Raw genomic sequence first — 55,853 nt, 5'->3', positions numbered from 1 at the left:
AGGCCCCCCTGGTACTGGGCGTGGTGGACGCTTTCACCGCCGCCGGCCTGAAGTGCTTCGGTCCCACCCAGGGCGCTGCTCAACTGGAAGGATCGAAAGCCTTCACCAAGGATTTCCTGGCACGCCACCGGATCCCCACCGCGGCCTATGGCAACTTCACCGAGATAGGGCCGGCACTGGAATACCTGCACCGGGTCGGCGTGCCCATTGTCATCAAGGCCGATGGCCTGGCGGCCGGCAAAGGGGTGATCATCGCCCACGAAATGACCGAAGCCGAGGCCACTGTGCGCGACATGCTCTCGGGCAACAGCTTCGGTGAAGCGGGTCACCGGGTGGTGATTGAGGAGTTTCTCACCGGCGAAGAAGCCAGCTTCATCGTCATGGTGGATGGCCAGCACATACTGCCCATGGCCAGTTCCCAGGACCACAAGGCGCGGGATAATGGCGACAAAGGCCCCAACACGGGCGGCATGGGCGCCTACTCTCCGGCCCCGGTAGTCACCCCCGAGATGCACGACCGCATCATGAACGAAGTGATCCGGCCGACCGTGGAAGGCATGGCTGCTGAAGGACTCCCCTATACCGGTTTCCTCTATGCCGGCGTGATGATCAATGCCGACGGCGTACCCAAGGTACTGGAGTACAACTGCCGCTTCGGCGACCCGGAGACCCAGCCGATCATGTTGCGCATGAAATCCGATCTGGTGGCCCACTGCCTGGCTGCGCTGGATGGCAAGCTGGACACACAACAGACCGAGTGGGATGAACGCGCCTCCCTCGGCGTGGTACTGGCAGCTGGAGGCTATCCGGACAGCTATCAAAAGGGCGATATCATCAGTGGTCTGCCAACCGTCCCTGTCGAAGGAGAAAAGGTATTCCATGCCGGTACCGCCGAAAAGGACGGCGCGGTGATCACCGCCGGTGGGCGGGTGCTCTGTGCCACCGCGCTGGGCAACAGCGTCGCCGAGGCGCAGGCACGCGTCTACGACCTGGTCGGAGCGATCCACTGGAATAACCTCTACTACCGTACCGACATTGGTTACCGGGCGGTGGCGCGGGAGCAGGCACGCGATTAAACCGCCTGCGAATCATGGGGTGGATGGGTATGCATTCCCACGCGGAGCGTGGGAACGCGGGGGGAAGCCGGGCGGGACTTTGCCGCGACAGTCTTCGCGTCAGAGCCGGGGCAGCAGCCGCTGTTCAATCAACTGCCCCAGCCCGGCCAGTTCTGGATAGCGACCGGCCACTTCGACGATATAACCCAGGGTCCGGGGAATATCCCCCAGGTAACCCGGCTTGCCGTCGCGGTGATTGAGGCGGGCAAATATGCCGCTCGCCTTCAGATGCCGCTGTACGCCCATCAGGTCGAACCAGCGCAGGAACTGCGCCTCATGCGTCGGCTGTAACACACCCGATTGGACCGCCAGCTCAAAATACCCCATCGCCCACTCTTGCACCCGTGGTGTCGGCCAGGCGATATAACAATCCTTGAGTAGCGAGACCAGGTCATAGGTCACCGGCCCTGCCACCGCATCCTGAAAATCGAGTATCCCGGGACTGGGCGATGCGCTGACCAACAGGTTGCGACTGTGATAATCCCGATGTACACAGACCCGGGGCTGCTCCAAAGCGCTGGCAACCAACAGGTCAAAACAGCCTGCCAGCATCGTCTGCTCGCTATCGTCCAGTTCCAGACCGAGATGACGACCCAGCAGCCAGTCGGGAAACAGCGCCATCTCCCGCCGCAGCAACGCCTCATCGTAGAGCGGCAGACTCTCGCGTGGCCCCACCGACTGAATCACCGCCAGGGCAGCCAGGGCATCACCATAGAGCCGGTCCACGGTTTCACCGTTCAACCGGTCCAGGTAGTGAACCGTGCCCAGATCCTCCAGCAGGATAAAGCCCTGCAGCGGATCGGCGGCATGGATTATCGGCACATGCAAACCGACCGCGCCCAGCTGTTCGGCAATGCGCAGAAACGGTGCACAATCTTCCTGTTCGGGCGGGGCATCCATGGCAATCCGGGTGCCACCGTCGGCCAGGGTAATGCGGAAATAGCGACGAAAACTGGCATCATCCGAAGCCGGCTCAATGCGGAAATCCCGCAGACCGACCCGTTCAGTCAACCATTGGATCAGGGCTTGTTCTCTCTTGGGCATCACCGGTTCCGTACTGCAGCGGGCCATCCTTCACACTCACCCAGGCATGCAGAACGGAGTGTTGAAGCAGTTGCGGCCATTGAAGAAAAAGCGATTCTATGCGATTTTATGCGGTTGTTGCCATGGCTTCTCGTATGAGAGACGCTGGAGCGGACCGCCAGGGGCGGCGGTACAGGGTACGATAAGGCGGAAAAGGCCCGTACCGACCCAACCAATCAAAAACAATTAGAGAATTGCCGTGCCTGGAATACGAAGGATGCTACCGCTTGCCATCAGTGGATTGCTGTTGGTCCCTACCGCCCAAGCCGCCTCAAAATGGGATTGTCGCGCATCCAGTAACGGCGGTTGGGAGTGTTTTCAGGACGGTGAGCCCGTTCCATCAGAGCCGGTTAGCCAGGAAAAAACTGCCCCCGGGACTCCGGATAGCGGCGATGTACCCGGGCCAGATGCCGACCAGGCCGGCGCCGTCACCCGGCCCTTGGCAGAGACACCCGCACCTGTAGCCGAGCCTGAGCCGGCCGCTGAACCCGAGCCGGCCGCTGAACCCGAGCCGGTGGCTGAACCCGAGCCGGTCGCTGAACCCGAGCCGGTCGCTGAACCTGAGCCGGTCGCTGAGCCCGAGCCGGTCGCTGAGCCTGAGCCGGTCGCTGAGCCTGAGCCGGTCGCTGAGCCTGAGCCGGTCGCTGAGCCTGAGCCGGTCGCTGAGACCGAGCCGGTTGCTGAGCCCGAGCCGGTCGCTGAGCCCGAGCCGGTCGCTGAGCCCGAGCCGGTCGCTGAGCCCGAGCCGGTCGCTGAGCCGGCCGTCGAACAACCGCCAGCAGTCACCCCACCCCATTCCACAGCGACCGCGAGTAGTGCCGCGGCGCGTATCGACCGTGGTCTCAACTGGAATCAGTGCGGCACCAGGGGCGCTTCCGGCGTGGGGACTATTATGCCGGTCACAGACTATGACACCCGAATCGAGGCGGATGCGGCCGACCTTTACCGCCGTGAAGACCGCACGGAGTTTTTTGGCAATGTGCAGATTGAACAGGGCAATGATCGACTGGAGGCAGACCACGCCACTTACCTGAAGGGGGCCAATACCCTGGATGCGGACGGCAATGTCTATCTGGAACAGCCAGGACTGCGCGTCACCGGCAGCACCATGCATTACAACCTGGAATCCAAGCAGGGCACTGCGACGCAGACCGAGTTCCGCCTGACCGATCCGGTAGCACGGGGCACCGCCAGCACGGCGGAGCTGCTGAACGCGGATCAATCGCGCTACGACGACGTCCGCTACACCACCTGTCCACCGGGAAACAATGGCTGGCAAGTGGAAGCGAAGGAACTGGAGATCGACCAATCGACTGGCGTGGGGGTGGCCCACAACGCCAAGCTGCGCTTCAAAGGCGTACCCTTTATCTATCTCCCCTACGTCAGCTTTCCGATCGACGACCGGAGAAAGTCCGGTTTTCTGCCGCCCACCATCGGCAGCTCCACGAATTCCGGGGCAGATATCGCCATCCCCTACTATTTCAATATCGCGCCCAATATGGATGCCACCTTCACGCCCCGCATCATGAGCAAGCGCGGTATCCTGCTGGGGGGTGAATTCCGCTATCTGACGGAAAACAACCAGGGAGAGATCCGCGCGGAACTGCTGCCGAGCGACAGCGAACAGGGGCCCGGAGAGAGCGATACCCGCGGCGCAGCCAACATGCTGCTGAACGGGACCCCGGCACCGCGTTGGAGCTACGATATCAACCTCAATTACGTCTCCGATAACGATTACATCGATGACCTGGGCAACAGCCTGGCGGCCACCAGCGCAAAACACCAGGAGCGGCGCGGCGACATACGCTACTACGGCAGTGGCTGGAGCTTCCTCGGCCGCGCCCAGCAGTACCAGACCATCGACAACACCATTGCCGTCAGTGATCGCCCCTACAGCCGACTTCCCCAGCTGCTGCTTAATCTGGAGAGGCCGGATCAGGCAATGGGTCTGACCTACCATCTCCATACCGAATATGTCCATTTCGGCCACAGCTCGGATAACAAGGTGAAGGGCGAGCGGTTCGATCTGCAGCCCGGCATCAGCCTGCCCATGCGCCGTCCCTGGGGCTTCCTGACACCGAAGCTGAGCCTGCGCCACACCCGCTACAGCCTGGAGAATCAGACGGCCGGGTTGAGTGACAGTCCAGACCGCACCCTGCCGACATTCAGCCTGGACAGCGGGCTCTATTTTGACCGTGCCGGCAACTGGTTTGGCAATGCCATTACCCATACGCTGGAGCCGCGTCTGTTCTATCTCTATATCCCGGAAGAGGATCAGAGTGATCTGCCGGATTTCGATACAGCCGATCTGGACTTCAGCTTTGCCAATCTGTTCCGGGAGAACCGATTCAGTGGCACCGACAAGGTGGGTGACGCTAACCAGTTGACCACCGCCCTTACTACCCGCGGCCTGAGTACCGAAACCGGCGAGGAACTCTTCCGTGCCAGTATCGGTCAGATACTCTACTTCAGGGACCGGGATGTGCAGCTCCTCTCCAGTGGAGCCGTCACCAACGAGGACAGCTCATCGATTGTCGCCGAGGTGTCCGCCAAGCTGACCCGGAACTGGCGCGCCCAGGCCGGCGTACAGTGGAACCCGCACGCCGACGTCGACGCCACGGAGAAAAACGCCTTCGGCATCCACTACCTGGATGATAAACAGCGTATTCTGAACCTGACCTATCGCTTTACCGATGGGACAATCGAGCAGACCGACCTTTCGGCACGCTGGCCGATCACCCACCAGCTGCATGCCGTCGGGCGCTGGAACTACTCGCTGCTGCATAAAAAGAGCATGGAGACCTTTGCCGGTATCGAGTATGAAAGCTGCTGCTGGGTCAGCCGCTTTGTCGTCCGCGACTACCGCTCCGACGCCAATGCCGAGGGTAACCTTGCGCTGTTCCTGCAACTGGAGCTGAAGGGGCTTACCAGCCTCGGTGACAAGATTGATCAATTCCTGGAACGCGGTATCCTGGGCTATCGCACTGACAACTGATTGACACATTAATGACCACTAGAAAGACCCTGTTAAACGAGCTGGGGCTTCTGCTCCTGAGCCTGATCATATTCCTGGGATGGCCTACCATTGCCCGCAGCCAACAGGTCGAGCCGGTTGATGAAATCATTGCCGTGGTCAACGACGACATCATAGTTCGCAGTGAACTGGACAACGAAATAATAAAAATTGTCACGCAACTGCGGCAGCAGGGCCAACGCCTCCCACCCCAGGCGATTATTGAAAAACAGGTATTGGACCGACTGATACTGAAAAAGCTGCAGCTGGAGGCAGCAACGCGGGCAGGTATCAAAGTCAGCGAAGATATCGTGGCCCAGGCCATCAACAACATCGCCCAGAACAACAATCTGAATCTGTCCGAATTCCGCCGCGCACTGGAAGATGAGGGTATCAGTTTCAGCGGCTTCCGCCGGAATATCCAGGAAGAGATTACCCTGAAGCAACTGCTGGACCAGGAAGTACGTCGACGCATCCGGGTCACTGATCAGGAGGTAGAAACCTATCTCGCACGTCAGGCCAGCAATCTGGGGGAGCGCTCCGCTTATCATCTGCAGCACATCCTGATCGCCACCCCTGAAGCCGCCTCACCGGAACAGATGGAGAGCGCGCGTCAACAGGCCGAGTCGATCGTGCGTTCCCTGCGTGGTGGCGCCGACTTTGCCGATCTTGCCATCACTGAATCCGATGGACGACAGGCGCTTGAAGGGGGCGACCTGGGTTGGCGTCCGGCCAACCAGCTGCCCACCATTTTCGTCGACCTGGTGATCAATATGCAACGCGGGGAGATCAGTGACCCGATACGCACCGCCAGCGGCTATCACATCATCAAACTGAACGACTATAAAGGAGGCGATCGCAAGATCGTCACCCAGAGCCATGTCCGGCATATCCTGATTAGTACCAACGAGGTGACCTCCAACAACGACGCCCGCACACGACTGGAGCAGCTGCGCCTGCGTATCCTGGGCGGAGATGACTTCAACGCCCTGGCCCGTTCCCACTCCGACGACAAATCCTCCGCCATCAAGGGGGGGGATCTGGGCTGGACCACCCCCGGCGTACTGTTGCCCCGGTTTGAAGAGGAGATTGCCAAACTTGCCCCTGGGGAGTTGACCGAGCCGTTCCGTACCGAATATGGCTGGCACCTGGCCCAACTGCTGGAGCGCCGCGATCATGACAGCACCAGCGAGGTTCAGAAGGCCGAAGCCAGGAAGGCTATCAGCGACCGCAAGACCGCCGAAGAGAGTGAACTCTACCTGCGCCGCCTCAGGGACGAAGCCTTTATTGACATCCGTATCAGCGATTCCTGAGGAGAACGGTTAAATTGAGCATGCCACGCCCGCTCGCATTCACCCCGGGCGAACCCGCTGGAATAGGCCCCGACCTTTGCGTGCAATTGGCGCAAGACAGGCGCGACTATCCGCTGGTGGCCATCTGCTCACCGCAACTGCTGACGGATCGTGCCGCACAACTGTCTCTCCCGCTCAGGATTAATCCTTATAGATCCGGGCTGTCGGCAACGCGGGAAGCCGGCAGTATCAGCGTTCTTCCGGTAGAACTCATCGAGCCAGCCCAACCCGGCGTGCTGAATCCGGCCAACGCCCGCTACGTGCTGGAGACCCTGACCCAGGCAACCCGGGGCTGCATGGACGACAGTTTCAGCGCACTGGTAACCGGTCCCATCCACAAGGGCATAATCAACGACTCGGGTATTGCCTTCTCAGGCCATACCGAATTTCTGGCGCAGCTGACCAACGCTTTCCCGGTGATGATGCTGGCCTGTCCAGGTCTGCGAGTGGCACTGGCCACCACCCATCTGCCGCTGAAGGATGTCAGCTCCGCTATTACCCGGGCATCGCTGGCCCAGGTGATCAGAATCCTGCACCAGGACCTGACCCGCCGCTTCGCCATAGCCAACCCCAGAATACTGGTCTGTGGACTCAATCCACACGCGGGTGAGGGAGGACATCTTGGCATGGAGGAGATCAACACCATCAGCCCGGTCCTGGAGCAGTTCCGCCAAGAGGGGATGCGGCTGGAAGGACCACTGCCTGCGGACACGCTCTTCACAACCCACTATCTGAAACAGGCGGATGCGGTCCTGGCCATGTATCACGATCAGGGATTACCGGTACTGAAGCACCTGGGATTTGGTAACGCTGTCAACATCACCCTCGGCCTGCCGATCATCCGCACCTCGGTTGATCATGGGACTGCCCTGGATCTCGCCGGCACCGGCACGGCCGACATCGGCAGTCTACAGGCGGCTATCAAGGCCGCCCACCAGCTGACCCTGGCCGCCACAGGCAGGTAAGTAAAGAAGCAAACAGGTAGACCCTCAGCCTGGCTGCCGCCACGATTAACCGCGAGAGAGTACTCTTAACCCGTCCGCGCCTGCCCGCGCCGCCGGCGGACCGCATTCGCAGCGGGGCGCCGCCCCTACCCAGATAAACCCCAAAACACACTTACAAAAAAACGCCCGGACTAGCCGGGCAAAGGGAGGTATAACACGGTAAAAGGGTAACCCCTAAAAACTGACATTGCCTTCCGGCAGACTGTCTGGCCCGAAGCCGGACAGAAGATTCTAAATTAGCTCAAGTAGGCCCTGGCCTCTTCGCCCGGATTGGGCAAGCCGGCGATCCGCCAGACCTGGAGACACCCTCCAAACAGGCTTTTGACCTCTGTCCTTGAAAGCTCACTACTACGGCATATACGGCGCATGGGAGGGATGGCGCCAAGGCGCAGGTAGCGATCACGTACAAATCGGATCACGCGCCAGTGGGCTGCCTGCAAGGGAGCTACCCCTTCCAATTCGGCCAACCGTTCCGCCAACTGATCATCCCAGGACTCCGCATCACACAGGAAACCATCCTCATCAAAACCGAGGGTGGCCAATACGGAACCATTTCTTGCAGATTCACTTACTCGCTCTAATGCGCCCATTGATAAAGCTTCCTACAATGTTAATAGTTTCTGCACCCATGCGGAGACGGCTTCAACCGCCCCTGGATGTGCTTGCATAAAACTATAGCGCGGCGAGACAATACATCAAAATAACTTTTCCGTCTATAGAAATAGTTGATTGTTATAACGGTAATACGAATCATTCTATATATTAGGCCCATTATGAAACTACAACAGCTCCGCTTTCTGCTGGCAGTGGCGCAGAATGACTTGAACATTACTGCGGCGGCCGAGCGGCTATTCACCTCCCAACCGGGGATCAGCAAGCAGATACGCCTGCTGGAAGAGGAGTTGGGTGTGACCATTTTTGAGCGTACCGGCCGTCAACTGACCGGGATAACCGATGCCGGCAAGGCTATTATCAGCCGTGCTGAAGCGGTATTAAGGGAAGTTGACTCAATCCGTGATGTCGCCAGTGAATTCAGTGATCCTCGTGCCGGCAGCCTCTCCATCGCCACCACCCAGGCCCGCTATGTGCTGCCCCCGGTGATCAAGGCGTTTCGCGCACGCTATCCGCAAGTCGACCTGCAGATGCACCAGGGCAACCCGGAGCAGATTTCCGAAATGGCCGCTGGCGGTGGCGTCGATTTCGCTATCGCCACGGAGGCGACAGTGGACTTCGGCAATCTCATCATGATGCCTTGCTATCACTGGAATCGCACCATCATCACCCCTTGCGACCACCCGCTAAGAGATGTCGACCCACTGACACTGGAGGCGGTGGCGGAATACCCGATCGTCACCTATGTATTCGGTTTTACCGGACGCTCCCAGCTTGACAAGGCCTTCCGTCGGCATGACCTGGAGCCGAACGTGGTGTTCACCGCGACGGACGCCGATGTCATCAAGACCTATGTCAGGCTGGGCATCGGTATTGGTATCCTGGCGAAGATGGCCTATAGCCCCGAGCAGGACAAGGATCTCTGTTCCCTCGATGCCACCCACCTGTTCCCCCCAAGCACCACAAGACTCGGCTTCAGGCCCGGTCTGTTCCTGCGGGCATATCATTACGATTTCATCGAGCTGTTTGCCTCCCACCTGACCCGGGAACTGGTGGACAATGCCGTCGAGGCGGCTTCCGAACAGGAGCGAAACGCACTCTTCACCGACCTCGTTCTTCAAGAGTATTAACCTGTTTCGCAAACCCGGTTGCAGGGCTCGAAAAAGGCTCTCCCCGGTCGAAAAAACAGCCCTCAAAAACGCCATGAACTTCGCAGCGGAAACTATTGTCGAATTCCTGTTTTTAAAATAATATCAGGCCGTCTCCGGTCCGCCAGCCCCCTGCCGAACCGGGAAGTCATCGTCGGTAATCGGGCGGTTCCATTCCGGCTCCGCCTGGGAAAAGTTTGCATAAAGCGGGGAAGAAATGAGCAAAACGAATTATTGGCACGGCTATCTTGAAGCTGGTACGAAAAGCTCACCGGTACTGCGCGACCCGAGCATGGAAACAGGCAATACGAACACCGTTTATCTCTACTCATTGAACCGCAACAAGATCCTCGAATTTCAGGCGGGTATTGTTGAGCAGAAGCTGCGGGAGCTTGGCAAGGATGAATCCGAATTGATCAGTTCGCTCAATGCGGGCTACAAAAAGGCCAAAAAAGAGTTTACGCCGCGCGCCTCCATGCGTCTGAAGCAAGTGGAACTGACACCCCAGTCCACGGCACCGGCAAAGCCGGATCTGGATGAGATTGACGATTCCGACCTGGATGATGACCTGGATATCGATATGGACATGGATGACGATTAAGCCAGCCGCCGACGCGGTTTGACCCGCACCGGCAGACAATCGACCCAACCAGGTCCAGACGCCGGCCGCCCGATGCGGCCGGCACTGTTTCAGATTTCCTCGATCCGCTCACAGACGGCATCAACCTGGGCTTCTGTCATCGCCGGGAATATCGGTAGCGACAGAGTCTCCCCACAGACACGATCCACCACCGGCAGGTCCCCCGGCCGATAGCCCAGATCCGCGTAGATCTGCTGCAGATGCAGCCCCAGTGGATAGCACTGGCTGTTGCCGATCTTGTGCTCGTTCAAGTGAGCCCGCAACACGTCGCGGCGGGGATGCCTGATAGTATAGAGATTGAAGGCATGGCGACCCTGGGCGGGGCGCACCGGCGTGACCAGATCCAGCTTTGAGAGGCGCACATCATACCAGTCGGCCACCCGGGCACGAGCGGCGATATCCTGCTCCAGTTTAGCCAGCTTTATACGCAACAGGGCAGCCTGAACCTCATCCAGGCGGCTGTTGTAACCCAGTTCATCGTGGGTAAAGGGGGCGGTTGCGCCATGATTTCGCAACTTCAGCAGACGCTCCTTGAACGTTGCATCACTGGTGCTGATCAGCCCCCCATCGCCATAGCAGCCCAACACCTTGGTGGGATAGAAACTGAAACAGCCACTGTCCCCCAGACTGCCCACGACAGCCTCGCCACAGCGCGCACCAAACGCCTGGGCACCGTCCTCAATGACTTTCAACCCATGCTGCTGTGCCAACTGATTCAACGCCCCCATATCCGCCGGATTACCGAAAATATGTACCGGCAATATCGCTTTGGTTTTCGCGTTGATCCTGGCGGCCACACTGTTGGGGTCGAGATTGAAGCTCGACTCATCGATATCAGCAAAAACCGGGGTCGCCCCGACAATCGAGATGGCCTCGGCTGTGGCAAAAAATGTAAACGGTGAGGTAATCACCTCATCACCCGGGCCAATGTCCAGGGCGCGCAACGAGAGTACCAGCGCATCGGTACCGTTGGCCACCGCCACGGCAAACTCACTGCCGATATAGGCCGCGGCCTCCTGCTCAAAGGCACGCACATTGGGACCAAGGATAAAGGCCCCTCCGGCCCCGATTGCCTCAATGCGGCTGAACCACTCCTCCCGCAACGACTGGAACTCCTGTTGCAGACTGAGATAGGGCACACCCTGGGACGCTGTTTGCTGTGTCATTGTATATTCCAATAGTTCTGTAATAAGGGTGATTTCTGTCCAGTTGCACCCGCCTTGACGGGGTATCGATTGACTCCCTGGAGAGAAAATAATCGGTATTAGAGGGCTTAGGCGCCGAGGCGTCCCATAATTTCGCTCTTGACCCGCATGGCCACATCCAGCGCCTCAAGTCCGACATGTCCATCCACCAGAGGAGGATTACCAGAGATGGCGCTCTCCGCAAAGGCCGCCAGTTCAGCGTCCAGCGGCTTGACCGGCTCGATGTCCAGACGCTCCATTACCACTTCCGGCCAGGCCTCACCGGGTCGCGGCTTGGGATAGGCGGTCTCGATGCGCTGGTCGATAAAATCGAGTGATTCATAGCGGTTTTCCTCAAACACCCGGATACGGCGCATGCGCTTTTCCGAGACGCGGCTGGCGATCACGTTGGCAACGGTACCATTGGCGAATTCAAGACGGGCATTGGCGATATCCACATGGGCGGTCAACACAGGCGTACCCACCGCAGAAATAGCGGTAATCTCCGATTTCACCAGCGAGAGAATGATATCGATATCGTGAATCATCAGATCAGACACCACATCCACATCGGTGGCGCGCTCCACAAAACCGCCCATCCGGTGGGCTTCGATAAAGCGGGGCCGGTTGATGCGTTCCGCCAGCGCCATAACGCCGGCATTAAAACGTTCCAGATGGCCTATCTGAAGGATGACACCGGCGGCCTCGGCCAACCGGACTATCTCAGCCCCGTCCTCGACCGTGGAGGCGATTGGCTTTTCCAGCAGCATGTGCACACCCGCCTGCAGGAACGGCCGCGCCTCATCAAGATGGGCCGTGGTGGGCACCACGATACTCACCGCATCGACCTTCCCCAGCAGATCGCTACTACGCTCAAAGGCACTGCAAGCACACTCCCCGGCCACCCGTGCGGCGGTCTCCGGATTGGTATCGACCACACCGACCAGCTCCACGTTATCCATTCGGGAATAGATCAGGGCATGAAAACGCCCCAGATAGCCGACACCAACGACACCCACACGTAATTTATTACTCATTGATCACCCAGATTCAATTCAGAACAGTTCCGGCATGAGGCCGCAAACCTGAAACCCGGCTGATTCTAAACCATCTGATCAATCAGTGGCATCTTTAGGGCGGAAATCAGCTCCGCTGATCGCTGTGGGAGTGACCCGGATCAACTGGTCCCGAACGATCAAGCAGATGGAAATGGACCGAAAGTGTCGCCAGCAGAGCCGCGCCTACCAGGCAATACAGAATAAAAAGAATATCCGGCTTACGCCGGTGGTGCTGGACTCTGAACATGCGACACCTCCTCGATGCATCGCAGTAATAGACTTTCAGGGAGTAGAAACGCTGTGGCCGACAGCATTCTGCCCCTATTCCAACCTGGCTGAAATGGACTCTCTTCACACCAGCCGGTCAGCATCTCCGCCGGTTATTGAAAACGGGAACAGACGCACAGTTGCGCTAAACCTGGAGCACGCAGGAGTGCCGACAAGCTCAAGTCCCACCCTCTTCCGTAGCCCCCGCTTCCTCGAGTATTTTGATCACTTTAGAATGCTTGCCCTGATTAGCCCGCTTCAGCGCTCCGATCCCCGCTTTGTTGCGCAGATTGACATCGGCGCCCGCCTGAATGAGCGCTTCCACTACTGTCGCATGACCAAATGCCGACGCATCCATCAACGCGCTGTTGCCTGCGCCATCCACGGCGTTGACATCGGCACCAGCAGCCAGCAACGCCTTCACGGTGCGGGCATTGCCATTAAACGCAGCCAATACCAATGCGGGTCGTCCAGCGCCATTCTTGGCATTAGCATCCGCACCCTGAGCCAACAACGCCATCATCTGCTGCTCCTGACCCAGGCCGGCAGCCGCAAGCAGTAGTTGATTGGCATCGGCCGCCGCCCAGGCCGACATGTTCAGCAGCCATAACAGCATGAATAAAGATCGCTTGTTCATCCTCGGTACCCTATAGTCCACGCTCACCTGAGAGAATCCCTGATAATTTATTGAGCGACCGGACAACGATTATCTGAAGCTGCCACAATTATTGCTATGTCCCAGTTACCTGTTGCATGAGCAGTGGCCTTCTTGTAGAAGCGGATTTATCCGCGAAATTGACGGCTGAAGCCACTCCTACCGCTACGCTTGATCGCCGGAGAGGGGTTTGACCTGTAGGAGGCCCGCCCCGGGCCGAATTCGCGGCGAGGCGCCGCTCCTACCGGGCAAATCGTCAAGCCAAGCGAAAACACCACCCACACATAATTGGGACAGAGCCATAATTATCCCACGGGATCCGCTTTTCGGATAAACTCTTGCCATGCCCAGAATCGAGTCACACGCCAATCCATGAGTAAATCGCCGCAAAACAGAATAGAAGTGGATGTTCGCACCGCCTATGTCGAGGGCCAGTCCAACCCGGCGGAGGATCACTATGTGTTCGCCTACACCATCACTATCCGTAACACCGGAGAGTCCGCGGCCCGACTGATCAGTCGCCACTGGCTCATCACCGATGCCGACGGCGGGGTACAGGAGGTGTTTGGTGAAGGCGTGGTGGGACAGCAGCCTTTTCTGCGCCCGGGAGAGGATTTCAGTTACACCAGCGGCACCACACTTCCTACTCCGGTGGGCACCATGCAGGGCAGTTACCAGATGCAGACCGAATCCGGTGAACAATTCGACGCCATCATCGCCCCCTTTTCTCTGGCCCTGCCCCATATACTGCACTAGCGTTTCGAACCGGGTTTGTCCGCATGCACCGAGCCGCCATTAATGAACCGACCGTGCTGCTGGTCCTGGTCACCCTGTCCCTCCTGTTCAGTGCGATCGATCCGGTAGCCGACAGACTCACCTGGTTCCTGGAGACCGCGCCGGTAATGCTGGGACTGCTAGTGGTGATACGAACACGTCTGGCGTTTCCGCTGACACCGCTGCTCTACCGGCTGCTGACGTTACACGCGATCATTCTGATCATCGGCGGCTATTACACTTATGCCGAGGTCCCCCTGTTTAACTGGTTACGTGATAGCCTGGAGCTGTCACGCAACCACTATGATCGTATTGGTCACCTGGCCCAGGGTTTTATCCCGGCCATACTGGCGCGGGAGATACTGCTGAGACGCTCTCCACTGGTCCGTGATGGCTGGCTGCTGCTGACGGTGACCAGCATCTGCCTTGCTTTCTCCGCCTTTTATGAAATGATCGAGTGGTGGACCGCACTGGTCAGCGAGGAGGCCTCATCGGCCTTTCTCGGCACCCAGGGTGACGTCTGGGATACCCAATGGGATATGTTCCTGGCGCTTATCGGCGCGCTGCTCTCCCAACTGCTGTTGGGTCGTCTGCACGACCGCCAACTACAACTCATCCAATAGACAATAGGTTCTAAATATGGCGCTGTATGCCATCGGTGATGTTCAAGGCTGCTACAGGGAACTGATGCAGCTGCTGAAACAGATCAAATACAACCCCGACCGGGACATGCTCTGGTTCGCCGGAGATCTGGTCAATCGGGGTCCCGATTCACTGAAAACCCTGCGCTTCGTGAAAAACCTGGGGGATGGCGCCAGGGTAGTGCTGGGTAATCATGACCTGCATCTGCTGGCGATGTCGCAGGGCAACTTGAAGCATGCGGAAAAGGATCACACGCTGCGCGAGGTGCTGAAGGCAAAAGACCGGGACGACCTGCTGGAGTGGCTGCGCCAGCGCCCCCTGATGCATCACTGTTCAGAACGGAACTACAGCCTGATTCACGCCGGCCTGCCTCCCCAGTGGGACCTGGCAACCGCCTTGCAGTGCGCCGCCGAGGTCGAGGCGGTACTGCAGAGTGACGGACTCAGGGAGTTCTGTCTGCAGATGTACGGCAATGAGCCCGGCCGCTGGTCGAACGAGTTGCAGGGGATGGAACGCCACCGCTTCATTATCAACTGCTTTACCCGCCTGCGCTTCTGTGACAGCCAGGGCAACCTGGCGCTGAAGGAGAAACGGGCGCCGGGCCATCAGCCGTCCGATTTCTATCCCTGGTTTGCCGTGCCCGGCCGCGCCAGCCGTGACCAGCGCATCCTGTTCGGCCACTGGTCGACGCTGGGTTACCATGTCAGTCACAACAGTTGGTGCCTGGATACCGGTTGCCTGTGGGGTGGAAAACTGACGGCACTGCAGATCCGCCGGGAAAAGCCACCGCGACCGGTACAGGTTTCCTGCGGAGGCTACAAAAAACCTTGACGACCCCTGAAAGGTGGAACGGCAAGAGAGTTCCGCTCACCCGGCGGATCTGGCGCCGAGCCAGTTACAGCTGCATCAGCGAGGCATTCGCTCAAGCGTGAGAAAGGTATAGGCAAACTGGTTGTGCTCATCGGCACCGTGCTCCTCCCGCGCCAGTTCATGCCAGGCCTCCGTCTCATAGGCGGGAAACCAGGCGTCACCCGCCACCCGGGCGTGCACCAGGGTCAGATAGAGGCGATCCGCCCTCGGCAACAGTTGACGGTACAGGTTCGCCCCGCCAACAACCATGATCTCGTCCACCTCGCCGGCCGCCGCCAGCGCCTGCTCGATCGAGTGCACCAGCAGACACCCCTCGGCCCGATAGGCCGGGTTGGATGAAATCACGATATGGGTGCGACCGGGCAGCAGGCCAGGCAGCGATTCCCAGGTTTTCCGCCCCATCACGATCGGCTTGCCCAGGGTCAGGCGCTTGAAGTGTTGCAGGTCGGCAGGCAGGCGCCAGGGCAGGCGATTATCGCAACCGATAACCCGGTTTTCGTCCATCGCGGCAATGAGTGAAAGGATCGGCTGTTTGTGCATGCCGGGGAGCATATCACGTCCATGGTCTAAGCTTTAGTCTAAACGGCAGTGGCACGCCGTTCGTACAATAACAGCAGATAACATGGGACTGACGGCATGCGGCTTATCACCATCAGCCACCTGAGGCAGATTATCCGGCGCACCGGGATGGATGATTTTCTCCGGCAGAGTCTGTCAGCCCTTGAAGCCGCCTTTAGCCGCTGGCACGAGTTCCGTAAATCCCCCCGGCACGCCACCCACTACCCGCACGGGGTGATCGAGCTGATGCCGTGTGCGGATGATGACTACTACAGCTTCAAGTATGTCAACGGACACCCGAAAAATACCGCCGAGGGGCGCCTCAGCATTGTTGCCCTGGGCATGCTGGCAGACGCGCGGAACGGCTACCCCCTGATGCTCAGCGAGATGACCCTGCTGACTGCTATCCGCACCGCGGCCACGACCGCACTCGGGGCAAAATACCTGGCCCGCCCGGAGAGCCGTCACCTGGCCATGATCGGTACCGGCGCCCAGGCGGAATTCCAGCTGCTGGCCACCCGCCAGGTGCTGCCAATAGAACAGGTTTCATACTTTGACACCGATCCCCGGGCCATGCAGAAATTCGCCCGCAACATGGCCGGGGGCACCGGCCTGATTCCCTGCCGGTCTATCGACCAGGCCATAGTCGACGCCGACATGATCATAACCGCCACTGCCGCCCGACTGCATAACCAGCTGCTCGGGCCTGGCATGATCCGGCCCGGCAGCCATATACACGCCATGGGGGGAGACTGCCCCGGCAAGACCGAACTGGACCCGGCACTGTTGCAGCAGTGCAAGATCGTGGTGGAGTATCTGCCACAAAGCCTGGCGGAGGGTGAAATTCAGCTCTCGCAGGAGACGCCGATACACGCCGAACTCTGGGAGCTGGTCAACGGCAGCAAGCCGGGGCGCGAGGAACCGCTGGAAGTGACCCTGTTTGACTCGGTCGGCTTCGCCCTGGAGGATTACGCCGTGCTACGGCTGGTCTATCAACTGGCCTGTGACCTGGACATCGGTGACGACGTGGAACTGACGCCTTCACCGGCCGACCCGAAGGATCTGTACAGCACCCTGCTCTCGCCATAGAGCGCGGCGATCAATGTACCGATCAGCTGTACTGTCTTCTCTTCACGCTCATGGCGCGGACAAAACTCGGCAATCTCCATCCCCACCAGCCGGGGGATTCCGGCAATGGCGGTCAATGCCTCGACCAGCTCGGCACCGGCAATGCCGCCCGGTTCCGGCACACCGACTGCCGGGGCATCCCGGGGATCAACGGCATCCAGATCGATGCTGATACCGAGAACATCCGACTGACGTGACAATTGGGCCACGGCCTCAATGAGGCATAGCCGGAGTGCCCCCGGCTCCTGCAACTCAGCCATGGGAATCACCCGCACGCCAAGCCGGCCCAGCAGACGTTGCTCAGCCGGTTCGAAGCTGCGCACCCCGACCAGCAGCAGATTTTCCGGTGCCAGATGGCGCGTACCGCCATAGATCCGGGTCAACAGCCGATCCCCCTGACCCAGCAGGCCGGCGACCGGCATGCCATGGACATTACCCGATGGCGTGGTCAGAAAGGTGTGGGCATCCATGTGCGCATCGATCCAGATCAGCCCCAGCCGTCCCTCTTCGGGCAAGGCCCCCATTGTTCCTTGCCACACGCCCATGGCGGTTGCGTGATCACCCCCGAGAAACAGGAAAGGTTGCCCCTGTCGCACAAAGGCCGAGGCAAAGCGGGCTGTTTGTCGGCAGAGAGCGGCCACCGCATCCAGTTTACCGGCCCGCTCATGCGCCTCCAGCAGCGCATGCCAGACCAGCTGCAACCCCTGGGTATTGCAATAACGTTTCAGACCAAGTGAATTCCGCACCACCATGGGCCCGCGCCAGCACCCGGCATGCTGGCCTGCCTGACCCGAGGCCACACCGACCGTCGCTATGCTGCGCATCTGCCACCTCCCGGAATCAATGCTTCAAGAGATTAGAGGCACACTATCCAGTATAGGTTTCCTAAATCGATAAAAACGCCTGCCACACCGGAGCCGAGCCGGCGCCGGATCAGACCGCTACCGGCGCCTTGATATGGGGATGACACTGGTACTGCTGCAGGGAGAAATCATCATAGACAAAATCAAACAGCGAGCCGACGTCCGGATTCAGGTGCATGTCAGGCAGCGGGAATGGGCTCCGGGACAACTGGGTCTTCACCTGATCCAGGTGATTGGCATAGAGGTGGGCGTCGCCGAAAGTGTGAATGAACTCACCCGGCTGCAGTCCGGTCACCTGGGCAATCATCAGGGTCAAAAGCGCATAGGAGGCGATATTGAACGGGACACCCAGAAAAATATCGGCACTTCGCTGATACAGCTGGCACGACAGCCGGCCCTCCGCCACGTAGAACTGGAACAGGCAGTGGCAGGGCGGCAACGCCATCCGCTCCACCTGCGCCGGGTTCCAGGCACTTACCAGCAAGCGCCGGGAATCAGGCGTGTTACGTATCTGCCCCACCAACTGGGCGATCTGGTCGATACTACCGCCACCGGGGGTTGGCCAGGAGCGCCACTGGGCCCCGTATACCGGCCCCAGATCACCGTTTTCATCCGCCCACTCATCCCAGATGCTGACCCCGTTCTCCTTCAGGTAGCGGATATTGGTCTCGCCCTTCAGAAACCAGAGCAACTCATGGATTATCGAACGCAGGTGGACCTTTTTGGTGGTAACCAGGGGGAAGCCTTGCGACAGATCAAAGCGCATCTGATAGCCAAACACACTGAGGGTGCCGGTTCCGGTGCGGTCCTCCTTGCGGGTACCGTTCTCCAGGACATGACGCATGAGATCAAGATATTGACGCATAATTCAATCCGTTATGGTTCTGTTGCGAAAAGCCAGCCAGATCATGGCGCCACCGGCCAGCAGCATCGGGAAGGTCAGAAGCTGTCCCATGGTCACCCAGTCAAAAGCCAGATAACCGATATGGGCATCCGGCATGCGCACAAACTCGATGCCAAAGCGGAACACCCCGTAACAGACCAGAAACAGACCGGAGACCGCCATGGCCGGTCGGGGACGTGCCGAGAACAGCCACAGGATAACAAACATCACCACCCCTTCCAGCAAGGCCTCATAGAGCTGGTTGGGATGCAGGGGCGGGGTCATAAGCGTCCCCGGGGGCAACTGCAGTTTATCCACGCAGAGCGCCACAAAACGTTCACAGGAGACCTGCATGGCCCAGGGCACGGAAGCGGGCGCCCCCCACAACTCACCATTGATAAAGTTGCCGATGCGTCCCGCACCCAGGCCGATTGGAATCAACGGCGCAATAAAGTCGGTACACTGAAAAAAGCCCTTGCCGTGACGACGCCCGAACAGCCACATGGCCACCAGCACCCCGAGCAGACCGCCATGAAACGACATGCCGCCCTGCCAGATCCGCAACAGGGAGAACGGATCCCGCAACAACTCATCGAATCCGTAAAACAGGGTGTAGCCAAGGCGGCCGCCGAGCACCACGCCCAGGGCGATATAGAACAGCAGGTCATCCACCTGTTCCACCCGCCAACCGGAACCCGGACGGGCGGCGCGCCAGCGGCCCAGCCACCAGCCCGCGGCGAACCCCACCAGATACATGACACCGTACCAGTGCACCGCAACAGGCCCGAGCGAGAATAGAACCGGATCAATATTTGGGTATGTCAACATAGGGCGCTATCTTATGGTCAGGGTAAAAATAAATCACCCCAATATTGCAACCGAGGCGGGCTATGGTTGTATGTCAATCAAACGCAGTAGGACCGGCATGTTCACGGAGCGTTCAAAAATGCGTCATATCCTTATCTCTTTGTTGTTGGGACTGTTGCCAAGCCTGCTGTCCGCCGGCGGTGTTGAGATTATCGACGCCAACGCTACCGCCAGCGGCCATGGCCGCTACCATATTCAGGTTACCCTGCGCCATACCGATAGCGGCTGGGAACATTATGCCAACGCCTGGCGGGTACTGGCACCCGACGGAAGCATCCTGGGTGAAAGGAGACTCCTCCATCCCCACGTGGACGAACAACCCTTCACCCGTGGACTCACCATCACCATCCCGGATGAGATAACCGAGGTAGAGATAGAGGCACAGGACTCCCGCCACGGAACCGGCAAACAGCGTTTTAGAATTCGACTGCATCGGTGATGGGAAAAACGATCCAGATCAAAGCACACAGAAAATAGTGAAATAAATGCGTATTAAAGTGCCATTTTGGGATGCAAAACCGGGACAGCTTTAGGAAAAAGGGTTATGCTTACGCCGAGGATGATTATTCTTGTAAGATGATAATTTCCTTAGTGTTAGTAATTGTGTTCACTGGTATCACAGCGAGTGCTAAAGCTACACATGAAAGAAACTGGGGCTCCTGAATACTCAGGGTTGTTCTGAATAGCCAAGGCAATCCTGTAGTAAAAATGTGGCGGCTGGTCATGCCCCGAAAACCCGGCATGACAAAGATGTGACAGGGGACTGAAAAAAAGACCCAAGAACAGCAATCGGCCACCCGATTGGGAGCTATACTCAAAATTGGACTAACGACAGGTTGAAGAAAATGACTAATGAGAATCCCCAAAACCCCGGGAATCTGGGTCAACGGATGCGCTTCAGACGCCAGGAAAAAGGCTGGACACAAGAGCAACTTGCGGTGAGAGCCGGCACAAATCAGGCGGTCATTCAGAAAATCGAAAATGGAAAAAGCCTGCGTCCACGTAAAATAGACCAGATTGCCGCTGTACTGGATGTCAACCCCGCCTGGTTGATGTTTGGTGATGAGTTGGCTGCATCCCTTCCACCTGATGCGATGGCGGTAGCGGAAGCATGGCACGCCATGCCCGAACCCCACAAATCGAGAATCCAGCGCGAGATCATGGATCACGCCTCGAAAGGGTAATCGATAAGCCCATCCTCGCGCCAGGCAAGGCAAAAGGATGGGCCATTCCAGCTTCCCTAAAAGCTGGGCAAGACCCGCAGATAAAAGGTCTTGAGGTAGGCTGTTTCCGGGATAGCCGGATGAACCGGATGATCCGGTGCCTGGAAGCCCCGCTCAAGCAACTGCAGCGAACGGTCGGTATGACGTGCCGCCTGCTGGATTTCGTGCAGCAGAGCCTCCTCGCCCATGTGATGGGAACAGGACGATGAGACCAGAATACCATCCTTGCTCAGCACCTGAAGCGCCAACTGATTCAGCCGCCTATAGGCCAACACGCCCTCCTTGGTATCCTTCTTACGCTTGATAAAGGCTGGCGGATCAACAAGCACTACATCAAACCGCTCATGGGCCTGGCGTAACTCCCGCAGGGCATCAAAGGCATCCCCCTGAAGCCCGGCCACCCGTTCCGCCACACCGTTCTCCTGCGCATTGCGATCCACGGCATCCAGGGCACTGCCCGAGGCATCGACACAGATCACCTCTGATGCCCCTTTCACCGCCGCCTGCACACCCCAGGCGCCGATATAGCTGCAGACATCCAGCACCCGCCTGTCCTTGATATAAGGGATCATGCGACCCCGATTGACCGCCTGATCAAAAAACCATCCGGTCTTCTGACCCTCCTGGGAAGGCACCATAAAACGGACGCCATGCTCTTCGACCGCCAGCACCTCTGGCCAGCCGCCCAGGGCATCCTCCACATAGAGTTCCAGCCCCTCCAACTCCCGCGCCGGTGAGTCGTTGCGAAACAGCACGCCGACGGGATGCAGCACCTTGACCACCGCCGCCAGAATCTCCGCCTTCAGCCGCTCCATGCCGGCGGTGGTGATCTGAATCACCAGATGATCACCGAACCGGTCGATGACCAGCCCCGGCAGACCATCGCTTTCGCCAAACAGCAGCCGATAGTAGGGTTTGACATAGAGCCGCTCGCGCAGGCCCAGGGCCACTTTCAAGCGATGCACGATCAACGAGCCGCTGAGCGGATGCTGGCGATCACGGCTGACCAGCCTTGCACAGATCAGGGAGTGTGGATTGACATAACCGGTACCCAGCAGCTTCTCCCGGTCGCTGAAGATCTCCACCGGCTGTCCCGGCTCCAGGCTTTTCAGCGGCGTAATCGAGCTATCGATCTCATTGCTGTAGATCCAGCAGTGGCCTGCGCGCAGGCGCCGGTCCTCGTTTTTTTTCAATCGCAGCGGGGCAAAATTCATGGCCTGAAATCCTGGTGTCATCGGAAGGTGAAAACGCGCACGCAAGATTAACAGATTTGACAAGCAGACGCCCGGTTAATTATATTGCTCCGACATATAACGGTCCGATATATTTTTTTCACATGAATACCAGCCATCTCTGCCTCGGCATATTGAGCCTCGGTGACGCCAGCGGTTATGAAATCAAGAAGGCGATAGAGCAGACTTTCAGTCATTTCCAGGCCACCAGCTACGGATCCATCTATCCAACCCTGGCGAAATTGACCGAACAGGGGCTGGTCAGTTTTCATGAAGAGGTCCAGGAGAAACGGCCGACCAAGAAGGTGTTCACTCTCACCAAGACAGGTCGAGCGCATTTTTTCCAGGCCCTGATGACGGCCGAACCGGCCGAACAGTACCGCAGTGATTTTCTGTTTCTGATGATGTTCGCCCATCTGTTGCCGACCGAACAGATCGCGGCGCTACTGGATAAACAGACCACCCACCTGCAGTCTGAACTGACCATACTGGAGAAAATCAGCAATGAGTGCCAGACCCACACACCGGGCATGCGCTTCACCCTGGAGTACGGAATTGCCGCCAACCGGGCACTGCTCCGGTTGATGCAGAATCGCAGCGCATCGCTGCTCAAGGAGATCGACGCGGCGAGGAGCCCGAAACAATCATGATCAGTAACCACACTGCCAGGTGCCTGCTCTGGGGCATGCTGTGCCTTATTACCCTGCCCGGCATTGCCGAGGAGCGACCCATCCAGGTCACCACCGCCCAACTGGGTGACGTGGCCGTTTATCAGGAGTACTCGGCACCCGCCACCACGCTTAGCCTGAATGAGAGCCGAATCAGCGCCGAGACAACCGGGGTTATTCTGAGAATCCCGGTGCAAGTGGGTGACCGGGTAGAGCGGGATGCCCTGTTGACCGCGCTGGATTGTCGTGACAATCAGCTCAAACTGCGAAAGGCCGAAGCGGGACTGGCCGGTATCGAGGCCCGGGTCACGCTGGCAAAACGCCAGATCAAGCGTACCCAGTCGTTACGCAAGACCAGCAGCGTTTCCGAAGAGCGACTCAATCAGCAGGAGGCCGACCTGCAAATCGCCGATGCGGATCGCCAGGCACAACTGACCGCCATTGCCGAAGCCCGATTGAACCAACAGCGCTGCGAGATCAAGGCACCCTTTGCCGGCGTGGTCAGGGAGCGGCTGGCCGGCGAGGGTGAGTGGGTCAATCCGGGGCAGCCACTGATCCACCTGATCGACCTGGAGCGACTGGAGATCTCCGCCCAGGTCTCCGTGGATCGGGTCGCATCACTCCAGGAGGCCGGTAAAATCCTGCTGGAGACCAATCAGGGCGTCTATCCGGTCAGGTTGCGCCAGGTCGTCCCGGTGGTCGAATCACTCGGGCGTAACCGGGAGGTCCGCCTGCAGTTCAGCGACGGGCGTGCACTGCCCGGCAGTAGCGGGCGTCTGCTCTGGCAATCACAACAGACCTATGTACCGGCTGATCTGCCGGTCAGACGGGGTGACGCCCTGGGCCTGTTTACCGTTGATCAGGGCAAGGCCCGCTTCGTACCGTTAAGTCAGGCATTGGAGGGACACCCGACACAGGTGGACCTGCCGGCCGACACCCTGCTGGTCATCGAGGGGCGCCAGGCGCTGTCGGATGGCGCCACCATCGAGTTGGCCAACTAGGGGCTGTCGACACCATGCTGGGACGATTCTTCAGTAATCATGTATTGGCCAACCTGACGTTCGGTCTGGTGCTGGTGGTCGGCTTTCTCTCCTACAACCTGATGCCCCGGGAGCAGGACCCGAGCATCAATTTCAACTGGATCGACATCACCACGGTACTGCCCGGCGCAGCGGCGGCGGATGTGGAAAAGCGCGTCACCGAAGTGCTGGAGAAAAAGATCCGTACCATCTCGGATATCAAGTTCGTCTCCAGCGTCAGCCGCGAGAGCATCTCCAGCATCCTGGTGCGGTTCGAGGACATCAAACCCGAGGTGTTCGACAAGCGGGTGGCGGATCTGCGGCGCGAGGTACAGAACGCGGACGACGAACTGCCGGACAATGCCACCACACCGTTCGTGTTCGAGATCACCACCGCCAACGCCTTCCCCAGCGCCACCCTGGCCATCGTCGGCCCGGCGGACGACGAAAACCTGCGGCGGCAGGCGGAGAACGTGAAGAAGGACCTGGAGCGCATCAAGGGGGTCGATCGCATTCTGGATACTGCGCTCCGCGATCCCGAACTGCAGATCAACTTCTATCCGGAACGCCTGGAAGCCGCCGGCATTACCCCCGGACAGCTGGCGGATACGGTCACCCGCAGCTTCCAGGATCTGGCCGCCGGCAGCGCCCGGGTGAACGACCAGAACTGGCTGGTGCGTATTATCGGCCAGGACAGTGACCCCGGCTACCTGGCCGCCCTGCCGGTGGCAGGTGTCAGCGGCGAGGTACCACTGGGCGATCTGGCACAGGTGGTGCGGGCGCGGGAGAAACAGGACAAGGCGGTGTTCTATCGGGGCCAGCCGGCGGTAATGCTGGCGATCACCAAGAAGGAGAGCGCCAACACCCTCGAACTGGTACAGAAAATCGCCGATTATGCCGCGGAGCGCAACCGCTTCCGGGACAAGACCGGCGTCGAGGTGGTGCTGATCGACGACCAGACCGAGATCACCCGTAACGCCCTCAACATCATGCAGACCAATGCCCTGCTGGGCCTGATCATGGTGCTGTTTGTTGCCTGGCTGTTTCTCGGCGGCCGCATCTCCCTGCTCACCACCATCGGCATCCCGTTCATCCTGGCCGGCACCTTCCTGGTGCTCAACGCACTGGACCAGACCCTCAATGTCAGCGTGCTGCTGGGGGTGGTGATCAGCCTCGGCATGCTGGTGGATGACGCCGTGGTGGTGGTGGAGTCGATCTACTACCGGCTGCAGCGGGGCATGGCGGTACTGCCCGCCACCCTGGAGGCGCTCAGGGAGGTGTTCGCCCCGGTCACCACCGCCGTGCTGACCACCATGGCCGCCTTTCTGCCGTTGATGCTGCTACCCGGCATCCTCGGCAAGTTCATGCTGATCATCCCGCTGGTGGTGACCATCGCGCTGGCAATCAGCCTGATCGAGGCCTACTGGATGCTGCCGGCCCACATGCTCGGGGCCAACGTCCACTTCGAAAACCCCTCGCGGATACAGCGCTGGCGCACCGAGGCGCTGCACTGGATTCGCATCAAATACACCAAGCTGCTGGTACGTGCCCTGCACTGGCCGAAGATCATCCTGTTCTGTGTGCTGATGATGTTTATCGCCGCCGTTGCGGCAACCGCCAATGGACTGGTCAAGATCGACTTCTTCGCCACCGACCCGATCCGGCTGTTCTACGTCAGCCTGGAGATGCCGGCCGGCACCCCGCTGGAGCTCACCCGCGACAAGGTGCTGCAGGTGGAGCGGAAAATCCGCCAGCACATCCAGCCGGGCGAGACCCGTAATATCCTCAGCTATGCCGGTCAGCTGTTTACCGAGACCGCCCCCTTTTTCGGCGATCACTACGGACAGGTGCTGGTGGCGTTGAATCCGAAGACTGATAACCTGCGCAGCGTGGACGAGATGATCGAGTCCATGCGCGCAGACATCGAGGCCACCGCCGGACCGGACAAGATCTCCTTCCTGCGGCTGGCCGGCGGCCCGCCCACCTCAAAACCGATCCAGGTCAAGGTGCGGGGCGACGACACCGAAACCATTCGTGCAGCAGTGCGGGAACTGAAATCAATCCTGAGGCAGAACCCGGCCATCCGTGATATCACCGATGACGACAGCCAGGGGCAGATGGAACTGGCGCTGCGGGTGAACCAGGACGCCGCTCGCCGCGCCGGCATCAGCCCGGCCGAGGTAACCCGCACCCTGCGTCTGCTGGTGGATGGGGAGATTGTCAGCAAAATGCAGGACCGGGGCGAGGAGCTGGAGGTGCGGGTACGCGCCCTGCCGCGCACCCTCGCCACCATCGGCGAGCCAGGCAACTACACCCTACCCCTGCCGAACGGCGGGCGGATCGCCTTGAAGGAGCTGGTACACAGCACCACTGGACCGAGCAACAACAGCATCCGCCACTACAATTTCCGCCGCACCATCACGGTGGAGGCGGACCTGGACAAGGCCCAGACGGACACGATCACCGCGAACCGGCAGATCCAGGAGGCGTGGGACCTGATCGCTGAGCGCTATCCCAGCATCGATCTGGACTTCTCCGGCGAGCTGGACGATATCCAGGAGAGCCTGGACGCCATTGCGGTACTGTTCCTGTTCGGCGTCGGGCTGATGTATCTGATCCTTGGCACCCAGTTCAAGAGCTATTTCCAGCCGCTGATGATCCTGGCCACCGTTCCCATGGCCTTTACCGGTGTGGTGATCGGACTGGTCATTACCGCCAACCCGTTGAGCCTGTTCACCCTCTACGGCGTGGTGGCCCTGGCCGGTATCGCGGTCAATGCCGCTATCGTACTGATCTCCGCCGCCAACGAGCGACTGGATCGGGGCATGAGCGTGTTGCACGCCACTCTGTATGCCGCACGCCGCCGGGTGATCCCGATCCTGATCACCTCCATGACCACCATCGCCGGGCTCTTCTCCCTGGCCACCGGACTGGGTGGTGCCTCGCTGATGTGGGGACCGGTCGCCACCGCCATTGTCTGGGGACTGGCCGTATCCACCGTGCTGACCCTGTTCGTCGTGCCGCTGCTCTACCGGCTGTTCATGGGTGCCGGCTGGGTGACCCGGCGACGCCTGGCGGCGATCGAAAAAGTCCGATCCGAACTACAAACCGCCCCCCCGGATCGACTATAATACCCCCTTCACCCGCCGAGGACTGGCGGGTGATCCTGACAGAATCCGCCGGGCTTTATCGATACCTGACCACCATGAGTAATCCGTTTACCGCCGCCTGGAGTGAACAGGGCCACCTGATCTGCCTCGGTCGCTGGGAGATCAGCTACCAGGGCCGCCCCCTGCAGATCCCCGCCCCCCGCAGCGAAGAGGATATGGGCACCTATGGCATTTACTCCTTTCTCTATCCCGACGACCCGGAGTTTGCCGAGGGCCTGGAAGAGGATGACTGGGTGCTGGAGAACATCGACTGGCTCAGCGACCTGTTCATCGCCAACGACATCCCGATCGACGAACAGCACGCCCGCTGGTTTTTCCAGGCGGTCAATGGCAGTGACTGGCGCTGTGGCAGCTGTGGTGGCTGTACCTGAATGAGTGAACGCTCACATCTGCGCCTGCAGCTGGTGGTCTTCACCCTGGTTGCCGCCTCCTTTACCAACATCTATCTGACTCAGCCGGTACTGCCGGTGCTGCAGGCCGAGTTTGCGGCCACCACCCTGCAGGTCTCCTTCACCGTTGCCGCCGTGATTCTCGGTATCGCCCTGGCCAATCTGCCGTTCGGGGTGCTGGCGGACCGCCTGCCGATCCAGCCCATCATCCTCACCGGTGGCATTGCCGTGGCGCTGGGTGGCCTGATCTGCGCCGTGACCGACAACCTCTGGCTTCTGATCGGTGCCCGTTTTCTGCAGGGTCTGTTTATACCAGCCCTGACCACCTGTATCGCCGCCTACCTGGCCAAGACCCTGCCGATCGAGCGGCTCAATGTGGTGATGGGCGCCTATGTCTCGGCCACCGTGGTCGGCGGGCTGGGCGGCCGCCTGCTGGGCGGTTGGATCCACCCGCCGCTGCACTGGCGCTACGCCTTTGTCTCTGCCGCCGTGCTGATCCTGGTGGCTACCTTTCTGGCGCTGAAGCAACTGCCGCGACCGCCGAAGGTGGATAACATCCCCCGTGAACAACCGCGCTTTCTCAGCCTGTTGCGGCGCTGGGAACTGGTACGCATCTACCTGGCGGCGGCCGGCGGTTTCTTCATCTTTTCATCGGTGTTCAACTACCTGCCGTTCCGGCTGGCGGCCAAACCCTTCTCCTTCTCCACCGAGCTGATCACCCTGCTCTACCTGGTCTATGTGATGGGGATCTTCATGGGGCCGCTGTCAGGTCGAATCAGCAACCGCATCGGCAGTGGCAACACCCTGATCGGCGGCACCCTGCTGCTGGGTTCCTCGGTGGCACTAACCCTGCTTCCCTCTATTGTCGCGATCATCCTCGGACTGCTGGGTCTCTGTGCCGGCTTCTTTGCCGTGCACGCCGCCGCCGTCGGCTCCCTGAACCGGCGCCTCACCGGCGGCCAGGGCCGCGCCAACGCCCTCTACGTACTTTTCTACTACGTGGGCGGCTGGATCGGCATCACCGGCAGTGGCTTTGCCTATACCCAGTGGGGCTGGCAGGGGGTGATCCTGATCTGTCTGCTGCTGCTGATACTCCCTTTTATGGCCGGATTAGGAGAGCGCAGGGACGTCCGGCGCTGATTTCGGTTATATTAAGCCGCCTGAAGATCACCAACACTTATAGAGAAGGCCGCAAGTCGTGAAGTTGAGTCTGCAACAGTTCCGCGCCTGGAAGAACAAGAGCATCACCCTGCTGGGCATGTCCGGCGTGGGCAAGACCCACCTCTCCAAGACCATGCGCCGCTATAACTGGTTTCACTACTCCGGCGACTACCGCATCGGCACCCGTTATCTGGATGAAACGATCCTCGACAGCATCAAGCAGGAGGCGATGCGGATACCCTTCCTGAAGGAGCTGTTGCGCAAGGACTGGATCTATATTCGCAACAACATCAAGGTAGACGACCTGGGGCCGGTGCTCTCTTATGTCGGCAAGCTGGGGAATCCGGAACTGGGTGGAGTGCCGCTGGGCGCGTTCCAACAGCGCCAGGCGTTGTATCGCCAGGCCGAGATCAACGCCATGCGGGATGTCCCCGAATTCATCCGCAAGGCGCGGGAGATTTACGGCTACCAGCACTTCGTCAATGATGTGGGTGGCAGCCTCTGCGACATGGAGGAGCCCGGCATTATCGAGCTGCTGGCGGAGCACAGTCTGATCCTCTATATCCAGGCCACCGGGGCGGATGAAGAGGCGGAGCTGATCCGGCGCGCCCAGGATGATCCCAAGCCACTCTATTTCCGCCCCGCGTTCCTGCAGCGGCAGGTGCAGACCTATCTCCAGGAACAGGGACTGCAGTATGCGGCACAGATGGACCCGGACGATTTCACCCGCTGGGTTTTCCCGCACCTGTTCCACTCCCGCATCCCGCACTACGAGGCGATTGCCCGCCCCCTCGGCTACACCGTCACCTCCCTGGAGGTGAACCAGGTACGGGACGAGGCCGATTTCCTGGCCCTGCTGGAGCTGGCCATTTCACGTAAACAATGGGACTGACCCGGAGCCGTCATGCCACTGGTATCACACAACAATCTGCCCACCTTTGAGCGTCTGAGAAAATCCGGCCAGACCGTACTGGAGCCGGACCGGGCGCAACATCAGGATATCCGCGAGCTGCACATCGGCCTGCTGAACATGATGCCGGATGGCGCCCTGGAGCCCACCGAGCGACAATTCTTCCAGCTGATCGGCGAGAGCAATCCGATCGCCCAATTCTATGTACACCCCTTTACCCTGGACGAGCTGCCCCGGGGGGAAAAGGCCCGCAAACATATTGACCAGTACTATGAGCCACTGGAGAAGATCCAGGCGGACGGCCTGGATGCCCTGATCATTACCGGTGCCACCCCGGTCCATCCCAACCTCGCTGATGAGCCGTTCTGGGAGCCGCTGGAGCGGGTGGTGGAGTGGGCCTATGAAAATGTCACCTCAACCCTCTGCTCCTGCCTGGCTACCCACGCGGTGCTGGAGGCGCGCCACGCCACCAAACGCAAACCCCTGGGATTCAAGCGCTGGGGGGTCTTCCCGCACCGGGTAATGGATCGGGTCCATCCGCTGGTGAACGACGTCAATACCCGCTTTGACGTACCCCACTCCCGTTTCAACGAGATATCACGCCAGCAGTTTGAAGATGCCGGCCTACACATCCTGGCCGAGAGTGAAGTAGCCGGAGTACATCTGGCGGTCAGCAAGGACGGCTTCCGCATGGTCTATTTCCAGGGGCATCCGGAGTACGAAACCATCAGCCTGCTCAAGGAGTACAAACGCGAGGTGCTGCTGTTTGCGGCCGGCAAACGAAAAAGCTACCCCCCGTTTCCGGACAACTACTTCATGCCACGGGTACAGGCTATTTTCAATGAGTATCAGCTCTATCTGGAACGCGCCCTGCTGGATGGCACCGAGCCCCCGGAGTTCCCGGAACCGCTGATCGCGGCGGATCTGGACAACACCTGGCACGATACCGCCGAGGGAATTGTGGGCAACTGGATGGGCCTGGTCTACCAGATCACCCACAGCGACCGGCGACTGCCGTTTATGGATGGTATCAACCCGGACAATCCGCTCAATCTCAAGAGCATCGGTCGCAGCTAAAGCGGCTCCTACAACGGTACAGGATCGCCGTAGGAGCGGCTTCAGCCGCGAAGGATTTCCCGGTGGCCCATGGCAACCGGGCAATTCCATCGGGAATTGCCCGTTGATGCAGCTATAGTTTCTGTCATGATCCCTGAAAACATTCGCGAATGTTTCAGCCAAACCCGCCATCTGCGCAAAACAGAGCACTACAGGAAATCACATGCCTGCAAACCGTCTGAGCGATTGCACCAGCCCCTATCTGCAACAACATGCCGACAACCCGGTGGAGTGGTACCCCTGGGGCGAGGAGGCGCTGAAAAAAGCCCACCAGGAGGACAAACCGATCCTGCTCTCCATCGGCTACTCCGCCTGCCACTGGTGCCATGTGATGGCCCATGAATCCTTTGAGGACGATGCCACCGCCGAGGTGATGAACCGGCTGTTCGTCAACATCAAGGTGGACCGGGAGGAGCGGCCCGACCTGGACCGGGTCTATCAGTCAGCCCATCAATTGCTGGCCCAGCGTCCCGGCGGCTGGCCGCTCACGGTGTTCCTGACCCCGGATGACCAGACACCATTCTTTGCCGGTACTTACTTCCCTCGGGAGCCACGCCAGGGCATGCCGTCGTTCAGCGAGATCCTGCACAACATCGCCAACGCCTATCATCAACAACGGGAAGATATCCAGGCACAGAACAAGGCACTGATCCGCGCCATCAATCAACTCGATCCGATTGCTCCCGGCAAGGCCGTGCCACTCGATTCGGCACCACTGGAGACCGCCCGCCAGCAGTTGGCCAGCAGTTTTGACGAGAGCTACGGCGGCTTTGGCAACGCACCGAAGTTTCCCCACCCCAGCAGCCTGGAGCAGTTGCTCAGGCACTGGGCGGCCACCGGCACCAGCGATCCCCGCTCTCTCTACATGGTGGACTTTACCCTGACCCGAATGGCACTCGGCGGCATCAACGACCAGCTCGCCGGCGGTTTCTGCCGCTACTCGGTGGACAGCCGATGGATGATCCCCCACTTCGAGAAGATGCTGTATGACAACGGGCCACTGCTCAGCCTCTATACCGACCTCTGGCAGGCCACCGGCAAACCGCTATTCCGGGAGACGGCGCTGAACACCGCCCGCTGGGTGATGACCGAGATGCAATCCCCCGCGGGGGGCTTTTACTCCTCCCTGGACGCCGACAGCGAGGGCCATGAAGGACGCTTCTACGCCTGGGACCGGAGCGAAATCAAGCAGCTGCTGAGCGAGAATGAATACCGTCATTTCAGCCGCTATTACGGCCTGGACCAGGAGCCTAATTTTGAAGGCCTGTGGCATCTGCACGGCTATACCGATGTCGCCACCTTGAACAGCGAACTGGGCAGCAGCTCGGAGCAGGCGCGTCAGCTACTGGAGCAGGCGCGCCAGAAACTGCTCAAACAGCGGGAAAAACGGGTACGCCCCGGGCGTGACGAGAAGATCCTCACCACCTGGAACGCCCTGATGATCAAAGGGCTGGCGCGGGCCGGACGGCTGCTGGACGAGCCGACGCTGATCAACTCGGCCCGCCGGGCGGTGGAATTCATTCAGCAGCAGTTGTGGCGCGACCGGCACCTGCTGGTCTCCTGCAAGGATGGCCAGGCCAATCTGAACGGTTATCTGGATGATTACGCCAACCTGATCGACGCCCTGCTGGAGCTGTTGCAGGCTCAGTGGGACAGCCGGCTGCTGGCATTCGCCACCGAACTTACCGATATCATGCTGGAGCGGTTTGAAGACAAGCAACAAGGTGGCTTCTTCTTCACCTCTAATGACCATGAGACGCTGATCTACCGTCCCAAGCCATTTGGCGATGAATCGATTCCGGCCGGCAACGGTGTTGCCGCGTCCGTGTTGACCCGTCTCGGCCACCTGCTGGGCGAGACGCATTACCTGCATGCAGCCGAGCGCACCCTGCACTGCACCTGGGAGCACCTGAAACAGATCCCCCACGCCTACTGCACCATGCTCAAGGCGCTGGATGAGCTGATCAACCCCACCGAGGTGATTATCCTGCGCGGCGATGAGGCGGCCTTGCAACCCTGGTTCAAGCGGGCGAATCAGCACTATGCCCCACGCCGGATCAGCTTCGCCATACCCAGCTCGGCCAGCGATCTGCCGGAGGCACTGGGCATCAAGTCGGCGGGCGACGGCTGCATCGCCTATCTCTGTCACGGCTCCCACTGCGAGGCACCGATCCACGACTTCGAAGCATTCGAGCGCGCGCTGGCCCGCGGTGAAGCGGCCGCGGGCGACGGGAGTCAGCAGTTCGATGGCGCCGTTGGCTCGTTCAAGCGGTTCCGGGAGTAGCCCTCGGGCGCGGGCCCGTAGCAACGCACAGGTTATGCCAACAATCTCCGCCTCAATGGCCGGCAACTGTTGGGATTTTCAGCGTCCTGAAAAACATGGAATAAATCCACCGGCTACCGCGTCCTACCCACAATGGCGAAAAAAAGGGACCAGGCTTCATGTTCACCACATGGCGTACAGCGAGTAAAAACCGACAGCGCCTGGCGGCACTGAGTCCCCGGCTCCGGCGGCTGGCGCTGGCCTGGTGCGGTGAGCAGAGCCTGGCGGAAGATCTGTCACAGGAAGCGCTGGCCCGGGCCCTCTCCCGACTGGATACACTCAAGGATGACAAGGCGCTGGAGCGGTGGGTCTTTTCCATACTGGCCAACTGTTTCCGGGATCACTGCCGACGTCATAAACCGGCCGATCAATTCGAAGAGTGTATCGATCAATCCCTTTCCAGCGCCGATGAACAGCTTGCGCAACAACAGACCACCAACCAGGTACGACAGGCCATCGGCCGACTGACGCCGGATCAGCGCGAGGTGCTGATGCTGGTTGATCTGGAGGCCTGCAGCTATACCGAAGTGGCCGATATTCTGGACATCCCGGTCGGCACCGTAATGAGCCGACTAAGCCGAGCCAGGCAGAACCTGAAACAACTGATAACGCCTGCCCACGGCAATAAGCCCGGCAACCGGCCATTCCTGGAGCGTGTGAAATGAGTGAACTTCACTTCAGTGATGAACAGCTGAATGCCTTTATTGATCATGAGCTGTCCCAGGCCGAGCAGCTTGAGATACTGCAGGCTGCGGCTGACTCAGATCCCCTGCGCAGCCGTCTCGTACAGCTGCAGTACCTGAAGGCACTCACCCGTGCAGCCTACCCACTCACCGGGCAGCCATCCCGCCAGCAGACCCGTGCCTGGACCGGCGGGGGCTTCACCCGCTACCTGGCAGCGGCAGCAATGGGCGCGCTCTCCCTGTTTGCCGTTCACAGCATGACTGACCAGGCACCCTCCGGGGCGACATCGGCACAGAAACCACTGGCCTCGCTGGACCGGATGCAGCAAGCCCAGACCCGGGTGGTATTCCATATCAGCAGTGACAACCGGGATGATGCCGCCCTGCTGCTGGACCAGGTGGAACTGGTACTGAAGGAGCATCGTGCCAGCGGCAGACCGCTGCGTCTCGAGGTGGTGGCCAATAACCAGGGATTGCGTCTGATGCAACGGAATCGTTCGCCCTTCCCTGAGCGTATCCGCCAACTGAGTGAGACCTACCCGAACCTGGTCTTTGCGGCCTGCGGCAGCACCCTGGAACGCCTGACCAAAGCGACCGGTGAGCAGATCCAGATACTGCCCGAGGCGGTGATCATCCGCTCCGGGGTCTCCTATATCACCCGGCGCCAGCAGACCGGCTGGGCCTATATCAAGGTCTGAACAGTGAATCAGATCCTTGCAACCCATCTGCAACAAAGCGGCCGATATCAAAAAAAACCGCTGCTGCAGGCATCAAACCAAAGAGAGGATAATCAATGAAAACAATCAACCACAGCCTGATGGCCCTGCTGCTATTTTTCGGCCTGTTCACCGGACAGACCCTGCTGGCGGCAGAAGGCGCCCCGCACAAGGTGGTAATCCAGGTCAGTACCGATGACCCCCGCACCCAGACCATTGCCCTGAACAACGCCGTCAATCTGCAGAAGGCGCTGGGCCAGGATAATGTGCAGATCGAGATCATCGCCTACGGTCCCGGTCTCGGCATGCTCACCAGCAACTCCAAGGAGGGCCAGCGGATTACCAGCCTGGCCATGCAGGATATCCAGTTCAGTGCCTGCGGCAACACCATGATAGGGATAGAAAAGAAGACCGGTAAAATGCCGGCATTGCTGGAAGGTGTCACTGTGGTGGAGGCCGGCGTGCTGCGGCTGATGGAACTGCAGGAGCGGGGCTACGCCTATGTAAGGCCCTGATAGTCAGACCGGCTGTTTGCCCCGCTTATGCGGGGCATTGACAAGAAGGCCTTTCATCCTTGGCGCACCACCCGTGACCTTTGATCCTCCTGACCCATCGCCAGCAGGAAAGGATCATCCGCCTGGCGCCGCTTGAATCCCGGCTTGTCCTCCAGCCCCAGCCAGCGGTGCCTTATCAACGCCTGACCGACGGGCGCTCCCAGGCTGCTGCCCGGTCCAAGCAGGATCAGCCGGTCCGGGGCAAACTCCTTGATCGCCACCTCGACCGCGGCAGAGAAATCAAACGGGGCCACCACCTGATGGCCCAGAGTGTATTCATACAGTGCCAGGGTATCGGTCGCCAGGGGCTGCCAGATATGCCCCCGGCCGTCGATCAGGGGCAACCCGGGCCGCCCAAACAGATCGGGGGACAACAGCTCCCGAGCCTTTTGCGCTACCGACTGGAGCAACGGGGTATGGAAGGCCGCATGCTTGGCCAGCAGCATGGGATAGCGATCATCGATGGGCGGCAGGGAGCTCTTGAGCGCGTCGATAGCCGCCGTATTGGCACCGATCACCCAGAGTCCTCCCAGATCAATGGAGAGATAGGCCTGGCAGCCGGGTAGCCGGTTGACCCGTTCCATCTGCGCGGCAAGGTTCGCTTTAGCCGCGGAATCAGGTCGCCAGTTTTCATCCACCACCGGATAGACCAGTTGCCCGCCGATCAGGCCATCCCGCATCATCGATCCCATGGTGTTGACCAGGGCGATGGCCGCCTGTTGGTCGAGCGCGCCGGCCGCCGCCAGGGCCAGATACCAACCCATGGAGTTACCGGTAACCGCGACTATCTCGTAATGTTCCCGGTCAATATCGGTAAAATCGGCCAGAGCACAGGCGTAGATCAGCGCCGAGGCGTTCTCACCAGCGCCATGCTGACTGGGCGAATAGCGGGAGAATCCGTCCAGTTCACTAACCGCCATCTGTCCCCGCTGCCGGCGATACGCATCAATCCCAGCGAGGAACGCTGACTTATCCGCATGATACCTCGCCAGATAACCCAGCTCTTCCCGGTTGTAGCTGCCACGCCCCGGGCAGATCACCACGGCAGTCTGCTTCATATCGGCGCCCCGTCGATCAGCGCACGTGCGGCCTCAATGATCTGCTGTTTATCCGGCAACACCAGATGGGCCGCCTCGGCCAGCGGGATAAAACTGTCCTCGGCAGTCACCCGGGCGATCAGGTGCCGTCCCGGTGCGCGCTCGGTCAACAGGGTGACAACAGCCTCACTGATGGAGCCGGTGCGACGACACTCATCCACCACCAGCACCCGCCTGCAGGGCGCAACCATCTCGATTAGCGCCGCCTCGTCCAGCGGCGCCAGCCAGCGCAGATCAATCACCCGCAGGTCAATCCCGTGGCCCTGAGTCAGCTCATGGGCCGCCTGCCGGGAGAGATAGTAGCCGTTGCCATAACTGATGATACAGAGATCCGTGCCGTTGCCGTGGCAGCCAAACTCACCCACGGCGATCGGCATCCCTTCGCCGGGCGCTGCATACTCGGCGGTCCAGAGCTCATCACCGGACTGGTACAGATCCCGGGTCATGTAGAGAGCTATCGGCTCAATGAAGATCACCACGCGGCGCTGCTCCCGCGCCAGTGCCACGCAGCTGCGCAGCATCTGCACCGCATCCGCGCCATTCGAAGGGCAGGCAATCACCAGGCCGGGAATATCCCGGAACAGCGCCAGCGAGTTGTCATTATGGAAGTGACCGCCAAATCCCTTTTGGTAGGCCAGGCCGGCGATCCGTACCACCATCGGATTACTGAACTGGCCGTTGGAAAAGAATGAGAGAGTCGCCGCCTCACCGCGAATCTGATCCTCGGCATTGTGTACATAGGCGAGAAACTGGATCTCCGGTATCGGCAGATAACCGAGCTGGCCAAGGCCGATGGCCAGCCCGAGGATGCTCTGCTCATCCAGCAGGGTGTTGATCACCCGGTGTGGACCAAACTTCTCCAGAAGTCCGGTAGTGACGCTGTAGACGCCCCCCTTCCTGCCCACATCCTCACCACACACCACGCTGTAGCGGTACTGGAGCAGAATATCGGCCAGCGCCAGATTGATCAGCCGAGCCATATTCTGCGGCTTGTGCAACTGGCGCCGCTCCTGGCCCAGCATCGCCTCGCGGGCTGCGGCATCGGCCGGCGGGACCGGGGGGAATGCCTGGTGCAGCGGAGCGATGGATGCCATCACCTCCGCAGCACTCTGCAGTTTGGGCCGCAGGATTGCGTGCTCTGCGACGCGAGCCACCCGCCGGGCAATCTGTTCGTTGAGGGCACAGACCTCCTCGGCACCGAGGATGCCCTGCTCCAGCAGGATCCGGGCCGAGTGCAGCAGCGGGTCCTGCCGCTCATCCGCCTCCACCTGTTGCAGCGTGCGATAGCCTGTTTCGGTATCCGAGCCGGCATGTCCCAGCAGACGAATCACCCGCATATGCAGAAACACCGGTTTGCGGAAACGGCGCGCATAATCCACGGCTGCCCGCACACCCCGGGCGGTGTCCAGCAGATCTGTACCGTCACAATAGAGATAGTGCAGACCGGCACGTCCGCAAAAGCTGGCGTGAATCCAACCCTTGGGGGTGCTGGTGGAGATGCCGATGCCGTTATCCTCACAGACAAACACGATCGGCATGGGTGAGTTCTGGTAGGCCGCCCAGCCCGCCGCATTGATCGCCCCCTGGGCGGTGGAGTGATTGGCCGAGGCATCCCCGAAGTTGCACAGAATGACACTGTCCCTCGGTAGGGCCGGACCGTCCGGTTCCAGAACCCGCGCCAGACCCAGGGCATGGGCCGCTCCCATCGCTTTGGGCAGATGGGAGGCGATGGTACTGGTCTGGGGCGGCACCAGCAGGGTCTTGCTGCCCAGTACCTTGTGTCGTCCGCCGGAAATCGGGTCTTCCCGCGAGGCGGCAAAGGAGAGCAGCATGTCATACAGCGGTGTCTCACCGGGCCGCTGTTTGCTGCGCTGGATCAGCAGAGCACCACTGCGGTAATGCAGAAACGCCATATCGGTAATTCGGAACAGTTTGCCGAGTACCGCATTGCCCTCATGGCCGGCACTGCCGATGGTATAGAAGCTCTCATTTCTGGCACGCAGCCGGCGTGACTGGTAGTCAAGATGCCGGCTCATCAGCTGGCTCTCGAACAGGTCTACCAGATCCGTTGGCGTCAGTCCAACATCGGAAGGCTGCAGAGTCGCCACCGGTGCAGGCAGATCTCCCCGCAGCACTGCCCCGGAGAATTGGGACTCCAGGAGTTCGGCTCGACTCTTCATTGTTCAACCGGCATGGGATCTACACTTCCCGTTGGTATGAATCCTGGTTGGGATTCCACTTCGATCATCAACCCAATGCCAGCCAGAGTCCCACCCCCATCATCAGGGTGCCCGCCAGCCGGTTGAGCAGGCGCACGTTACCGCGCTGCTGCAAAAACAGGCTCAGGGTGCGGCCGCCACTGGCATAGAGCACCAGACAACCGAACTCAATCAACAGGATCAGCCCCAACAACAGGGTGAGCTGGGGAAGCATTGGCTGCTGATCATTGATAAAGGGCGGCAGCAGGGAGATAAAGAAAGCCCAGCCCTTGGGATTGGCAACCGCGGTCACGAAACCTTGCACTGCCAGAGCCATCCCGGTGGCACGGTCATGGCGGGGACAATCAAGATCAATCGACAGCTTGCCGCGGGAACGCCACATCTGGATACCGAGATAGATCAGATAGGCGCCGCCGACATATTTGAACAACTCAAACAACATGGGGTAGCGCAACATCAGGGTGGCCACACCGATGACCGCCGCGGCGGCCACCAGGCCCACACCGAGCAGTTCACCCGCCATCATCCAGAAGGTCCGCCGGACGCCGATGGTCATACCCAGGGTCATGGAGAGGGTCATGCACATGCCCGGTGTCACCGAGACAAAAAAGAAAGTGGGTATAAAAACGCCCAGCAGGGTGGGGTTCAGGACGGAACTCATCGTTATCGCCGCCAGCGCTGCTCCGCCTGGTCATCGGTGTGGCGTGCATCGACCCAGCGATCACCCTCCGGTGTCTGCTCCTTCTTCCAGAACGGGGCGCGGGTCTTGAGATAATCAATGACAAATTCACAGGCCTGGAACGCCTCGCCGCGATGGGCGCTGGCGACCGCCACCAGCACAATCGGATCCAGCGGCTGCAACGGACCAACCCGATGAACCACCCGGATACCCGTCAGTTGCCAGCGCTCATTGGCCTCATCGACTATCGCCTGCAGCGCCTTCTCGGTCATGCCGGGGTAGTGCTCCAGGGTCATGGTGGTGACCCGGTCACCCTCGTTGATATCGCGCATCTGTCCCAGAAAGGTAACCAGGGCGCCGATAGCCGGGTTCTCCCGGCGCAACTCTTCCTGGATTGCAGCGAGATCAAAAGGTTCGGTCTGGATTATTATCTGGTTCATGGCGTAGTACCGTGCAGACAGAGAATAAGGTGGATGCGCTACCGCTTATCCACCCTACATAGATTTGTAGGGGTCGATACCCGTAGGATGGAAAATGTAGCCTGTCCATCAACGGCCACGTAAAATCACCTTCCCAACGAAAGAGTATATCTAACCGCCGGTAACCGGGGGAAAGAAAGCAACTTCGTCACCCTCCTTCACCGACGTCTCCGAATCGCACATCTCCTGGTTGACCGCCACCAGCACGGACTGATCATCGGCAAACAGCTCACCCCAGATGCCACCACGTGCCTGCAACAGTTCAATAATGGCGGCAACCGAATCCAGTTCCGGACTAAAGTCCAGTGTCTCGGAACCGGTCTGCAGGGCCTCGCGCAGGCGGGCGAAAAAGAGAAGCTTGATCATTTGAGTAACTCACTGAAAGGCAGGAATTTCACCATTTCCCCACGGGCCAGGGTCTGCTGTTCCGGCAGAATCGCCAGACCATTGGCCCAGGTAAGGGAGTTGAGTACGCCGGAGGAGCGACTGGAGTAGAGGCTAACCTGCGCCTGTCCCTGGGCATCCAGATTCAGCTGGGCTCGGGCAAACTCACGCCGCTTCTCCGCCTTCGGCCAGTCGAAATCGGCCCTGGCCAGGATCGGTGTCGGTGTCAGCTCTGCATCCCTGACGCCCTGGCGCTTGAGAATAAAGGGGCGGGCAAACAGACAAAAGGTGACAAACAGGGAGACCGGGTTGCCGGGGGTGCCGATGAAGGGAGTACCTTCGATATGGCCAAACGCCAGCGGCTTGCCCGGCCGGATGGCAATCTTCCATAGATCCAGCGAGCCGAGCGCCTCTACCGCCGGCTTCAGGTGATCCTCTTCACCCACCGACACGCCACCGGAGGTCATCACCAGGTCCGCTTGCGCGGCAGCGGCACTGAGCGCGTCACAGGTCGCTTCAAAGGTATCTTCCACAATACCCAGGCTGACGATTTCGCACCCCAGCGACTGCAGCAGCGCCTGCAGGGTGTACTCGTTGGAGTTGTAAATCTGTCCTGGACCCAGCGGCTTGCCAGGGTTGATCAGCTCATCGCCCGAGGAGAACAGCGCCACCTTGAGCCGGCGGTAGACCACCAGTTCGCCGGCACCGACCGACGCGGCCAGTCCCAGATGCTGGGCACCGAGGCGGGTACCCGCCTGCAGCACTTCCTGTCCGATACGGGTGTCTTCTCCCGCATAGCGGATGTTGGCGCCCGGCTCCGGCAGTTCGTTAATGGTGACCTGCTCGCCCTCCTGGACACAAACCTCCTGAATGACCACGGCGTCGGCATCGGGAGGCACCGGGGCACCGGTAAATATACGCGCAGCGGTACCGGCGGCCAGGGGTTGTGGCGCGGCACCGGCCGGAATGCGCTGGGATATAGCCAGGGTGGAGGGCGCGCTTTTCAGGTCAGCCCGGTTCACCGCATAACCGTCCATCGCGCTGTTATCCCAGGGTGGCATATTGATTTTACTCACCACCGGTTCGGCCAGGACGCGGCCATTGGCCTCGGCCAGGGGCACCAGCTCATGCTCGCTGACCGCCTGGGCGTGGGCGAGCAACAGGGCCAACGCCTCCTCAAGCGGCTTCATGCTGGGTTCGGTTACGGAAGAACAACCACAATCACTCATTGGTCTCTACTCTTGTGTTTTGTCGCTGAACGGCTCTCAGGCACGAAACATCTGGGCAAAATTGCACGGCCGCGTGCGGTGGTCCAGTTGCGGATTGAGGATCTTCTCCCAGCCGGTGCGGCAGGCCCCGGTGGATCCGGGCAGACAGAAAACCAGGGTCTGATTGGTCAGCCCGGCAATCGCCCGGGACTGGATTGCCGAGGCGCCGATCTCCTCCAGCGATACATGGCGGAACAACTCACCGAAACCTTCGATCGACTTCTCCAGCAGCGGCAATACCGCCTCCGGTGTGCTGTCACGCCCGGTGATGCCGGTCCCGCCGGTGCTAATCACCACATGCACTTCGGGATCGGCTATCCAGCGCGAAAAGATCGCCCGCATCTGGTAAACATCGTCCTTCACGATCGCCTTTTCGACCACCTGATGGCCGGCAGCCTCGGCGCCCTCCTTGAGGATCTTGCCGGACTTGTCGGTCTCTTCCGTGCGGGTATCCGAGATGGTCAGTACCGCGATATTCAGGGGCACAAAACCCGATTCGTCATAATGTCCTGTCATGGTCTACTCTCAAGGCCTGGATCAGAAGGTGTAACCAAAGGCGATCTTAAAGCACTGGGCGAACTCGTCGCACTGGAAACGATGGTTTTGCGGCCCCGCCTCCTCTATCTTGATACCGCCCATCAGGGAGGCAATACGACCGGTGGTTTCCCAGTCCATGTCGTTCATCAAACCATACAATAGGCCGGCCCGATAAGCATCACCACAACCTGTAGGGTCAACGATATTGGCTACCGGCGCGACAGGAATCTCGTACAGCTGATCCCGGGTATAGATCAGTGAACCCTGTCCACCCCGGGTGATCACCACGGCTTCCACCTGTTCAGTCATCTGCTCAGGCGTCATGCCCGTGCGCTCCTCCATGAGCTTGGCCTCGTAATCATTGAAGGCGAGCCAGGTGGCCTGCTCGACAAACCGCTTCAGCTCCTCGCCGCCAAACATCGGCAGGCCCTGACCCGGATCGAAAATGAACGGGATGCCCTGTTCGACAAACTGCTGGGCATGTTCAATCATGCCCTGCCGGCCATCCGGGGAGATAATGCCGACTGTGCAGCCATTCGCCTGCTCGACCCGGTTGAGATGGGAATGATTCATGGCCCCTGGATGGAAGGCGTTGATCTGATTGTCATCCTGATCGGTGGTGATATAGGCCTGCGCGGTATAGCTATCCTCAATCACCTTGATATGGTCCCGACTGACGCCGATCTCATCCATCCAGTTGGCGTAGGCACCAAAGTCGGCACCAACGGTCGCCATCGGTTTTCCGTCACCACCCAGCAACTTCAAATTATAGGCGATGTTCCCGGCACAGCCACCGAACTCACGGCGCAACTCCGGTACCAGAAAGGAGACGTTGAGAATATGCACCTGCTCCGGCAGGATGTGGTTCTTAAACTGGTCCTGAAAGACCATGATGGTATCAAAGGCCATAGAGCCACAAATCAGTGCAGACATTCCTTCCTCCATTAGCATTATTCAAGCCGGGGATTCTACACCGATCGGCTCAGGGCTGTGTAGAAAACCACTCCCGGTCATCCATGACCTACGCGATATAAGTCCATCCCTGGACAAAACTGCCAGCGGGAACACGGCCTGACAATGATCTAGATCAGATGGGGGATTTGCAAAAGAGTAAAACCGCGCTCAGTTATTGCAGGCCATCCTGTATGGCGGCCTCTCACCAGCGGGGATACAGGATCAGCAGCCAGGTAACGATGCCCATCACAATGGCCAGGAACACCGCAGCCGAACCGATATCCTTTGCCCGTCCCGAGAGTTCATGCTGTTCACCACCAAAGCGATCCACCACCGCCTCGATGGCGGAATTGAGCAGTTCCACCAACAGCACCAGCAACAGGCTCCCGACCAACAGAGCCCGCTCAACCCCGTTCTGGCCCAAATAGAGCGCCGGCGGCAGCAGCAAAATCAGCCCCAGCAGCTCCTGCCGGAACGCGGCCTCATGCCGCCAACAGGCCCCGAATCCGGCCATGGAGTAGCCACCGGCATTAATAATACGACGAATGCCGGTGACCTTCTGGTTGGCCATTTAATTAGACCCCGGCCGCCAGGCCAGATCCAGTTCGCGCGCCGCCTTGACGTCATCCAGACGTTTCACCGGCAAGGTGTAGGGCGCCCCCTTGACCATCTCGGGATCTTCCTTCGCCTCCTCCAGAATACGGCCCATGGCATCGATAAACCCATCCAGCGTCGCCTTATCCTCTGTCTCGGTTGGTTCGATCAACAGACACTCCGGTACCAGCAACGGAAAATAGGTGGTGGGTGCGTGAAAGCCGTAATCCAGCAGTCGCTTGGCGAAGTCCATGGTATTGACCCCCAGCTCCCTGGCCTGTTTTTTCAGCGTGATAATGAACTCATGGGTAGCACGACGCTGTGGATAGGCCGCCTGAAAACCGATCGACTGCAACTGCTTCAGCATATAGTTGGCGTTCAGGGTGGAGAACTCTGCTACCCGTGGCATCCCCTCACGACCCAGCATCCGGGCATAGACGTAGGCGCGCAGCAGCACCCCGGCGTTACCGGCAAAGGCGGTCAGGCGGCCGATACTCTCTGGGCAATCCTGTTCCGTGAGCCAGCGGTAGTGATCGCCGTCCCTGGTCACCATCGGCACTGGCAGATAGGGCACCAGACGCTCGCTTACGCCCACCGGGCCAGCACCCGGTCCGCCACCGCCATGCGGCGTGGAGAAGGTTTTGTGCAGGTTCATGTGGATGACGTCAAAGCCCATGGTGCCGGGACGGACCTTGCCGAGGATAGCATTCAGGTTGGCACCATCGTAATAGAGCAGCCCGCCCGCTTCATGCACCGTTTTCGCTATGGCTTCGATTTTTCGATCAAATACCCCCAGCGTGGAGGGATTGGTCAACATGATGCCGGCCGTCTGCGGCCCGACCACTGCCTTAAGTGCTTCCAGATCCACATCGCCATCCGGCCCGGTGGGGATCTCGCGCACCTTGTAGCCGCACATCACCGCTGTCGCCGGGTTGGTGCCATGGGCCGCATCCGGTGCCAGGATCTCGCAGCGGGCGCTATCGCCCCGCGCTTCATGGTAGGCGCGGATCATGGCCACCCCGGCAAACTCACCCTGTGCACCGGCCGCGGGACTAAGCGACACCGCCTTCATGCCGGTCACTTCACGCAGCATCTCCTGCAACTCGTACATACAAGCCATAAAGCCCTGGCTATGACTCTCCGGCGCTTCCGGATGGCGCGACACCAGCCCCGGCAGACTGGCCAGACTGTTGCAGGCACGCGGGTTGTACTTCATGGTACAGGAACCCAGGGGGTAGAACTGGGTATCGATGGAGAAATTCTTGCGCGACAGGCGGGTGTAATGCCGCACCGCCTGCATCTCGGAGACTTCCGGCAGGGCGGCAGACCGTTTGCGCCGAAACTGCTCGGGAAGGCTGCTGAGATCCGCCTTGTCGAGAGGCGACTGCGCCGGGGCATAGCGTCCGCTTTTGGATTGTTCAAAAATTAGCATGCTGCAGATTCTCCAGATTACTCTTTCGGTACCAGACCGCAGGTGACACCACCCTGCAGCTGGATGACCCGGGCCAGTTTCTCGGCATAGGCGGCGATCTCGTCTTCGGTCCGCTTTTCGGTGGCACAGACCAGGATGGCATCGCCCAGCTCCGGATAGTCGCGCGACATATCCAGCCCCCCCAGCACATTGTGGGCCGCCAGGGAACGCAACACACTGCCTGCCGGCGCCGGCAATCGCAGCACCCGCTCATGGAAGGCAGGCCGATCAAACAGCGGCGTCACCCCGGGAATAGCGCCCAGGGCGTCTACCAGTTTACCGGTATTCCCAAAACAGGCGGCCGCCGCCCGCTCCAGGCCTTCGCTGCCCAGCAGCGCCATATGGATGGTCGCCGCAGTGACCATCAGACCCTGATTGGTACAGATGTTCGAGGTCGCCTTGGAGCGGCGAATATGTTGTTCACGGGCCTGCAGGGTCAGGGTATAGCCCACCTTGCCATCCAGATCTTCGGTACGCCCGATAATGCGCCCCGGCATCTGCCGCACCTGTGCCTGTTTGCAGCAGAGGAAGCCGAAGTAGGGACCACCGGAGGAGAGCGGCGCACCCAGCGGCTGCCCCTCGCCACAGCAGATGTCGGCACCCTGCTCGCCCCACTCTCCCGGCGGGGTCAGTAGCGCCAGGGCCAGGGGGTTGACCACGCCAATCGCCAGGGCGCCGTTGGCATGCGCCCAGTCGGTCAGGGCGTCCACCTCCTCGAGCACCCCGAAGAAATTGGGCTGGGGGATGACCAGCGCAGCGAAATCCTCGCCCTGATACTGTTCCAGCACGGCCGGATCAGTATGTCCGCCATGTGGGTCGAACGGCAGCTCCACCAACTCGATCTGCTGGTTTTTGACAATATTGCGCACCACCCGTCGATAGGCCGGATGCACTGTTCTGGGCATCAGGATACGCTTGGACTTGGACTTGCGATTGGCTCGCACCGCCATCAACACCGCCTCGGCCAGGGCCGAGGCGCCGTCATAGAGCGAGGCATTGGAGACATCCATGCCGGTCAGCGCCACCATCATGGACTGGAACTCGTATAGCAGCTGCAGCGTGCCCTGGCTCGCCTCGGCCTGGTAGGGCGTATAGGCGGTGTAATACTCGCCCCGGGTGGTGATCTGCCAGACCGCCGCCGGTATATGGTGATCGTAGGCACCGGCCCCCAGGAAGCAGACCGGCTGCCCATCCTGGAGTGCGCGCTTGTTCATCAGATGCTCAATCTCCATCTCTGACAACGCGCTGGGTATGGCATCCAGCTGGGAGAGTCGCAGGCTGGCCGGGATCTCATCGAACAGGTCATCGATAGAGGCAGCACCAATGGCTGCCAGCATCTCCTGCACCTCTTGTTCTGTATGGGGGATAAATGGCATGTCTCTCTGAGCCCTCTCAGTGTTCTTCCGATTCCATCACTTCGCTATAGGCATCGGCATCCAGTAAGTCGTCCAGCTCGGCCGGAGCGGAGAGCTTGACCTGAAACAGCCAGCCATCACCAAAGGCGTCCTGATTGACCGTCTCGGGTGCATCCGCCAGGGCCTCATTGATCGCTATCACTTCACCGGACACCGGGCTGTACACGTCGGATGCGGCCTTGACCGATTCCACCACGGCGCACTCACTGCCGGCATCGACCGTATCACCCACCTCGGGCAGCTCAACAAAAACCAGGTCACCCAGCAGCTCCTGGGCATGCTCGGTGATGCCGACAAACACCGTGCCATCCTCTTCATCACGTACCCACTCGTGACTTTTGGCGTATTTCAGATCATTGGGTACATTGCTCATCTCTAGACCCTCGCTAGTTGCTAATCAGGTTGTTATTTTGAAATTTTCCGCTTACCGGCCGGCACTTAAAGTTCGACCCGTATCTTGCCATTGCGTACAAACGGCGGACGCACCAGCCTGGCCGGAACCCGCTTGCCCCGGATCTCCACCTCACACTGTCCGGCCACTTCCGCGGATACCCGTGCCAGGGCAATGGATTTCTCCAGTGTAGGCGCAAATCCGCCGGAGGTGATCTCCCCGACCTCCCGATCTGCGACAAAGAGCTTCTGATGGTCGCGCAACACACCCCGGCCGATCAATACCAGACCGACAAACTGGCGGTTTGCGGGATCGCCCCTGTGTGCCTCAATGGCAGAGCGGCCGATAAAATCCCGATCAGCCGGTTCCCAGGCGATGGTCCAGTTCAGGCCCGCCTCAAGGGGCGAGATGGTTTCGTCCATATCGGACCCGTACAGGTTCATGCCGGCCTCCAGGCGCAGCGTATCCCGTGCGCCCAGGCCACAGGGTTGCACGCCGGCATCCGCCAGCGCCTGCCAGAAGCCAACCGCCTCGCTCTCCGGCATCACCACTTCAAAGCCATCCTCGCCGGTATAACCGGTACGCCCGACAAACCAGTCAGCCGCGGTCGCCGCAAAGAAGGGTTGAAGATTGGCCGCCGCCTCGCGCAGCCCTTCCGGCAACAGTGGCAGCGCCTTGTGTCGCGCATGGGGACCCTGCACCGCGATCATCGCCAGATCATGGCGTGGCTTGACGGTAACGCCAAAGGCCGGACTCTGCTGTTTCAGCCAGGCAACATCCTTCTCGGTAGTACCGGCATTGACCACCATGCGAAACCAGGTTTCATTCATAAAATAGACGATCAGGTCATCGATGACGCCACCCTGCTCGTTCAGCATGCAACTGTAGAGGGCCTTGCCCGGCTGCTGCAGACGCTCCACATCGTTGGCCAGCAGGTGGCGCAGGAAAGCGCGCACCCGGTCACCCGTGAGATCCACCACGGTCATGTGACAGACATCGAACATGCCGGCATCCCGGCGCACGGCATGATGCTCTTCCAGCTGCGACCCGTAGTGCAGCGGCATGTCCCAGCCACCGAAGGGGACAATTCGTGCACCCATCTGATTATGGGTATCAAAAAGGATGGTTCTGTTTCCCATGGGATTCTCCACCAGTCAAAAACAAGGCCGCACTCGGCCATCTCCGGGCAAAAAAAAGGGCGGCGCAGGAGATCACACCCTGCGCCGCCCCTCTGTCCTGAACCTGAGAGTTTGAAACCGAAATCATCGGTCCCTGCCCCGTCGGTGGGCCTGACGGCCACTCTCCAGAGTCAACCCGGAAGGAGACACCCCTCCCCACACTGCGGTCCTTCTGCCTGAGCGATTCCGGACGGTTTGCGCCTTCGGCGTCGGCCAAGGCCGATCTCTCCCACAGTGGTTTGGATTGAGTTGTCGACTATACCTGTTGAATACCCCTTTGCCAATAACGGCAGCCAGACCGGCGAATCACTCAAAGGGCGCTCTGACACCAACTTCCAGTCACCTTAATCTCCATTTTACTACAGCGCCTTTTGAATCAATACGACAATGCCTATTGAAAATACGAATGATTCTTAATAGAATGCGCATCAATAACCAACAACCCCTGGAGATCCAACCGATGAACATCCGCTCCAAGCTAGCTCTCTTCGCCACCGCCATTGCCCTCTGCAGCAACGCACTGGCGGCGGAGGTGAATGTCTACTCAGCCCGCAAGGAGGCCCTGATCAAGCCACTGCTGGACCAGTTCACCAGCGAAAGTGGCATCAAGGTCAATCTGGTCACCGGCAAGGCAGATGCCCTGTTGAAGCGACTGACAACCGAGGGCGCCAACTCCCCGGCTGACCTGTTTATCACCACCGATGCCGGGCGCCTGCATCGCGCCAAGGAAGCCGATGTGCTGCAACCGGCCTCCAGCGAAACTCTCAACGCCGCCATCCCGGCCAGCTACCGTGATCCCGAGGGGTACTGGTACGGACTCTCTGTAAGGGCCCGTGTGATCACCTATATCAAGGACCGGGTGGATCCAAAACAGCTCTCCACCTACGAGGCCCTGGCGGATGAGCAATGGAAAGGCCGCATCTGCATTCGCGGCTCCGGTAACATCTACAACCAGTCACTGGTAGCCTCCATGATTGCGGCAGATGGCGAGGCTACCACACAGCAGTGGGCCGACGGCTTCGTGAAGAATTTTGCCCGTGACCCCAAGGGGGGTGATCGGGACCAGGTGAAGGCGGCAGCAGCCGGCGTCTGTGATCTGGCGATCGTGAACACCTACTACCTGGGCGCCATGATCAACAGCAAGGACGAAAACGAACAGGCGGCCGCCGCCAAGGTTGCACTTTTCTGGCCCAACCAGAATGACCGGGGCGCCCATGTCAATGTCAGTGGCGCCGGCGTGACCCGCTCCGCCAAGAACAAGGAAGCGGCGGTCAAGTTGCTGGAGTTCCTCGCCAGCAAAAAGGCCCAGGGCTGGTACGCCAGCGTCAATCAGGAGTATCCGGTACGACCAGAAGTGGAGTGGTCCGAGACCCTGAAGCAGTGGGGAACCTTCAAGGCCGATACGCTCAACCTCTCACTGCTGGGCGAGAACAACCCGGCCGCGGTTCGGCTGATGGACCGGGCCGGCTGGAAATAAATCCTGCGGCAGGCGCGACCGGACTGCTATTGCACAATCGCGCCGAACCCCAGAGAATAACCTCCCGCGTCTCAGCGCCATCCACAATGGGTGGCGTTGAGTTTTTGTTTCAGTCATTCCGGTAGCGGTGAACCCGTGGCATCTGGCAACTACAGGAGAGCGACAGCACCGCTGTCATGGCGGCTCGGCATTATCGGCACGGCCCTGTTGCTGGCCATGCCGGTGCTGGTGGTTGCCAGCTATGCGCTGATCCCGGCCGGCGCGGTGTGGCGACACCTGGCCGACACCGTGCTGACCGACTACGTCAGCAACTCCCTGCTGCTGATGCTGGAAGTGACCATCGGCACCTTGCTGATCGGCGTCTCCACCGCCTGGCTTACCACCATGTGCCGCTTCCCCGGCCGCAGCGTTTTTGAGTGGGCACTGCTGCTACCCATGGCAATGCCCGCCTATATAATAGCCTACACCTACACCGGCATGTTCGATGTGGCCGGACCGGTTCAGACGGCACTGCGCGAAGGCCTCGGCCTGCACTACGGCGAGTACTGGTTTCCGGAAATCCGCTCGCTCTGGGGCGCGGGCGGCATGCTGTCACTGACCCTCTATCCCTATGTCTACCTGCTCTCCCGTGCCGCCTTTCTGGAGCAGTCGGTCTGTGTCCTGGAGGTGAGCCGTTCGCTCGGCAACGGCCCCTGGCGCACCTTCTTTCGGGTGGCCCTGCCGCTCGCCAGACCCGCTGTCGTCGCCGGCCTGAGCCTGGCGCTGATGGAGACCCTGGCCGACTACGGCACGGTGCAGTATTTCGGCATCGGCACCTTTACCACCGGCATCTTCCGCACCTGGTTCGGCATGGATGACAGCGCCGCCGCCGCCCAACTCTCCACCGCGCTGTTGCTGTTTGTCTTTACCCTGGTGCTGCTGGAACGCTGGTCCCGGCGCAAGATGCGCTATCACCACTCCAGCCAGCGCCACCAGTCCCTGCCCGGCTTTGTGCTGAAAGGACGGCAGAAACTCGGTGCCCTGCTGATCTGTTCCACCACCCTGTTTCTGGGTTTCCTGCTGCCTGCCGGCCAACTGCTGTGGTGGGCGATTGAAACACGGGAGATGATCGACCGTGAGTTTCTGCAACTGATACTCCACACGGTCGGGCTGGCCGCCGGTACCGCACTGCTCGCCCTGCTACTGGCTCTGCTGATGGGTTACGGCCGCCGGCTCAGTTCCGACCGGGGCACCGTTGCCGCCGTCAGAGTCGCCGGGATGGGATACGCGGTTCCCGGCACGGTGATTGCGGTCGGCGTCATGCTGCCGCTGGCCTGGATCGACAACAGCCTCGACAGCTGGCTGCGCGCGCGCTTCGGCATCTCCAGCGGACTGCTGCTGAGCGGCACCCTGGTGGCGCTGGTTTTCGCTTACCTGGTACGCTTTCTGGCGGTCTCGCTGCAGACGGTGGAAGCGGGGCTGGGCAAGATCAAGCAGAGCATTGACGAAAGCGCCCGCACCCTGGGTGCCTCACCGGGACAGGTCCTGCACAGGGTCCACCTGCCGATGCTGAAAGGAAGCCTGCTCACCGCCCTGCTGCTGGTCTTCGTGGATGTCATGAAGGAACTGCCCGCCACCCTGGTGCTGCGCCCCTTCAACTTCAACACCCTGGCGGTCAGGGCCTTTGAGCTGGCCTCGGACGAACGGCTGCGGGATTCCGCCAGTGCCGCCCTGACCATAGTCCTGGCGGGAATCATTCCGGTGATCCTGCTGAGCCGCTCAATACGCAATTCGAGAGAGAAGCATGACCTATCGACTGGAACTGAATGAGGCGTCGATCGCCTTCGGCACCACCGAGGTGGTCAAGCGAGTCAGCCTCAAACTGCGCGAAGGCGACATTGGCTGCCTGCTGGGCCCCAGTGGCTGCGGCAAAACCACGCTGCTGCGAGCGATTGCCGGATTCGAACCGCTGCGTCAGGGCAGCATCGCCCTGCATGGGAAAGTGGTCTGCGACACACAGCACATGATTGCGCCGGAGCAGCGCCGGGTGGGCATGGTGTTTCAGGACTTCGCCCTGTTTCCCCATCTCAGCGTGGCCGAGAATATCGGCTTTGGCCTGCGCGGGCGGACGGCCCAGGCAAAACAGGCGAGAATTGCAGAGCTGCTGACGCTGGTCGGCCTGACCGATGCCGCACAGCAGCATCCGCATCAGCTGTCCGGCGGACAGCAGCAGCGGATTGCCCTGGCCCGGGCCATGGCCCCCCGCCCAGAAATCCTGCTGCTGGATGAGCCGTTCTCCGCTCTCGACCCTGAGCTGCGCGGACAGCTGGCCAGCGAAGTGCGCACACTGCTGAAACAGGATGGCATCACCGCTATCCTGGTGACCCACGACCAGACCGAGGCCTTCACCATGGCCGACCAGATCGGCGTCATGAACCAGGGTGAGCTGCATCAGTGGGACAGCGGCTACAACCTTTACCACCATCCAGCCACTACCTTCGTGGCTGATTTCGTCGGGCGGGGCGCCCTGTTCGCCATAAAGGTGGCCGACCGGAACAGCATCGACACCCCCTTTGGACGGCTGAGTGGGAAGCTGCCCAATGGAGTCCGGCCCGGCACCGGTCTGCAGCTGCTGATTCGCCCCGATGATATCCACCTGACCACCAAGCAGGATGGGATCTATGCCCGCATCAATGATCGTCTGTTCCAGGGCGCTGAGTATCTCTACACCCTGCAACTGGAGAGCGGAGACCGCTTTCAGTGTCTCGCCCCCAGCCATCAGCAGCATGCTATCGGCGACACCGTCACCCTGAAACTGGATATGCAGGACCTGGTACTGTTTTCAGACGACGGGCAGGCGCTCTAGACATTCGCGAAGCCGGCGATTCACCCCGCCATCAGCGCCTCGATCTCCTCCACCGACTTGGGCACATCCTTGGAGAGAATGTCATGTCCGTCCTTGGTCACCAGCACGTCGTCCTCGATCCGGATACCGATATTCCACCACTTTTTGGCCACCCCTTTTGAACCCGCCGGAATATACAGGCCCGGTTCCACCGTCAGCACCATGCCCGGCTCCAGCAGGCGCCACTTGCCATCGATCTTGTAGTCCCCCACATCGTGCACGTCCATACCCAGCCAGTGGCCGGCGCGGTGCATGTAGAAAGGCCTGTAGGCCTCTTTTTTAATCAGGCTGGAGACACGTCCCTTGAGTATGCCCAGTTCAACCAGCCCCTTGGTGATCACCTTCACGACCGCGTCATGGGGATCATTCCAGTGGTTGCCCGGGCGCACCTGCTCGATGGCCGCCGCCTGGGATTTGAGCACCAGCTCATAAAGCGCCTTCTGCTCCGGTGAGAACCGACCATTCACCGGAAAGGTGCGGGTGATATCGGAGGCGTAATACTCATACTCACAACCGGCATCAATCAGCAACAGGTCGCCCGATTGCAACTCGGCGGAATTCTCCACATAGTGCAGGATACAGCCGTTGGCCCCACCACCAACAATGGGCGTGTAGGCCTGAAAGCGCCCGCCCTGGCGAGCACACTCATGTACCAGCTCCGCCTCCACCTGCCACTCCATCAGTCCGGGACGGCAGAACTGCATGGCGCGCCTGTGTGCCTTGGCGGAAATCTTGGCGGCGGTACGCATCGCCTTGATCTCGGAACGGCTCTTGTACAGGCGCATGTCGTGCAGATAGTGATCCAGCGCGACAAACTCAAGCGGGCCATGCACGCCGGCACGGCCCTGATTCCGAATAGTGCTGATCCACTCCGACAGCTGCTTGTCCAGTTCATGGTTACAGCCCATGGCATAGAACACCCGCTCACTCTGCTCGATCATGCGCGGCAGGATGTCATTCAGATCGCCAATCGGAAAAGAGTCATCCGCATCATACAGTTCACAGGCCCCCTCCTGTCCGGCGCGCCGGCCGTTCCATGTCTCCTTCTCCAGATCCCGGTCACGACAAAACAGCACGTACTCCGCCTGCTTGCGCCCGGGGATCAATACCGCCACCGCCTCCGGTTCCGGAAATCCGGTAAGGTAGTAAAAATCGCTGTCCGGTCGATAAGGGTAGTCGGCATCACGATTGCGTATCGCCACCGGTGCGGACGGCAGAATGGCAATACTGCCCGGCCCCATCATGCGCATCAGCTGACTGCGCCGCCGCTTGAATTCAGCGCGGGTCATGAACGTTCCGTCTCATCAACAACCATCTCCGAATGTACCAGCATGGCCGCCACCCAGATGAATTCGGTAACTTCCATCAGCGCCTCCTCATCCTCCTCACCAGAGTTCAGCTGATCCAGGTCCATGCGGGTGATCTCGGTCAGCGAACCCAGTGCATCCTGGGTCTCCGCTGAAAACTGGTGACTGGATGAGAGTCCAGCCACCCCGATACCATAGAGAAAACCCTGACACCAATCCGTTACCGCCCGGGCACGCTGCTTGAGCGGTTTCTCATCATCCGGCAGAAACGGCGTAAAACCCAGCCCCGGGCCCTGTACCGCGGCCAGGGTCGCATCATGCAGTCTCTTGAGTGACTCGGCACACTCACGCACCAGCAGATCAGTCGCCTGCGCTTCCGTGAACAGTTCACCAAACCAGCGCGCCTGGGCATCCTCACGACCGGTGCAGATCAGCCCACATAAAATGCCATGCACCTCCGCACCGCTGCTTTCAATGTCGGCCGAGGCCATCTGCCGCTCAACGCGTTCATAATCTAAACTGCTATCACTCATGGGAAACCTGTCTCAAGGGATCTGGAAAAACCGGAACAATGTCACTGGCGCTGCATTATCCAATACCATATTGCCCTAATAATAGTATCATGCCAGCGGATAACGTTGACCGACACGATGGCTCACTCTATATTGGACCGTATGAACGCGAACGACCTCAACTCCACCACGGAACTGGACCTCAAACGGCTTGAATCACAAGTGGATCAGCTGATCCGCACAATTGAGCGGCTGAGTGAGGAGAACAGTAATCTACGCGGCAAACAGCAGGAGCTGATGTCGGAAAGAGCAGAGTTGATCGAGAAGACCGAGCTGGCCCGTAGCCGGGTCGAAGCGATGATCTCCCGGTTACGGGCCATCGAGACCGGCTGACAAACAATCAAGCCAGGGCCACACTTCCAAACTGAAAGCCTCAAAACCTATAAATAATTCCTGGGTATAAACCGTGATCGAAAACAGCATCCCCGTTATCGTGCGCATACTGGACAAGGAGTATCGAGTTGCCTGCAACCAGGGTGAGGAGGATAGCCTGATCGCCGCCGCACGCCTGGTGGACCAGAAAATGCGAGAGATCCGCTCAAGCGGCAAGGTGTTGGGAACAGACAGGATTGCGGTAATGGCATCACTCAATCTCGCGCATGAACTGCTGGAAAAACAGAATCACAAGAATGATGTTAATGGCAGTATCAACACACGCCTGCGCAATATGCAGCAAAAGATTGACGCGGCTCTTAGTAAGGAAAATCGGCTGGATCTTTAAACCCAATAGAGTTAGCCTGTCCTCACAGGTATCCCCTGCAGTGTTTGTAAGCGAATCGGGTATTTTCTTGAGCCTATTCATTACCCCGGGGACTTAATGGGAATGTCATTGTGCATGTCCGCCTCGAGCGGAAAGCCTTAAGCTTCCTTGTCGTCCCCACTTGAACCTACCGGTTCAAGAACGATGATTTGCTACGGCACAGGTGGGGGATGCCTTATTTCATTCCAGTGCGCCGCATGCAGAATCACAAACAAATTCGCCGCGCCATCCGCGCCAAAAGACGCAGCCTCTCCAGACAAGAGCAACATAACCACAGCTTGTCGGCAGCCAACCACTTTATAATAAATATTCGTCTGATCCGTAGCAGGCGCATCGCACTCTATCTGGCCGCAGACGGTGAACTTGATCCCCAGCCGCTTATTCAACGATTACTAAAACTCAACAAAAAAATTTACTTGCCGGTCCTCAAACCCGGCACCAACAACGCGCTATGGTTTTCAGAGTTTCACCCAAACGATCGCCTGCAGACGAATCGATTCGGCATCGCCGAGCCGAACATTCGACGTAGAAAGCCGATACCGGCATGGAGTCTTGATCTGATCATCATGCCGCTGGTCGCATTCAGCAGTGAAGGTGTCAGGATGGGTATGGGCGGCGGCTATTATGATCGAACGCTGGCTTACCAGCTTCAACATAAACAGTGGATTCGACCCGCGCTGATAGGTTTTGCGCATGATTTTCAGCGTGTAGAGAGACTGTCGCGACAGCCCTGGGATGTCCCGCTACATGGGGTAATCACAGAACAGGGATATCGGTCATTCCGGCTTACCAACTAACCCATTAACAGCTCCACACAACACGGCAAATCGAATCCATCGACCGTGCCGGCTAACAGATCCCATATATACAAAGCCAACTTGAGGTTTCACGACGTCTGATCGTTTCATCGGAAAAAGGCAGACGGGCCATGCTTTGCTCATCCAACAATAGCAGCCATACTGGAAATCCCGCCAATAACAAGTAAAAAATGCCAAAATATCCGTGATTTACTAGCTTTTTTTGAATACTTTATTATACTCAAACTGACTTTTGCATACTGATCGTGGAGGGAGCGTAATGGCCGTCAAGAAAGCCGCTAAAAAGAAGGCTGCAAAAAAGAAGAGCGCAGTCGCCAAGAAAACCATGAGCAAGAAGGCTATTGCACCCAAAAAGACAGCCAGTAAAAAGAAAGCTGTCGTTAAGAAAAAGGTGACAAAGAAAAAGGCTGCCGTTAAAAAGAAAGTCGCCAAGAAAAAGGTGACAAAGAAAAAGGCCGCCGCTAAAAAGAAGGTCGCCAAGAAAAAGGT

The 55,853-nt window shown here is 59.6% G+C and carries 56 protein-coding genes, 1 other RNA gene and 2 riboswitches (1 of these 59 running past the window's edge); of the genes, 31 read left to right on the top strand and 26 right to left on the bottom strand.

The window, feature by feature from the left end:
• Nucleotides 1-1,076, top strand: partial view of a phosphoribosylamine--glycine ligase gene (gene purD / locus A3GO_RS0118990; RefSeq protein WP_029134746.1) — the 3' portion only. It extends 217 nt beyond the left edge of the window; 1,076 of the gene's 1,293 nt are visible here — the last part of the coding sequence; its start codon lies beyond the left edge, outside the window; it ends in the stop codon at nucleotides 1,074-1,076.
• A gap of 99 nt (nucleotides 1,077-1,175) precedes the next feature.
• On the opposite strand, the gene A3GO_RS0118985 is transcribed toward purD, so the two are convergent.
• Nucleotides 1,176-2,159 (bottom strand): aminoglycoside phosphotransferase family protein, encoded by a 984-nt coding sequence (locus A3GO_RS0118985; RefSeq protein ID WP_037376081.1) that lies wholly within the window; start codon nucleotides 2,157-2,159, stop codon nucleotides 1,176-1,178.
• A gap of 256 nt (nucleotides 2,160-2,415) precedes the next feature.
• On the opposite strand from A3GO_RS0118985, the gene A3GO_RS0118980 reads away from it, so the two are divergent.
• The 3 genes from A3GO_RS0118980 to pdxA are packed head-to-tail and all read left to right on the top strand — an operon-like array spanning nucleotide 2,416 to nucleotide 7,528.
• Nucleotides 2,416-5,193, top strand: a complete 2,778-nt coding sequence (locus A3GO_RS0118980; RefSeq protein ID WP_051302651.1) for an LPS-assembly protein LptD — start codon at nucleotides 2,416-2,418, stop codon at nucleotides 5,191-5,193.
• Between the two features lie 11 nt (nucleotides 5,194-5,204).
• The gene (locus tag A3GO_RS0118975; RefSeq protein ID WP_051302649.1) at nucleotides 5,205-6,524 is read left to right on the top strand and encodes a peptidylprolyl isomerase; all 1,320 of its coding nucleotides are present in this window, start codon (nucleotides 5,205-5,207) and stop codon (nucleotides 6,522-6,524) included.
• Nucleotides 6,525-6,544: 20 nt separating this feature from the next.
• Nucleotides 6,545-7,528, top strand: coding sequence for a 4-hydroxythreonine-4-phosphate dehydrogenase PdxA (pdxA, locus tag A3GO_RS0118970; RefSeq protein WP_037376022.1), 984 nt, complete (start codon nucleotides 6,545-6,547; stop codon nucleotides 7,526-7,528).
• Nucleotides 7,529-7,803: 275 nt separating this feature from the next.
• On the opposite strand, the gene A3GO_RS24585 is transcribed toward pdxA, so the two are convergent.
• A complete protein-coding gene (locus A3GO_RS24585; RefSeq protein ID WP_084610252.1) occupies nucleotides 7,804-8,157 on the bottom strand; it encodes a TusE/DsrC/DsvC family sulfur relay protein in 354 nt (117 codons plus the stop codon).
• Nucleotides 8,158-8,340: 183 nt separating this feature from the next.
• On the opposite strand from A3GO_RS24585, the gene cysB reads away from it, so the two are divergent.
• Both cysB and A3GO_RS0118955 read left to right on the top strand, forming a co-directional pair.
• Nucleotides 8,341-9,309, top strand: a complete 969-nt coding sequence (gene cysB / locus A3GO_RS0118960) for an HTH-type transcriptional regulator CysB (RefSeq protein ID WP_029134741.1) — start codon at nucleotides 8,341-8,343, stop codon at nucleotides 9,307-9,309.
• A 235-nt stretch (nucleotides 9,310-9,544) separates the two neighbouring features.
• Nucleotides 9,545-9,928 (top strand): hypothetical protein, encoded by a 384-nt coding sequence (locus A3GO_RS0118955; RefSeq protein ID WP_029134740.1) that lies wholly within the window; start codon nucleotides 9,545-9,547, stop codon nucleotides 9,926-9,928.
• Nucleotides 9,929-10,017: 89 nt separating this feature from the next.
• On the opposite strand, the gene A3GO_RS0118950 is transcribed toward A3GO_RS0118955, so the two are convergent.
• From A3GO_RS0118950 to A3GO_RS24580, 4 genes are all read right to left on the bottom strand, one after another.
• Nucleotides 10,018-11,133, bottom strand: a complete 1,116-nt coding sequence (locus A3GO_RS0118950) for a DegT/DnrJ/EryC1/StrS family aminotransferase (protein ID WP_029134739.1) — start codon at nucleotides 11,131-11,133, stop codon at nucleotides 10,018-10,020.
• 107 nt (nucleotides 11,134-11,240) lie between these two features.
• Complete coding sequence (locus A3GO_RS0118945) at nucleotides 11,241-12,188, bottom strand: Gfo/Idh/MocA family protein (RefSeq protein WP_029134738.1); 948 nt, start codon at nucleotides 12,186-12,188, stop codon at nucleotides 11,241-11,243.
• A 106-nt stretch (nucleotides 12,189-12,294) separates the two neighbouring features.
• Nucleotides 12,295-12,456, bottom strand: coding sequence for a hypothetical protein (locus A3GO_RS26280; RefSeq protein ID WP_157606880.1), 162 nt, complete (start codon nucleotides 12,454-12,456; stop codon nucleotides 12,295-12,297).
• Nucleotides 12,457-12,654: 198 nt separating this feature from the next.
• Nucleotides 12,655-13,113 carry an ankyrin repeat domain-containing protein gene (locus tag A3GO_RS24580; protein ID WP_051302643.1) on the bottom strand — a complete coding sequence of 153 codons (459 nt, stop codon included), beginning with the start codon at nucleotides 13,111-13,113 and terminating at the stop codon, nucleotides 12,655-12,657.
• Between the two features lie 390 nt (nucleotides 13,114-13,503).
• Between A3GO_RS24580 and apaG the strand changes: the two genes are divergently transcribed.
• The 3 genes from apaG to A3GO_RS0118925 are packed head-to-tail and all read left to right on the top strand — an operon-like array spanning nucleotide 13,504 to nucleotide 15,378.
• Nucleotides 13,504-13,887 carry a Co2+/Mg2+ efflux protein ApaG gene (gene apaG / locus A3GO_RS0118935; protein ID WP_029134737.1) on the top strand — a complete coding sequence of 128 codons (384 nt, stop codon included), beginning with the start codon at nucleotides 13,504-13,506 and terminating at the stop codon, nucleotides 13,885-13,887.
• A 23-nt stretch (nucleotides 13,888-13,910) separates the two neighbouring features.
• Nucleotides 13,911-14,528 carry a DUF2238 domain-containing protein gene (locus A3GO_RS0118930; protein WP_029134736.1) on the top strand — a complete coding sequence of 206 codons (618 nt, stop codon included), beginning with the start codon at nucleotides 13,911-13,913 and terminating at the stop codon, nucleotides 14,526-14,528.
• A 16-nt stretch (nucleotides 14,529-14,544) separates the two neighbouring features.
• Nucleotides 14,545-15,378: a symmetrical bis(5'-nucleosyl)-tetraphosphatase gene (locus tag A3GO_RS0118925; RefSeq protein ID WP_029134735.1), complete on the top strand. Its 834-nt coding sequence runs from the start codon at nucleotides 14,545-14,547 to the stop codon at nucleotides 15,376-15,378.
• 75 nt (nucleotides 15,379-15,453) lie between these two features.
• Here A3GO_RS0118925 and folA read toward each other — a convergent pair whose 3' ends face one another.
• Nucleotides 15,454-15,957: a type 3 dihydrofolate reductase gene (gene folA, locus A3GO_RS0118920; protein WP_037376072.1), complete on the bottom strand. Its 504-nt coding sequence runs from the start codon at nucleotides 15,955-15,957 to the stop codon at nucleotides 15,454-15,456.
• A 96-nt stretch (nucleotides 15,958-16,053) separates the two neighbouring features.
• On the opposite strand from folA, the gene A3GO_RS0118915 reads away from it, so the two are divergent.
• A complete protein-coding gene (locus A3GO_RS0118915; protein ID WP_029134733.1) occupies nucleotides 16,054-17,064 on the top strand; it encodes an ornithine cyclodeaminase in 1,011 nt (336 codons plus the stop codon).
• Here A3GO_RS0118915 and A3GO_RS24575 read toward each other — a convergent pair.
• The 3 genes from A3GO_RS24575 to lgt all read right to left on the bottom strand — a co-directional run bounded on the left by A3GO_RS24575 (nucleotide 16,968) and on the right by lgt (nucleotide 19,677).
• Nucleotides 16,968-17,927 (bottom strand): arginase, encoded by a 960-nt coding sequence (locus tag A3GO_RS24575; RefSeq protein WP_037376019.1) that lies wholly within the window; start codon nucleotides 17,925-17,927, stop codon nucleotides 16,968-16,970. The genes A3GO_RS0118915 and A3GO_RS24575 overlap by 97 nt on opposite strands.
• Nucleotides 17,928-18,036: 109 nt before the next feature.
• Nucleotides 18,037-18,831 (bottom strand): thymidylate synthase, encoded by a 795-nt coding sequence (locus A3GO_RS0118905; RefSeq protein ID WP_029134732.1) that lies wholly within the window; start codon nucleotides 18,829-18,831, stop codon nucleotides 18,037-18,039.
• A gap of 3 nt (nucleotides 18,832-18,834) precedes the next feature.
• On the bottom strand, nucleotides 18,835-19,677 hold the full coding sequence (gene lgt, locus A3GO_RS0118900; RefSeq protein ID WP_029134731.1) for a prolipoprotein diacylglyceryl transferase: 843 nt from the start codon (nucleotides 19,675-19,677) through the stop codon (nucleotides 18,835-18,837).
• A gap of 118 nt (nucleotides 19,678-19,795) precedes the next feature.
• On the opposite strand from lgt, the gene A3GO_RS0118895 reads away from it, so the two are divergent.
• Nucleotides 19,796-20,155 carry a hypothetical protein gene (locus tag A3GO_RS0118895; RefSeq protein WP_051302641.1) on the top strand — a complete coding sequence of 120 codons (360 nt, stop codon included), beginning with the start codon at nucleotides 19,796-19,798 and terminating at the stop codon, nucleotides 20,153-20,155.
• Nucleotides 20,156-20,561: 406 nt separating this feature from the next.
• Nucleotides 20,562-20,900 carry a helix-turn-helix domain-containing protein gene (locus A3GO_RS24570; protein ID WP_037376017.1) on the top strand — a complete coding sequence of 113 codons (339 nt, stop codon included), beginning with the start codon at nucleotides 20,562-20,564 and terminating at the stop codon, nucleotides 20,898-20,900.
• Nucleotides 20,901-20,956: 56 nt separating this feature from the next.
• Here the strand turns inward: A3GO_RS24570 and A3GO_RS0118885 are convergent, their stop codons facing one another.
• Complete coding sequence (locus A3GO_RS0118885; protein WP_029134729.1) at nucleotides 20,957-22,153, bottom strand: class I SAM-dependent rRNA methyltransferase; 1,197 nt, start codon at nucleotides 22,151-22,153, stop codon at nucleotides 20,957-20,959.
• A gap of 122 nt (nucleotides 22,154-22,275) precedes the next feature.
• Here A3GO_RS0118885 and A3GO_RS0118880 point away from each other — a divergent pair, with 122 nt between their 5' ends.
• The 11 genes from A3GO_RS0118880 (at nucleotide 22,276) to A3GO_RS0118830 (ending at nucleotide 34,841) form a co-directional block, all read left to right on the top strand.
• Nucleotides 22,276-22,821, top strand: a complete 546-nt coding sequence (locus A3GO_RS0118880; RefSeq protein ID WP_029134728.1) for a PadR family transcriptional regulator — start codon at nucleotides 22,276-22,278, stop codon at nucleotides 22,819-22,821.
• Nucleotides 22,818-23,840: an efflux RND transporter periplasmic adaptor subunit gene (locus A3GO_RS0118875; RefSeq protein ID WP_029134727.1), complete on the top strand. Its 1,023-nt coding sequence runs from the start codon at nucleotides 22,818-22,820 to the stop codon at nucleotides 23,838-23,840. The genes A3GO_RS0118880 and A3GO_RS0118875 overlap by 4 nt, the downstream gene beginning before the upstream one ends.
• A gap of 14 nt (nucleotides 23,841-23,854) precedes the next feature.
• Nucleotides 23,855-26,989 carry an efflux RND transporter permease subunit gene (locus A3GO_RS24565; protein ID WP_084610251.1) on the top strand — a complete coding sequence of 1,045 codons (3,135 nt, stop codon included), beginning with the start codon at nucleotides 23,855-23,857 and terminating at the stop codon, nucleotides 26,987-26,989.
• A 29-nt stretch (nucleotides 26,990-27,018) separates the two neighbouring features.
• A complete protein-coding gene (locus A3GO_RS0118865; protein WP_335340064.1) occupies nucleotides 27,019-27,399 on the top strand; it encodes a hypothetical protein in 381 nt (126 codons plus the stop codon).
• Nucleotides 27,400-28,557: an MFS transporter gene (locus tag A3GO_RS0118860; protein ID WP_029134725.1), complete on the top strand. Its 1,158-nt coding sequence runs from the start codon at nucleotides 27,400-27,402 to the stop codon at nucleotides 28,555-28,557.
• A gap of 118 nt (nucleotides 28,558-28,675) precedes the next feature.
• Entirely contained in the window at nucleotides 28,676-29,470 is a 795-nt protein-coding gene (locus A3GO_RS0118855) for an ATPase (protein ID WP_418064564.1), read from the top strand.
• A gap of 12 nt (nucleotides 29,471-29,482) precedes the next feature.
• Nucleotides 29,483-30,565 (top strand): homoserine O-succinyltransferase MetA, encoded by a 1,083-nt coding sequence (gene metA / locus A3GO_RS0118850; RefSeq protein WP_029134723.1) that lies wholly within the window; start codon nucleotides 29,483-29,485, stop codon nucleotides 30,563-30,565.
• A gap of 202 nt (nucleotides 30,566-30,767) precedes the next feature.
• Complete coding sequence (locus A3GO_RS24560; protein ID WP_084610249.1) at nucleotides 30,768-32,888, top strand: thioredoxin domain-containing protein; 2,121 nt, start codon at nucleotides 30,768-30,770, stop codon at nucleotides 32,886-32,888.
• A 158-nt stretch (nucleotides 32,889-33,046) separates the two neighbouring features.
• Entirely contained in the window at nucleotides 33,047-33,592 is a 546-nt protein-coding gene (locus A3GO_RS0118840) for an RNA polymerase sigma factor (protein WP_029134722.1), read from the top strand.
• Nucleotides 33,589-34,308, top strand: coding sequence for a hypothetical protein (locus tag A3GO_RS0118835; protein WP_029134721.1), 720 nt, complete (start codon nucleotides 33,589-33,591; stop codon nucleotides 34,306-34,308). Before A3GO_RS0118840 ends, A3GO_RS0118835 begins: the two co-directional genes overlap by 4 nt.
• A gap of 95 nt (nucleotides 34,309-34,403) precedes the next feature.
• Nucleotides 34,404-34,841: a DsrE family protein gene (locus A3GO_RS0118830; RefSeq protein ID WP_029134720.1), complete on the top strand. Its 438-nt coding sequence runs from the start codon at nucleotides 34,404-34,406 to the stop codon at nucleotides 34,839-34,841.
• 53 nt (nucleotides 34,842-34,894) lie between these two features.
• Here A3GO_RS0118830 and A3GO_RS0118825 read toward each other — a convergent pair whose 3' ends face one another.
• The 13 genes from A3GO_RS0118825 to gcvT all read right to left on the bottom strand — a co-directional run bounded on the left by A3GO_RS0118825 (nucleotide 34,895) and on the right by gcvT (nucleotide 47,507).
• Nucleotides 34,895-35,938: an acyl carrier protein gene (locus A3GO_RS0118825; RefSeq protein ID WP_029134719.1), complete on the bottom strand. Its 1,044-nt coding sequence runs from the start codon at nucleotides 35,936-35,938 to the stop codon at nucleotides 34,895-34,897.
• Nucleotides 35,935-38,157 carry a thiamine pyrophosphate-dependent enzyme gene (locus A3GO_RS0118820; RefSeq protein WP_029134718.1) on the bottom strand — a complete coding sequence of 741 codons (2,223 nt, stop codon included), beginning with the start codon at nucleotides 38,155-38,157 and terminating at the stop codon, nucleotides 35,935-35,937. Before A3GO_RS0118820 ends, A3GO_RS0118825 begins: the two co-directional genes overlap by 4 nt.
• Nucleotides 38,158-38,224: 67 nt before the next feature.
• Nucleotides 38,225-38,857: a LysE family translocator gene (locus A3GO_RS0118815; RefSeq protein WP_029134717.1), complete on the bottom strand. Its 633-nt coding sequence runs from the start codon at nucleotides 38,855-38,857 to the stop codon at nucleotides 38,225-38,227.
• A gap of 2 nt (nucleotides 38,858-38,859) precedes the next feature.
• Nucleotides 38,860-39,315 (bottom strand): molybdopterin synthase catalytic subunit MoaE, encoded by a 456-nt coding sequence (gene moaE, locus A3GO_RS0118810; protein WP_029134716.1) that lies wholly within the window; start codon nucleotides 39,313-39,315, stop codon nucleotides 38,860-38,862.
• Nucleotides 39,316-39,465: 150 nt separating this feature from the next.
• Complete coding sequence (gene moaD, locus A3GO_RS0118805; RefSeq protein WP_029134715.1) at nucleotides 39,466-39,720, bottom strand: molybdopterin converting factor subunit 1; 255 nt, start codon at nucleotides 39,718-39,720, stop codon at nucleotides 39,466-39,468.
• Nucleotides 39,717-40,928, bottom strand: coding sequence for a molybdopterin molybdotransferase MoeA (locus A3GO_RS0118800; RefSeq protein ID WP_157606879.1), 1,212 nt, complete (start codon nucleotides 40,926-40,928; stop codon nucleotides 39,717-39,719). The genes moaD and A3GO_RS0118800 overlap by 4 nt, the downstream gene beginning before the upstream one ends.
• Before the next feature lie 75 nt (nucleotides 40,929-41,003).
• The gene (moaB, locus tag A3GO_RS0118795; protein WP_029134713.1) at nucleotides 41,004-41,522 is read right to left on the bottom strand and encodes a molybdenum cofactor biosynthesis protein B; all 519 of its coding nucleotides are present in this window, start codon (nucleotides 41,520-41,522) and stop codon (nucleotides 41,004-41,006) included.
• Between the two features lie 21 nt (nucleotides 41,523-41,543).
• Nucleotides 41,544-42,476 (bottom strand): carbohydrate kinase family protein, encoded by a 933-nt coding sequence (locus A3GO_RS0118790; RefSeq protein ID WP_029134712.1) that lies wholly within the window; start codon nucleotides 42,474-42,476, stop codon nucleotides 41,544-41,546.
• Nucleotides 42,477-42,699: 223 nt separating this feature from the next.
• Complete coding sequence (locus tag A3GO_RS0118785; protein ID WP_029134711.1) at nucleotides 42,700-43,068, bottom strand: diacylglycerol kinase; 369 nt, start codon at nucleotides 43,066-43,068, stop codon at nucleotides 42,700-42,702.
• Entirely contained in the window at nucleotides 43,069-44,523 is a 1,455-nt protein-coding gene (gcvPB, locus tag A3GO_RS0118780) for an aminomethyl-transferring glycine dehydrogenase subunit GcvPB (protein ID WP_029134710.1), read from the bottom strand.
• 17 nt (nucleotides 44,524-44,540) lie between these two features.
• Nucleotides 44,541-45,938, bottom strand: coding sequence for an aminomethyl-transferring glycine dehydrogenase subunit GcvPA (gene gcvPA / locus A3GO_RS24555; RefSeq protein ID WP_051302640.1), 1,398 nt, complete (start codon nucleotides 45,936-45,938; stop codon nucleotides 44,541-44,543).
• A gap of 16 nt (nucleotides 45,939-45,954) precedes the next feature.
• Entirely contained in the window at nucleotides 45,955-46,350 is a 396-nt protein-coding gene (gene gcvH, locus A3GO_RS0118770) for a glycine cleavage system protein GcvH (protein ID WP_029134709.1), read from the bottom strand.
• 65 nt (nucleotides 46,351-46,415) lie between these two features.
• Nucleotides 46,416-47,507: a glycine cleavage system aminomethyltransferase GcvT gene (gcvT, locus tag A3GO_RS0118765; protein ID WP_029134708.1), complete on the bottom strand. Its 1,092-nt coding sequence runs from the start codon at nucleotides 47,505-47,507 to the stop codon at nucleotides 46,416-46,418.
• An 82-nt stretch (nucleotides 47,508-47,589) separates the two neighbouring features.
• Nucleotides 47,590-47,685, bottom strand: a riboswitch (glycine riboswitch).
• Between the two features lie 15 nt (nucleotides 47,686-47,700).
• Nucleotides 47,701-47,788, bottom strand: a riboswitch (glycine riboswitch).
• 218 nt (nucleotides 47,789-48,006) lie between these two features.
• On the opposite strand from gcvT, the gene A3GO_RS0118760 reads away from it, so the two are divergent.
• The 3 genes from A3GO_RS0118760 (at nucleotide 48,007) to A3GO_RS0118750 (ending at nucleotide 51,868) form a co-directional block, all read left to right on the top strand.
• On the top strand, nucleotides 48,007-49,023 hold the full coding sequence (locus A3GO_RS0118760) for a Fe(3+) ABC transporter substrate-binding protein (RefSeq protein WP_037376060.1): 1,017 nt from the start codon (nucleotides 48,007-48,009) through the stop codon (nucleotides 49,021-49,023).
• A gap of 135 nt (nucleotides 49,024-49,158) precedes the next feature.
• Entirely contained in the window at nucleotides 49,159-50,832 is a 1,674-nt protein-coding gene (locus A3GO_RS0118755) for an ABC transporter permease (protein WP_029134706.1), read from the top strand.
• Nucleotides 50,807-51,868, top strand: a complete 1,062-nt coding sequence (locus A3GO_RS0118750; protein WP_029134705.1) for an ABC transporter ATP-binding protein — start codon at nucleotides 50,807-50,809, stop codon at nucleotides 51,866-51,868. The genes A3GO_RS0118755 and A3GO_RS0118750 overlap by 26 nt, the downstream gene beginning before the upstream one ends.
• 20 nt (nucleotides 51,869-51,888) lie before the next feature.
• On the opposite strand, the gene pepP is transcribed toward A3GO_RS0118750, so the two are convergent.
• Together pepP and A3GO_RS0118740 are read right to left on the bottom strand one after the other, a co-directional pair.
• Nucleotides 51,889-53,196: a Xaa-Pro aminopeptidase gene (gene pepP, locus A3GO_RS0118745; protein ID WP_029134704.1), complete on the bottom strand. Its 1,308-nt coding sequence runs from the start codon at nucleotides 53,194-53,196 to the stop codon at nucleotides 51,889-51,891.
• Nucleotides 53,193-53,747 carry a UPF0149 family protein gene (locus tag A3GO_RS0118740; RefSeq protein WP_051302639.1) on the bottom strand — a complete coding sequence of 185 codons (555 nt, stop codon included), beginning with the start codon at nucleotides 53,745-53,747 and terminating at the stop codon, nucleotides 53,193-53,195. The genes pepP and A3GO_RS0118740 overlap by 4 nt, the downstream gene beginning before the upstream one ends.
• 141 nt (nucleotides 53,748-53,888) lie before the next feature.
• Between A3GO_RS0118740 and A3GO_RS0118735 the strand changes: the two genes are divergently transcribed.
• The 5 genes from A3GO_RS0118735 to A3GO_RS26400 all read left to right on the top strand — a co-directional run.
• The gene (locus tag A3GO_RS0118735; protein WP_051302637.1) at nucleotides 53,889-54,119 is read left to right on the top strand and encodes a TIGR02449 family protein; all 231 of its coding nucleotides are present in this window, start codon (nucleotides 53,889-53,891) and stop codon (nucleotides 54,117-54,119) included.
• A 73-nt stretch (nucleotides 54,120-54,192) separates the two neighbouring features.
• Entirely contained in the window at nucleotides 54,193-54,507 is a 315-nt protein-coding gene (locus A3GO_RS0118730; protein WP_029134701.1) for a cell division protein ZapA, read from the top strand.
• 29 nt (nucleotides 54,508-54,536) lie between these two features.
• Nucleotides 54,537-54,720: non-coding RNA, 6S RNA (gene ssrS / locus A3GO_RS25905), on the top strand.
• Nucleotides 54,717-55,343 (top strand): 5-formyltetrahydrofolate cyclo-ligase, encoded by a 627-nt coding sequence (locus tag A3GO_RS0118725; RefSeq protein ID WP_029134700.1) that lies wholly within the window; start codon nucleotides 54,717-54,719, stop codon nucleotides 55,341-55,343. Before ssrS ends, A3GO_RS0118725 begins: the two co-directional genes overlap by 4 nt.
• Before the next feature lie 280 nt (nucleotides 55,344-55,623).
• A partial coding sequence (locus A3GO_RS26400) for a hypothetical protein (RefSeq protein ID WP_211245106.1) occupies nucleotides 55,624-55,853 on the top strand: 230 nt, incomplete at its 3' end.

Source organism: Sedimenticola selenatireducens DSM 17993 (assembly GCF_000428045.1).
GTDB classification, from domain to species: domain Bacteria; phylum Pseudomonadota; class Gammaproteobacteria; order Chromatiales; family Chromatiaceae; genus Sedimenticola; species Sedimenticola selenatireducens.
Note: the sequence above shows the minus strand (reverse complement) of the source record. Positions and strands in the feature narration are given on the sequence as shown.

Excerpts from the sequence above, each read along its gene's own strand:
- A3GO_RS0118985 (WP_037376081.1), bottom strand. The coding sequence starts at position 2,159 with ATGCCCAAGAGAGAACAAGCCCTGATCCAATGGTTGACTGAACGGGTC.
- A3GO_RS0118980 (WP_051302651.1), top strand. The coding sequence starts at position 2,416 with ATGCTACCGCTTGCCATCAGTGGATTGCTGTTGGTCCCTACCGCCCAA.
- A3GO_RS0118975 (WP_051302649.1), top strand. The coding sequence starts at position 5,205 with ATGACCACTAGAAAGACCCTGTTAAACGAGCTGGGGCTTCTGCTCCTG.
- pdxA (WP_037376022.1), top strand. The coding sequence starts at position 6,545 with ATGCCACGCCCGCTCGCATTCACCCCGGGCGAACCCGCTGGAATAGGC.
- A3GO_RS24585 (WP_084610252.1), bottom strand. The coding sequence starts at position 8,157 with ATGGGCGCATTAGAGCGAGTAAGTGAATCTGCAAGAAATGGTTCCGTA.
- cysB (WP_029134741.1), top strand. The coding sequence starts at position 8,341 with ATGAAACTACAACAGCTCCGCTTTCTGCTGGCAGTGGCGCAGAATGAC.
- A3GO_RS0118955 (WP_029134740.1), top strand. The coding sequence starts at position 9,545 with ATGAGCAAAACGAATTATTGGCACGGCTATCTTGAAGCTGGTACGAAA.
- A3GO_RS0118950 (WP_029134739.1), bottom strand. The coding sequence starts at position 11,133 with ATGACACAGCAAACAGCGTCCCAGGGTGTGCCCTATCTCAGTCTGCAA.
- A3GO_RS0118945 (WP_029134738.1), bottom strand. The coding sequence starts at position 12,188 with ATGAGTAATAAATTACGTGTGGGTGTCGTTGGTGTCGGCTATCTGGGG.
- A3GO_RS26280 (WP_157606880.1), bottom strand. The coding sequence starts at position 12,456 with ATGTTCAGAGTCCAGCACCACCGGCGTAAGCCGGATATTCTTTTTATT.
- A3GO_RS24580 (WP_051302643.1), bottom strand. The coding sequence starts at position 13,113 with ATGAACAAGCGATCTTTATTCATGCTGTTATGGCTGCTGAACATGTCG.
- apaG (WP_029134737.1), top strand. The coding sequence starts at position 13,504 with ATGAGTAAATCGCCGCAAAACAGAATAGAAGTGGATGTTCGCACCGCC.
- A3GO_RS0118930 (WP_029134736.1), top strand. The coding sequence starts at position 13,911 with ATGCACCGAGCCGCCATTAATGAACCGACCGTGCTGCTGGTCCTGGTC.
- A3GO_RS0118925 (WP_029134735.1), top strand. The coding sequence starts at position 14,545 with ATGGCGCTGTATGCCATCGGTGATGTTCAAGGCTGCTACAGGGAACTG.
- folA (WP_037376072.1), bottom strand. The coding sequence starts at position 15,957 with ATGCACAAACAGCCGATCCTTTCACTCATTGCCGCGATGGACGAAAAC.
- A3GO_RS0118915 (WP_029134733.1), top strand. The coding sequence starts at position 16,054 with ATGCGGCTTATCACCATCAGCCACCTGAGGCAGATTATCCGGCGCACC.
- A3GO_RS24575 (WP_037376019.1), bottom strand. The coding sequence starts at position 17,927 with ATGCGCAGCATAGCGACGGTCGGTGTGGCCTCGGGTCAGGCAGGCCAG.
- A3GO_RS0118905 (WP_029134732.1), bottom strand. The coding sequence starts at position 18,831 with ATGCGTCAATATCTTGATCTCATGCGTCATGTCCTGGAGAACGGTACC.
- lgt (WP_029134731.1), bottom strand. The coding sequence starts at position 19,677 with ATGTTGACATACCCAAATATTGATCCGGTTCTATTCTCGCTCGGGCCT.
- A3GO_RS0118895 (WP_051302641.1), top strand. The coding sequence starts at position 19,796 with ATGCGTCATATCCTTATCTCTTTGTTGTTGGGACTGTTGCCAAGCCTG.
- A3GO_RS24570 (WP_037376017.1), top strand. The coding sequence starts at position 20,562 with ATGACTAATGAGAATCCCCAAAACCCCGGGAATCTGGGTCAACGGATG.
- A3GO_RS0118885 (WP_029134729.1), bottom strand. The coding sequence starts at position 22,153 with ATGAATTTTGCCCCGCTGCGATTGAAAAAAAACGAGGACCGGCGCCTG.
- A3GO_RS0118880 (WP_029134728.1), top strand. The coding sequence starts at position 22,276 with ATGAATACCAGCCATCTCTGCCTCGGCATATTGAGCCTCGGTGACGCC.
- A3GO_RS0118875 (WP_029134727.1), top strand. The coding sequence starts at position 22,818 with ATGATCAGTAACCACACTGCCAGGTGCCTGCTCTGGGGCATGCTGTGC.
- A3GO_RS24565 (WP_084610251.1), top strand. The coding sequence starts at position 23,855 with ATGCTGGGACGATTCTTCAGTAATCATGTATTGGCCAACCTGACGTTC.
- A3GO_RS0118860 (WP_029134725.1), top strand. The coding sequence starts at position 27,400 with ATGAGTGAACGCTCACATCTGCGCCTGCAGCTGGTGGTCTTCACCCTG.
- A3GO_RS0118855 (WP_418064564.1), top strand. The coding sequence starts at position 28,676 with ATGTCCGGCGTGGGCAAGACCCACCTCTCCAAGACCATGCGCCGCTAT.
- metA (WP_029134723.1), top strand. The coding sequence starts at position 29,483 with ATGCCACTGGTATCACACAACAATCTGCCCACCTTTGAGCGTCTGAGA.
- A3GO_RS24560 (WP_084610249.1), top strand. The coding sequence starts at position 30,768 with ATGCCTGCAAACCGTCTGAGCGATTGCACCAGCCCCTATCTGCAACAA.
- A3GO_RS0118840 (WP_029134722.1), top strand. The coding sequence starts at position 33,047 with ATGTTCACCACATGGCGTACAGCGAGTAAAAACCGACAGCGCCTGGCG.
- A3GO_RS0118835 (WP_029134721.1), top strand. The coding sequence starts at position 33,589 with ATGAGTGAACTTCACTTCAGTGATGAACAGCTGAATGCCTTTATTGAT.
- A3GO_RS0118830 (WP_029134720.1), top strand. The coding sequence starts at position 34,404 with ATGAAAACAATCAACCACAGCCTGATGGCCCTGCTGCTATTTTTCGGC.
- A3GO_RS0118825 (WP_029134719.1), bottom strand. The coding sequence starts at position 35,938 with ATGAAGCAGACTGCCGTGGTGATCTGCCCGGGGCGTGGCAGCTACAAC.
- A3GO_RS0118820 (WP_029134718.1), bottom strand. The coding sequence starts at position 38,157 with ATGAAGAGTCGAGCCGAACTCCTGGAGTCCCAATTCTCCGGGGCAGTG.
- A3GO_RS0118815 (WP_029134717.1), bottom strand. The coding sequence starts at position 38,857 with ATGAGTTCCGTCCTGAACCCCACCCTGCTGGGCGTTTTTATACCCACT.
- moaE (WP_029134716.1), bottom strand. The coding sequence starts at position 39,315 with ATGAACCAGATAATAATCCAGACCGAACCTTTTGATCTCGCTGCAATC.
- moaD (WP_029134715.1), bottom strand. The coding sequence starts at position 39,720 with ATGATCAAGCTTCTCTTTTTCGCCCGCCTGCGCGAGGCCCTGCAGACC.
- A3GO_RS0118800 (WP_157606879.1), bottom strand. The coding sequence starts at position 40,928 with ATGAAGCCGCTTGAGGAGGCGTTGGCCCTGTTGCTCGCCCACGCCCAG.
- moaB (WP_029134713.1), bottom strand. The coding sequence starts at position 41,522 with ATGACAGGACATTATGACGAATCGGGTTTTGTGCCCCTGAATATCGCG.
- A3GO_RS0118790 (WP_029134712.1), bottom strand. The coding sequence starts at position 42,476 with ATGTCTGCACTGATTTGTGGCTCTATGGCCTTTGATACCATCATGGTC.
- A3GO_RS0118785 (WP_029134711.1), bottom strand. The coding sequence starts at position 43,068 with ATGGCCAACCAGAAGGTCACCGGCATTCGTCGTATTATTAATGCCGGT.
- gcvPB (WP_029134710.1), bottom strand. The coding sequence starts at position 44,523 with ATGCTAATTTTTGAACAATCCAAAAGCGGACGCTATGCCCCGGCGCAG.
- gcvPA (WP_051302640.1), bottom strand. The coding sequence starts at position 45,938 with ATGCCATTTATCCCCCATACAGAACAAGAGGTGCAGGAGATGCTGGCA.
- gcvH (WP_029134709.1), bottom strand. The coding sequence starts at position 46,350 with ATGAGCAATGTACCCAATGATCTGAAATACGCCAAAAGTCACGAGTGG.
- gcvT (WP_029134708.1), bottom strand. The coding sequence starts at position 47,507 with ATGGGAAACAGAACCATCCTTTTTGATACCCATAATCAGATGGGTGCA.
- A3GO_RS0118760 (WP_037376060.1), top strand. The coding sequence starts at position 48,007 with ATGAACATCCGCTCCAAGCTAGCTCTCTTCGCCACCGCCATTGCCCTC.
- A3GO_RS0118750 (WP_029134705.1), top strand. The coding sequence starts at position 50,807 with ATGACCTATCGACTGGAACTGAATGAGGCGTCGATCGCCTTCGGCACC.
- pepP (WP_029134704.1), bottom strand. The coding sequence starts at position 53,196 with ATGACCCGCGCTGAATTCAAGCGGCGGCGCAGTCAGCTGATGCGCATG.
- A3GO_RS0118740 (WP_051302639.1), bottom strand. The coding sequence starts at position 53,747 with ATGAGTGATAGCAGTTTAGATTATGAACGCGTTGAGCGGCAGATGGCC.
- A3GO_RS0118735 (WP_051302637.1), top strand. The coding sequence starts at position 53,889 with ATGAACGCGAACGACCTCAACTCCACCACGGAACTGGACCTCAAACGG.
- A3GO_RS0118725 (WP_029134700.1), top strand. The coding sequence starts at position 54,717 with ATGCCTTATTTCATTCCAGTGCGCCGCATGCAGAATCACAAACAAATT.